The organism is Pseudomonas sp. TWI929, from assembly GCF_039673335.1.
In the GTDB taxonomy this organism is placed as follows: domain Bacteria; phylum Pseudomonadota; class Gammaproteobacteria; order Pseudomonadales; family Pseudomonadaceae; genus Aquipseudomonas.
This window is the reverse complement of the sequence record NZ_JBDJLK010000003.1, coordinates 1-54,690: the sequence shown is the minus strand read 5'-3', so window position 1 is coordinate 54,690 and position 54,690 is coordinate 1. Positions and strand designations below refer to the sequence as shown.

The following is a 54,690-nucleotide window of genomic DNA, read 5'->3' as shown; positions in this document are numbered from 1 at the left end:
CGTGGCCCGCTGCCGTTGGCATACATCGGCTCGCCAATGACTACCTCGATGGTGCCAGCGCGCTTGCCCCAACCGTTCTTCGGCCAGAACTTGCCGGCGTTGTGGGCAATCGGCAGTACCGGCAGCCCGGCATTCACCGCCAGCGCGGTACCGCCGCGGGAGAACTTGCCGATGGTGCCGAACGGCACGCGGGTGCCCTCCGGGAAGATCAGCACCCAGGTCTTTTGCTTGAGCAGCTCATCACCCTTGCTCGCCACCTGGCGCAGCGCTTCCTTAGGGTTGTCGCGGTTGATCGCGATCGGTCGCAGCATGGCCATGGCCCAGCCGAAGAACGGCACGTACAGCAGTTCGCGCTTGAGCACCTGGCTCAATGGCGAGAAGTACTGGGAAAGGAAGAAAGTTTCCCAGGTGCTCTGGTGGTTGGACAGGATCACGCAGGGCTCAGCCGGCACGTTCTCGGCGCCAGTGATCTTGTAGTCGATACCCAGGACAGTGCGCACCAGAAACAGCGCGCAGCGGCACCAGTACACGTTGATGAACTTGTAGCGCTTGGGGAACGACAAAAACGGCGCGACGAAGAAGCTCAGCGAGCACCACAGCAGCGAACTGGTGCCCAGCAGCAGGTAAAAAAGAAAGATTCTGATCGCCTGCAGGATCGACATAGTGGCTTGTACCATTGCGGGTCATGCCCGCCTGAGAAAAGTGCGCCCGAAGGCGCACTGTTTAAATTAGTTCTCTGGCGATAGCTGCCAGATCGTCGAAAATCAGTGTAGTTTCCGGGACGCCTTTTTCCAGGGTCCGCTCGCCCTTGCCGGTTTTCACCAACACGGGTTGTGCACCGACGGCCAGGGCGGCCTCCAGGTCACCTTTGCTGTCGCCGACAAACCAGACGCCTTCAAGGCCAACCTGGTAATGCTCGGCAATCGCCCGCAGCATGCCAGGCTTGGGCTTGCGGCAATCGCAGCCCTCATCTGGCCCATGCGGGCAATACACGATGTGGCCCACCTCGCCGCCCTGCTCGGCCACCAGCTCGCGCAGGCGCGTGTGCATGGCCTCGAGGGTTGCCAGCGGGTAGTAGCCACGGGCAATGCCGGACTGGTTGGTGGCCACGGCCACCGTCCAGCCCGCCTTGCTCAACTGCGCGATCGCTGCGACCGAGCCAGGGATCGGCACCCACTCTTCCAGCGTCTTGATGTAGGCGTCGGAGTCGTAGTTGATCACCCCGTCACGGTCGAGAATCAGCAGTTTCAAGGCTTACCCCAGCAGCGAAATGTCAGCCACGCCCAGGAACAGGCCGCGCAGGCGGCTGAGCAGGGCATAACGGTTGGCACGTACCTTGGCGTCTTCGGCGTTGACCATCACCGCCTCGAAGAAGGCGTCGACCGGGTCACGCAGGGCCGCCAGGCGGGCCAGCGATTCGCTGTACTGGCGTGCAGCAGCCATCGGTTGCACGGCCTGGTCGGCCTGCTGGATGGCCGAATACAGGGAGAACTCGTTGGCATTGTCGAAGTACTTTGGCTCGACCTGGTCGGCGATGGCGCCTTCGGCCTTGCTCAGCAGGTTCGACACGCGCTTGTTCACCGCAGCCAGGGCTTCGGCTTCCGGCAGCTTGCGGAAGGCCTGCACGGCCTGTACGCGTTGGTCGAAGTCCAGGGCGGAGCCTGGTTGCAGGGCACGAACCGACAGGTAGGTGGCCACGTCGATGCCTTCGTCTTCATAGCGCGCACGCAGGCGGTCGAAGATAAACTCCAGCACCTGCTCGGACAAACCGGCAGCCTTGACCTTGGCACCAAACTGCTTCACCGCGAACTCGACCGCACCGGTCAGGTTCAGGTCCAGCTGCTTCTCGATCAGGATACGCAGCACGCCCAGGGCAGCACGGCGCAGGGCGTACGGGTCTTTGCTGCCGGTAGGCAGCATGCCGATGCCGAAGATGCCGACCAGGGTGTCGAGCTTGTCGGCAATGGCCACGGCAGCACCGGTGAGGGTCTGCGGCAGCTCGGCGCCAGCACCGCGCGGCATGTACTGCTCGTTCAGGGCCAGGGCAACGTCTTCCGGCTCACCGTCGTTGAGCGCGTAGTAGTAACCGGCTACACCCTGCATTTCAGGGAACTCGCCGACCATCTCGGTGGCCAGGTCGCACTTCGACAGCAGGCCGGCACGGCCGGCGCGCTGGGCGTCGCCGCCAATCAGCGGGGCGATGAAGGCGGCCAGCTTGGAAACGCGCTCGGCCTTGTCGTACACGGTGCCCAGCTGAGCCTGGAACACCACGTTTTTCAGGCGCTCGTTGAAGGTTTCCAGCGGCTGCTTCTTGTCCTGCTTGAAGAAGAACTCGGCGTCGGTCAGGCGTGGGCGCACGACCTTCTCGTTGCCTTGCACGATCTGCTTCGGGTCACGGCTTTCAACGTTGGCCACGGTGATGAAGCGCGGCAGCAGCTTGCCTTCGCTGTCCAGCAGGCAGAAGTACTTCTGGTTGTCCTGCATGGTGGTGATCAGGGCTTCCTGCGGCACTTCGAGGAAACGCTCCTCGAACGAGCACACCAGCGGCACCGGCCACTCGACCAGGGCAGTCACTTCGTCCAGCAGCGCCGGTGGCACGATGGCTGTGCCTTCCTGCTGCATGGCCAGCTCGGCGGTACGCTTGCTGATCAGCTCGCGGCGCTCGGGGAAGTCGGCCAGCACGTAGGCTTTGCGCAGGTCTTCGACATAGTTGGCCGGGGTAGTGATGAGCACGTTTTCCGGGTGGTGGAAGCGGTGGCCACGGGATTCACGGCCGGCTTTCTGCGACAGGATGGTGCAGTCGACCACCTGGTCGCCCAGCAGCATCACCAGCCACTGGGTGGGGCGCACGAACTCTTCACGGCTGGCCGCCCAGCGCATGCGCTTGGGGATCGGCAGGTCGTTCAGCGAATCTTCGACGATGGTCGGCAGCAGGCCGGCGGTGGCCTTGCCCGGAATGTGCTGGGAGAAACGCAGCTTGGGGCCGCTCTGGTCGATTTCGGCCAGTTCCACGCCGCACTTCTTGGCGAAGCCCAGCGCAGCCTGGGTCGGCTCGCCGTCTTTGAAAGCAGCCTGCAGGGGCGGGCCGTCGATGTTGATGCTGCGGTCAGGCTGCTGCACATCCAGCTGGCGGATCAGCACGGCCAGGCGACGCGGCGCGGCGTATACCTGCTTGCCGGTGTAGTTCAGGCCAGCGGCCTGCAGGCCTTTCTCGATACCGGCCAGGAAGGCGTCGCCGAGGCTGGCGAGGGCCTTGGGTGGCAGCTCTTCGGTGCCCAGTTCTACCAGGAAATCTTGAGCACTCATTGTGCAGCCTCCAGCTTAGCCAACACTTCGTCACGCAGTTCAGGGGTGGCCATCGGGAAGCCCAGGCGTGCACGGGCTTGCAGATAGCTTTGTGCCACGTCCCGGGCCAGGGTACGTACGCGCAGGATGTAGCGCTGGCGCTCGGTTACCGAGATGGCGCGGCGGGCGTCCAGCAGGTTGAAGGTGTGCGAGGCCTTCAGCACCATTTCATAGGTCGGCAGCGGCAGCTCCAGCTTGATCAGGCGGTTGGCTTCGCTTTCGTAGAAGTCGAACAGTTCGAACAGCTTGTCGACGTTGGCGTGTTCGAAGTTGTAGGTCGACTGCTCCACTTCGTTCTGGTGGAACACGTCGCCGTAGGTGACCTTGCCGAACGGGCCGTCGGCCCACACCAGGTCGTACACCGAGTCGACGCCCTGGATGTACATGGCCAGGCGCTCCAGGCCGTAGGTGATTTCACCGGTGACCGGGTAGCACTCGATGCCGCCTACCTGCTGGAAGTAGGTGAACTGGGTGACTTCCATGCCGTTGAGCCAGATTTCCCAGCCCAGGCCCCAGGCGCCGAGGGTCGGCGATTCCCAGTTGTCTTCGACAAAGCGAATGTCGTGGACCAGCGGGTCCAGGCCGATGGCTTTCAGCGAGCCGAGGTACAGCTCCTGGAAGTTGGCCGGGTTCGGCTTGAGCACCACCTGGAACTGGTAGTAGTGCTGCAGGCGGTTGGGGTTTTCGCCATACCGCCCGTCGGCAGGGCGACGGCTAGGCTGCACATAGGCGGCGTTCCAGGTTTCTGGACCCACGGCGCGCAGGAATGTAGCGGTGTGGAAAGTGCCGGCGCCTACTTCCATATCGTAGGGCTGAAGCACCACACAACCTTGAGCTGCCCAGTAGTTTTGCAGGGCGAGGATCAGGTCTTGGAAGGTACGCACGGCTGGCGTAGGCTGGCTCACGAAATTCACCTGTATCTGGGGATGCGGATGTAAAGAGCGGGAGTATAACCTGATTCGCCTCGCCCTCTACTCATTGGAGCCTTATGCCACGCTGCTTTTGGTGTACCGACGATCCGTTGTACCAGGCTTACCATGACCAGGAGTGGGGAACGCCCCAGCGTGACCCGGCATTGCTGTTCGAGATGCTTTTGCTCGAAGGGTTCCAGGCGGGGCTGTCGTGGATCACTGTTTTGCGTAAACGCGAGCGTTATCGCGAGGTGATGCATGGCTTCGATCCGGTGAAACTGGCGGCCATGAGCGACGAACGTATTGAAGAACTGATGCAAGATGCGGGCATCATCCGCAACCGCCTCAAGCTCAAGGCTGCCCGGCGCAACGCGCAGGCCTGGCTGGCTGTGGATAACCCCGCCGAATGGCTGTGGTCGTTCGTTGGCGGCGCGCCGAAGATCAACCACTTCACCGGCCGCAGCGAGGTGCCGGCGGTGACCGATGAAGCCAAGGCGATGAGCAAGGCCCTGCAGAAAGCCGGCTTCACCTTCGTTGGCCCGACCATCTGCTACGCCTTCATGCAGGCCACCGGCATGGTCATGGACCACACCACCGATTGCGATCGCTACGCCGCCTTGTTGCGCTGAGGGGTTACAATGCGCGCCTTGCTGAAATAAGGAATTCGCCTGTGGAAAAGTTCAAGGGCGCCCTGATGGTCGGGGTGCTGCGTCTGTTTGCCAAGCTGCCCTGGGGCGCTGTGCAGCGTGTCGGCGCCGGTATCGGCTGGCTGATGTGGAAGATTCCCAACGGTTCGCGCAACGTGGTGCGGATCAACCTGGCCAAGTGTTTCCCCGAAATGGACCCGGTTGCCCGTGAGCAACTGGTGGGTCAGGCCCTGCGGGATATCGGCAAATCCTTCGTCGAAAGTGCCTGTGCCTGGATCTGGCCGCCGCAGCGTTCGCTGGAGCTGGTCAAGGAAGTGCACGGCCTGGAAGTGCTGGAGCAGGCACTGGCCTCGGGCAAGGGCGTGGTGGGTATCACCAGCCACCTGGGCAACTGGGAAGTGCTGAACCACTTCTACTGCAACCAATGCAAACCGATCATCTTCTACCGCCCGCCGAAGCTCAAGGCGGTGGATGACCTGCTGCGCGAGCAGCGGGTGCAGATGGGCAACCGCGTGGCGCCTTCAACCAAGGAAGGCATCCTGAGCGTGATCAAGGAAGTGCGCCGCGGTGGCCAGGTAGGTATCCCGGCTGACCCGGAGCCGGCCGAGTCGGCAGGTGTGTTCGTGCCGTTCCTCGGCACCCAGGCACTGACCAGCAAGTTCGTGCCGAACATGCTGGCCGGGGGCAAGGCGGTGGGGGTGTTCCTGCATGCGCTGCGGCTGCCGGATGGTTCGGGCTTCAAGGTGTTCCTCGAAGCGGCGCCGGAAGAGATGTACAGCACCGACGTGAACGTGTCGGCGGCGGCGATGAGCAAGGTGGTCGAGCGCTATGTGCGTGAGTACCCGAGCCAGTACATGTGGAGCATGAAGCGCTTCAAGAAGCGCCCGGCTGGCGAGCCGCGCTGGTATTGAGATTTCTGGGGGCGCTTCGCGCCCCTATCGCGACACAAGGCCGCTCCCACATCGATCGGTGTACGCAGGACCTTTGTGGGAGCGGCCTTGCGTCGCGATGGGCTGCAAAGCAGCCCCGGCGATTTCAGACTTTGTTGAGCTTCTTCAGGAACACGGCCATCTCTTTCTCGGCCTGCTTGTCACCATGGGCCTGCGCCGCAACGATCCCGTCCTCCCAAGCCTTGCGCGCCGCCGGCAAGTCACCGACCAGCTGATACGCCTTGCCCAGCAGCTTCCACGCCGCCGAATACTTCGGGTCCTGCTCTACACAGCGCGCCAGGTGCACCGCCGCCTCAGCGCCATTACCCTCATCCAGCCAGGCCTTGCCCAACCCGAACCGCAGCAACGGGTTATCCATACCCTTGGCCAGCATCTTCTCCAGCGACTCGCGCATGCTGTCTTCTCCTAGAAGAAACTCAAGCCGACGTGGAACAGCTTCTCCACATCGCGAATATGCTTTTTATCCACAACGAACAGGATCACATGGTCACCCGATTCGATCATGGTGTCGTCGTGGGCAATCATCACCTCTTCATCACGAATAATCGCGCCGATGGTGGTGCCCGGTGGCAGGGCGATGTCTTCGATGGCCTTGCCGACCACCTTGCTCGATTTGGAATCGCCGTGCGCCACCGCTTCGATGGCCTCGGCCGCGCCGCGCCGCAGCGAGTGCACACTGACGATGTCACCGCGGCGAACGTGCGCCAGCAGGGTGCCGATGGTAGCCAGCTGCGGGCTGATGGCGATGTCGATATCGCCGCCCTGCACCAGGTCGACATAGGCCGGGTTGTTGATGATGGTCATCACCTTGCCCGCGCCCAGGCGCTTGGCCAGCAGCGACGACATGATGTTGGCTTCGTCGTCGTTGGTCAGCGCCAGGAAAATATCGGCGTCGGCGATGTTCTCTTCGAGCATCAGGTCTTTGTCCGAGGCGCTGCCTTGCAGCACCACGGTACTTTCCAAGGTATCGGAGAGGTGCCGGCAACGGGCCGGGCTCATCTCGATGATCTTTACCTGGTAGCGGCTTTCGATGGCTTCGGCCAGGCGCTCGCCAATCTGCCCGCCGCCAGCGATGACAATGCGTTTATTGGTCTCGTCGATGCGGCGCAGTTCACCCATCACGGCGCGAATGTCCTTCTTCGCGGCAATGAAGAACACTTCGTCGTCGGCTTCTATCACCGTGTCGCCGCGCGGGGTGATCGGCCGGTCACGGCGGAAGATGGCCGCCACGCGGGTGTCGACGTTGGGCATGTGCGCACGGATCTGGCGCAGTTGCTGGCCAACCAGCGGGCCGCCGTAGTAGGCCTTCACCGCTACCAGCTGGGCCTTGCCTTCGGCAAAGTCAATCACCTGCAGCGAGCCTGGGTGTTCGATAAGGCGCTTGATGTAGTTGGTCACCACCTGCTCGGGGCTGATCAGCACGTCGACCGGGATATGGTCGTTGTCGAACAGCTCTTCGCGGGTCAGGTAGGCCGACTCGCGCACCCGGGCGATCTTGGTCGGGGTATGGAACAGCGAATAGGCCACCTGGCAGGCAACCATGTTGGTCTCGTCGCTGTTGGTTACCGCCACCAGCATGTCGGCGTCGTCGGCGCCGGCCTGGCGCAGCACCGTGGGCAGCGAGCCGCGGCCCTGCACGGTGCGGATGTCCAGGCGGTCACCGAGGTCGCGCAGGCGTTCGCCGTCGGTGTCGACCACGGTGATGTCGTTGGCTTCGCTCGCCAGGTGCTCCGCCAGCGTACCGCCTACCTGCCCTGCGCCGAGGATGATGATCTTCATCCGCTACTCCCTACCCTTTGTTCTTATCCGCGCGAAGCGGCGATCTTGATCAGCTTGGCATAGTAGAAGCCGTCGTGGCCGCCTTCCTGGGCCAGCAACTGGCGACCGTGGGGCTGGCGCAGGCCGGCTTCGGTGGCCAGGTCCAGCTCACGGGCGCCCGGGGTGCGGGCGAGGAAGGCATCGATCACTTCAGTGTTCTCGGTTGGCAGGCTGGAGCAGGTGGCATACAGCATCATGCCACCCACTTCCAGGGTCGGCCAAAGGGCGTCCAGCAGCTCGCCCTGCAGCGCGGCCAAGGCCGGAATATCGTCGGCTTGGCGGGTCAGCTTGATATCCGGGTGGCGGCGGATTACGCCAGTAGCCGAGCATGGGGCATCGAGCAAGATGCGCTGGAACGGCTTGCCGTCCCACCAGCTGGCAGTGTCGCGGGCATCGCAGGCGATCAGCTCGGCGTCCAGCTGCAGGCGGTCGAGGTTCTCTCGCACACGGGTCAGGCGCTTGGCTTCGAGGTCGATGGCCACCACGTGGGCCAGACCGGCTTCGGCTTCCAGCAGATGACAGGTTTTGCCGCCCGGAGCGCAGCAGGCGTCGAGCACGCGTTGGCCGGGGGCCAGCTCCAGCAGGTCGGCGGACAGTTGCGCGGCCTCGTCCTGCACGCTCACCCAGCCTTCGGCGAAGCCCGGCAGGCCTCGCACGTCGCAGGCTTCGGCCAGCACTATGCCGTCGCGGCTGTACTGGCAGGCGCTGGCGCCAACGCCTGCCTCGGCCAGCAGTGCCAGGTAGGCATCGCGGCTGTGGTGGCGGCGGTTGACCCGCAGGATCATCGGCGGGTGGGCGTTGTTGGCGGCGCAGATGGCTTCCCACTGCTCCGGCCAGAAGGCCTTCAGCGATTTTTGCAGCCAGCGCGGGTGGGCGGTGCGCACCACCGGGTCGCGCTCCATACCGGCCAGCAGTTCCTCGCCTTCGCGCTGGGCGCGGCGCAGCACAGCATTGAGCAGGCCCTTGGCCCACGGCTTCTTCAGCTTGTCGGCGCAGCCGACGGTTTCGCCGATGGCGGCGTGGGCCGGAATACGGGTGTAGAACAGCTGGTAAAGGCCGACCAGCAGCAGCGCCTGCACATCGGCATCGGCGGCCTTGAACGGCTTCTGCAGCAGCTGTGCGGCCAGCAGGTCGAGGCGCGGCTGCCAGCGTGCAGTGCCGAACGCCAGGTCCTGGGTCAGGCCACGGTCGCGTTCATCGACCTTGTCCAGTTGCGCCGGCAGCGAGCTGTTCAGCGAAGCCTTGCCACTGAGGACAGCGGCAAGGGCACGGGCGGCGGCGAGGCGTGGGTTCATTGGCCCAGCACCTTGCCGGCGGCGAACTTCTCGCGGCGGCTGTTGAACAGGTCGCTGAAGTTCAGCGCCTTGCCACCGGGTAGCTGCAGGCGGGTCAGGCTCAGTGCCTGGTCACCGCAGGCAACCACCAGGCCGTCCTTGCTTGCAGAGAGGATCTCGCCCGGGGCGCCTTTGCCTGTGGACAAGTTGGCGGCCAGTACTTTCACGCTTTCACCATCCAGGGTGCTGTGGCACACAGGCCATGGATTGAAGGCGCGGATCAGGCGCTCCAGCTCGACAGCCGGGCGGCTCCAGTCGATACGCGCTTCGTCCTTGTTCAGCTTGTGTGCATAAGTGGCCAGGGCATCGTCCTGTACTTCACCTTGCAGCGAACCGTCGGCCAGGCCGGCGATGGCCTGTACTACCGCAGGCGGGCCCATCTCGGCCAGGCGGTCGTGCAGGCTGCCGCCGGTGTCGTCGGCGCTGATCGGGGTGACCACCTTGAGCAGCATCGGGCCAGTGTCCAGGCCGGCTTCCATGCGCATCACGGTCACGCCGCTCTCGGCATCGCCGGCCTCCACGGCGCGCTGGATCGGCGCCGCACCGCGCCAGCGCGGCAGCAGCGAGGCGTGGCTGTTGATGCAGCCAAGGCGTGGGATATCCAGTACTACCTGCGGCAGGATCAGGCCATAGGCGACCACCACCATCAAGTCCGGCTGCAGCGCAGCGAGCTCGGCTTGTGCCTCGGCATTGCGCAGGGTCTGCGGCTGGAACACCGGGATGTCATGGGCCACCGCCAGTGCCTTGACCGCGCTCGGCATCAGCTTCTGGCCACGGCCGGCAGGGCGGTCGGGCTGGGTGTAGACGGCCACGACCTGGTGCGGGCTGTCGAGCAGGGCCTTGAGGTGTTCGGCGGCAAACTCTGGAGTGCCTGCAAAGACGATGCGCATGGAGTTCTCGCTTCAAAAAAGAAAAAGGCTTGCCGGAGCAAGCCTTCTGGAAGGTGGGGATCAGGCTTGCTGGCGGTGCTGCTTTTCCAGCTTCTTCTTGATCCGGTCGCGCTTGAGCTGCGACAGGTAGTCAACGAACAGTTTGCCGTTGAGGTGATCGAATTCGTGCTGCACGCACACCGCCAGCAGGCCTTCGCATTCCAGCTCGTACGGTTTGCCGTCGCGGTCCTGGGCCTTGACCCGTACCCGCAGCGGGCGGTCGACGTTCTCGTAGAAACCCGGTACCGACAGGCAGCCTTCCTGGTACTGGCCCATGTCGTGGGTCAGCTCTTCGACCGTGGGGTTGATGAAGACCCGCGGCTCGCTGCGGTCTTCGCTGAGGTCCATGACCACAACCTGCTTGTGCACGTTGACCTGGGTGGCGGCCAGGCCAATGCCAGGGGCTTCGTACATGGTTTCAAACATGTCGTCGATCAGCTGACGCAGCGCGTCGTCGAACTCCGTCACCGGCTTGGCGATGGTGCGCAGGCGCGGGTCCGGGAATTCGAGAATGTTCAAGATGGCCATAAGGTCAGGCAGTCACTGTGCGTTCGGTTGAAAACTGAGCACACATAATAAAGGGAAACGGGGATTTCAGCACCTGTGAAAGCTCGTCTAGGGTTTTCAGGGCCAGCTTATTGCCCATTCGATGGACAGGTTGTCAAAGCGTTATCAACAAAGTTATCCACAGCTTGTGCCACGTCGATGGCCCTTTTTTGATCAAGGATGATCCCCATGCAGACTTACCATTCGTCGCCTATTCCGCCTGCCGAACTGGAGGCGCGATTACGCCTGCATCGCCTGCCAGAGACCGGATTGCGACGCTTTCGCACCTTGCTGGAAGCCTTTGGCAGTGCCTCTTCGGCGCTGTGCGCACCGGCTGGCGCCTGGCGTGCATTGGGCATACCGCAGGCCACCATCGATGCCCGGCGCAGTGCCGAAGTACGCGAAGGTGCGCTTGCCGCAATGGCCTGGCTAGAGCGTCCCGGCCAGCATTTACTGATGTGGGACGGCCCTGGCTACCCGCCACTATTGGCCGAAATCGACGATGCGCCACCGCTGCTTTTCGTTGCTGGCGACCCGGCCCTGCTTGAGCGCCCGCAGCTGGCAATTGTGGGCAGCAGGCGTGCTTCACCCCCGGCACTCGACACGGCTGCGGCATTTTCCCGTTACCTGGCGCAGGCCGGTTTCACCATCACCAGCGGGCTGGCCGTGGGCATCGACGGTGCCGCTCATCGGGCCGCATTGCAGGCCGGCGGGGGCACGATTGGCGTGCTCGGCACGGGGTTGCAAAAACTTTATCCACAGCGCCATCAAGCACTTGCGCAGGCGATGATCGACAACGGTGGGGCGCTGGTTTCCGAGTACCCGCTGGATGCCGGGCCGCAGCCTGCCAACTTCCCACGGCGTAATCGCATCATCAGTGGCTTGTCGTTGGGGGTGCTGGTTGTGGAGGCCAGTCTGGCTAGCGGTTCGCTGATTACAGCGCGTTTGGCGGCCGAGCAAGGCCGCGAGGTCTATGCCATACCGGGCTCCATTCACCACCCAGGGGCCAAGGGCTGTCACCAGCTGATTCGTGATGGCGCGCTACTGGTGGAAACCGTGGAACAGATAATGGAAACCCTGCAGGGCTGGCAGAACCTGCCGCCGGCAATTGTGGATAGATTCGAGCATCCTCTGCTCGCCTTGCTGCATGCCGCGCCACAAACCAGCGAAAGCCTTGCCCATTGCAGCGAACTGCCGCTGGCTGAGGTGCTGGCGCAACTGACCGAACTGGAGCTGGATGGCCGGGTCAGCAATGAAGCCGGGCGTTGGTTTGCCCGCGTGGGCTAAGTACACTGCTCACAAGCAAGGTATATAGGCGGAGAGACAGCAATGGTGAGCAGTTTTCGTGTGCAACAAGCCGCACGTGAGATCCGGGCGGGCGCAGTGATCGCCTACCCGACGGAGGCGGTCTGGGGCCTGGGCTGCGACCCATGGAACGAGGACGCGGTGTATCGCCTGCTGGCGCTGAAGTCGCGCCCTGTGGATAAAGGGCTGATCCTGATTGCCGACAACATCCGCCAGTTCGACTTCCTGTTCGAGGATTTCCCCGAAGACTGGATCGACCGCATGGGCAGCACCTGGCCGGGGCCGAACACCTGGCTGGTGCCGCACCAGGACCTGCTGCCCGAGTGGGTGACCGGTGAGCACGACACCGTGGCGCTGCGGGTCAGCGACCACCCGGTGGTGCGTGAGCTGTGCGCGCTGGTGGGGCCGCTGATTTCCACCTCGTGCAACCCCGGCGGGCGCCCGGCGGCGAAGACCCGGTTGCGGGTGGAGCAGTATTTCCATGGCCAGCTGGATCTGGTGCTGGGTGGGGCGCTGGGGGGGCGGAAGAACCCGAGTGTGATTCGCAACCTGGCTACTGGCGAAGTTGTACGCCCAGGCTAAATACATATCCACAGGTGTGGCATGGAACCCTGTGGGAGCGGGTTCACCCGCGAAGAGGCCAGCCCAGGCAACCTCTACGAATGGCACGGACTTCGCCCGTGTTCGCGGGTGAACCCGCTCCCACAGAGGGGCAAGTTCCACGCAGATTTTTCTGATTTTGTTTCGAATGGCTGTCCGGTGCACAGTTTGGGAAACCTCCTACTGCCCGTGTCCAATGCCGTCACCTTCCCTGAACAAACCCCAGTCTCTAGCTTGCTAGCCATGCGTCGCATCGTCGGCGGTCGGTCTTTGTAGCTAGAGAGAGCCGTCGAAAATCGGCGGCAGCACTGGGAAAAATGCCGCTATTCGAAAATGCCGAATACCTCATAAGGGCCAATCTAGAGCAGATCGCGTCCAACAACCGGGTCAGAGCAGTGGAAATTGGTAGGCTCACCGCAGAACAGTTCGAAGCGATCAATAGGCAGAAAGAGGCGCAGGACTTGCCACTGCTGGAGGACCCAGGGATTGTCTTTATCGGCAGCCATGCCTACAGAAGCCGGGTGATACGGGATGGATATACCATCGATGACATGGTTCTGCAGATCAAGGCAGCGTTGGCGGCGACGTCGATCTGGAAGAGCGCTACGCGCATGACCGCTCTTCGCAGCACGATTGGTCGTGACGGTGGCTATGGCAATGAAATTTTTGATGAGGCGATTTTTGAGCTGACGGCTCGCAAGCCCAAGGCAGAGCTCTATTCGATTATCCCTAAAGGGGATAGAAACAAGCCCAAAAAATAAAGGCCGCTTAAGCGGCCTAAATGGTGGGGATGCACTCGCCCGGATAACTTGAAACTCAACCGGCGCACCAGCACATCCTCAAGAAGAAAGGCTACGCTTCCGAGTCTGTACGGTCAAGCCGGGACCATTTTCTCGCGTGCTATGCATGGGCCTCCTGTTACCGTCTGCGTGATCAGGGTTTTCTGATTGTTGCCAAAATTGCTGTCCAGCTAGTCACTTCGGAAATATCCTACGACCCGCGTCCTCTGCCATCACCTTCTCAGTGGGAACCACTGCCCTTAGGCTTAAACCGTCGCTGAATAACTTGGCGATCGGGTGTGGTAACCCGGGTTCAGAGTGATCTTGGCAGTCCATGGCGGCTGTTCGCAGGAGGCTTCGTGCCTGCTGGGTTTTAGATCTCTCACCCGGTTTACCACCCTGCGGACAGCTGCCACCCATTCGTGTGGTAACGACTGGGTGGGGCCATGAGCAGAGATCTAATGATGAAGAAAATTGTTCCAGATCCACCCCTACCCTGCACCTCCACCCGCCCCTTCGGCCGCTGCGATGCCGGCCATGATCCGCTCTTCACCGTAAACCCGAACATTTCCGCCGAGGACGCTCTGGTCCACGTAGCCCTGTACCTGCGCAGCGCCTACGAAACCGGCTACAAAGCCTTGGACTACATGCGCGAAGAAGGTCGCGGCATGTTCTGGTCGAACCTGCATGCGATTGAAATGGCGGAGGGTGTAATTGAGGCGATACTCGATGGCATCGAGTCGACCCCACCACCGACAAACCGACCCTCACAGGCATAGCGCAGCTATCGAAGCTGACGCAGTAACCTGTGGGAGCGGGTTCACCCGCGAACACCGGCGAAGCCGGTGCCATACACTGCGATGACTTCTTCGCGGGTAAACCCGCTCCCACAGGGACGTATGTGGCTCAGGGGATTAGTACAGTCGATCCTACAGTCCGACGCGCCGACAGCTCCGTCTGCGCCCTCGCCGCCTCACTCAGCGGGTACCTTTGCTGGATATCCACAACCAACTTGCCACTGCCAATCATCGCAAACAGGTCGTCGGCCATGGCCTGGGTGTTCTCGGCATTGTTGGCATAGGTCGCCAAGGTCGGCCGGGTCACATACAGCGAGCCCTTCTGCGCCAGAATCCCCAGGTTCACCCCGCTCACCGCGCCCGAGGCATTGCCAAAGCTCACCATCAACCCACGCGGCTGCAGGCAGTCCAGCGAGGTCAGCCAGGTGTCGGCACCCACACCGTCGTACACCACAGGGCATTTCTTGCCGTCGGTCAGCTCCAGCACCCGCTTGGGCACGTCTTCGCGGCTGTAGTCGATGGTTGCCCACGCCCCCAGCGCCTTGGCCCGCTCAGCCTTCTCGGCGGAGCTGACGGTGCCGATCAGCTTGGCCCCCAGCGCCTTGGCCCACTGGCAGGCCAGCGAACCGACGCCGCCCGCTGCGGCGTGGAACAGGATCACGTCGCCCGGTTTCACCTCATAGGTTTGCTTCAGCAGGTACTGCACAGTCAGCCCCTTGAGCATCACCGCTGCCGCCTGTTCGAAGCTGATGTTGTCGGGCAGCTTGACCAAGTTGGCCTCCGGCAGCGTATGCACCTCGCTGTATGCCCCCAGCGGGCCGCCGGCATGGGCCACACGGTCGCCGACCTTCAGCCGGGTCACGCCCTCGCCCACCGCCTCGACCACGCCCGCTGCTTCAGTACCCAGGCCAGAAGGCAGGGAAGGCGGCGCGTACAGCCCGCTACGGAAGTAAGTGTCGATGAAGTTCAGGCCAATCGCATGGTTACGCACGCGCACCTGCTGCGGCCCGGGCGGGGTGGGTTCGAATTCCACAAACTGCAGCACTTCCGGGCCGCCATGCTGGCTGAACTGGATACGCTTGGCCATCTCGCACTCCTGTAGTCGGGATCGGGAAAGGCCTTCTATCGGACGCCTTTGCTTGATCGCCGTCAACTGCGGCGCGCGCGCTGGCGGTGGTATGCTACGCGGCGAATTCTTCCCTGCCCGTTCCTGGTGACCCGATGACTAGCCGCACCGAGGCCGTGAAAGCCTACCTGCTCGACCTGCAAGACCGCATCTGCTCTGCCCTTGAAGCCGAAGACGGCGGTGCCCGCTTCGTCGAGGACGCCTGGGTGCGCGAAGCCGGTGGCGGGGGGCGTACGCGGGTGATCGGCGACGGCAAGGTGATCGAGAAAGGCGGGGTCAACTTCTCCCATGTGTTCGGCGCCGGCCTGCCGCCCTCGGCCAGTGCCCATCGCCCTGAGCTGGCGGGCCGTGGCTTCGAGGCGCTGGGCGTTTCGCTGGTCATCCACCCGCACAACCCGCATGTGCCCACTTCCCACGCCAATGTGCGCTTCTTCATCGCCGAGAAGGAAGGTGAAGAGGCCGTATGGTGGTTCGGCGGCGGCTTCGACCTGACCCCGTACTACGGCAATGAAGAAGACTGCATCCACTGGCACCGCGTGGCCGAGCAGGCCTGCGCGCCGTTCGGCGCCGACGTGTACCCGCGCTACAAGGCCTGGTGTGACCGCTACTTCCACCTCAAGCACCGTGGTGAGCCACGCGGCATCGGCGGCCTGTTCTTCGATGACCTGAACGAGTGGGACTTCGACACCTGCTTCGCCTTCATCCGCGCCATCGGCGATGCCTATGTCGATGCCTACCTGCCGATCATCCAGCGCCGCAAGGACACGCCCTACACTGCGCAGCAGCGCGAGTTCCAGGAGTACCGCCGTGGCCGCTACGTGGAGTTCAACCTGGTCTACGACCGAGGCACCCTGTTCGGCCTGCAGTCCGGTGGCCGCACCGAGTCCATCCTCATGTCGCTGCCGCCGCAAGTGCGCTGGGGCTACGACTGGAAGGCCGCGCCCGGCAGCGAAGAAGCGCGCCTGACTGAGTACTTCCTGCAGGACCGCGACTGGCTCGGCCAGTAAGCCTGTGCACAACCAAGGAGCCGTCATGGACCAGTACGTCGTTTTTGGTAACCCCATCGGCCACAGCAAGTCGCCGCTGATCCACCGCCTGTTCGCCGAGCAGACCGGCCAGGACCTGGAATATGCCACCCTGCTGGCGCCGTTGGACGAATTCAGCGATTGCGCGCGCGGCTTCTTCAAGCAAGGCAGCGGCGGCAACGTCACTGTGCCGTTCAAGGAGGAGGCCTACCGCCTGTGCGACAGCCTGACCCCACGGGCCCAGCGCGCTGGCGCGGTGAACACGCTGAGCAAGCTGGCCGACGGCACCTTGCAGGGTGACAACACCGATGGCGCTGGCCTGGTGCGTGACCTGACGGTGAATGCCGGGGTCGAGCTGGCCGGCAAGCGCATTCTCATCCTCGGTGCTGGTGGTGCGGTGCGGGGCGTGCTGGAGCCGATTCTGGCGCACAAGCCGCAATCGCTGGTGATTGCCAACCGTACCGTGGAAAAGGCCGAGCAGCTGGCGCGGGAGTTCGATGAGCTGGGGCCGGTGGTGGCCAGTGGGTTTGCCTGGTTGCAGGAGCCGGTGGATGTGATCATCAACGCCACTTCGGCGAGTCTGGCGGGTGAACTGCCGCCGATTGCCGACAGCCTGGTCGAGGCGGGGCGCACGGTTTGCTACGACATGATGTATGGCAAGGAGCCGACGCCGTTTTGCCAGTGGGCCGAGAAGCTGGGCGCGGCCAAAGTGCTGGATGGGCTGGGGATGCTGGCAGAGCAGGCGGCTGAGGCGTTCTTTATCTGGCGTGGGGTGCGTCCGGATACCGCGCCGGTGTTGGCTGAACTGCGCCGGCAGCTCGCTCGGGGCTGAGATTGCCGGGGCCGCGTTGCGGCCCTTTCGCGACACAAGGCCCACACATTGGATCGGCGTACGCCAAACCCTTGTAGGAGCGGCCTTGTGTCGCGATGGGCTGCAAAGCAGCCCCAAAATTTCAACCCAACCTCACTCCTCAAACCGGATCGGGCACAACGCCACACCTTCCAGCTTCTGCAATTCTTCAATCACCTGCGGCCTGGCCCGATGCAGGGTCAAACTCCCGCCCATCCGCCGCAACCGCCGCGCCTCGCGGTGCAACATATCCACACCCGAGTAATCGATGAAATTCACCTGCCGCGCATCGATCACTACATGCGGCCCCTGGCAGCGCTGCAAGCGCACCTGCAGGTAATGCGCCGCGCCAAAGAAGATCGACCCGCCCACCCGCAGCACATCCGCCTCCCCTTCACGGCTCTGCTGCACCCGTGGCCGTGAGGTGCGCTTCAGATAGAAAAACAGCGACGCCAGCACCCCGGCGTAGATCGCCGTCTGCAGCTCCAGCAACAAAGTCGCCGCCGCCGTCAGTGCCATCACCAGGAACTCCGAACGGCTGACCCGGAACAGCGCGCGAATGCCCCGGTGGTCCACCAACCCCCAGCAGATCAGCAGGATGCTGCCGGCCATTGCCGGAATCGGCAGGTGCGCGATCAACCCGGCGCCGGTAACGGCGAACAGCGCCACCCACAGCGCCGAGAACACCCCGGCCATGGGCGAGCGGGCGCCGGCCTCATAGCTCAGGCCCGAGCGGGTGAAGGAGCCTGCAGACAGGTAACCAGAGAAAAAAGCCCCGGCAATGTTCGACAGGCCTTGTGCGCGAATTTCCTGATCAGGGTCGATCAACTGTTCCGAGCGTGCCGACAACGAGCGGGCAATCGACAGGCTGGTGACCAGCCCCAGCATGCCCACCGCCACGGCACTGGGCAGCAAGCGCAGCATGAGTTCCACGTCCAGCAAGGGCAGCGGGCTGAACGGCGGCAGTTGCCCGGTGAAGGCCGCCACCCGTGGCACATGGCCAAAGTAGCCCGGCAGCAGCCAGGCCAGCAGGCTGACGGCTATCAAACTTATCAACAGGCTCGGCCAGCGTGGGCGCCAGAGTTTGAGTGCCACGCCGATCGCCACAGTGGCCATGCCGAGGATCAGCGATGGCAGGTCAACTTCGCCGGCATGGCTGGCCAGGTCTTGCACGGTCTTCAATGCCGTGGCCTGGCTGGGCAGGTCCATGCCCAGCAGGTTGGGCAGTTGGCCCAGGGCGATAACGATGGCGGCACCGAGGGTGAAGCCGAGCACCACGGAGTGGGAGACGAAATTGACCAGCGCGCCGAAGCGCAACAGCCCCAGCAGCAGCTGGAAGATGCCACCTAGGAAGGTCAGCAGCAGCACCAGGGTGATGTAGTCGGCGCTGCCGGCCACGGCCAGCGGGCTGATACTGGCGTAAAGGACGATGGAAATGGCCGCGGTTGGGCCGCAGATCAGGTGCCAGGACGAGCCCCATAGGCAAGCGATCAGCACCGGCACGATGGCTGCGTACAGGCCATATTCGGCGGGCAGGCCGGCGATCAGGGCGTAGGCGATGGATTGCGGCAGGGCGAGGATGGCACCGCTCAGGCCCACCAGCAGATCCTGGCGCAGGCTGCGGCCCGATTGGCGGGGGAGCCAGGAGAGGAAGGGCAGCAGGTGAGTGAGGCGATGCATGGGTTATCCACATTCCTTAAGTTGCACTGTCTCTCTGTGGGAGCGGGTACACCCGCGAATGCGCGGGTAGCCTCACTGCCGCATTCGCGGGTGAACCCGCTCCCACAGGATTGGTTTACAGCTTGGTTTTTACTGCTTCGCTAGCATCCCCGCCACTTTTGGTAGTCACCCCAGCCAACCACCCCTCCAGCAGCTCAGGATGCGCCTTCAGCCAAGTCTTGGCCGCTTCATCGAAGCTGGTTTTCTTGTCCACAACCTCGGCCATGATGGTGTTTTCCATGTCCAGTGTGAACTTCAGGTTACCCAGCAGCTTCGCCGCATTCGGGCAGGCTTGTGGATAACCCTTGCGGGTCAGGGTGTACACCTCGCCCTTGCTACCAAACCACTTTTCCCCACCCGTCAGGTAATGCATCTTCAGCTTCACGTTCATCGGGTGCGGGGTCCAGCCGAGGAAGGTGATGAACTGCTGCTTCTTAACCGCCCGGTCGACCTGGGCCAACATTGCCTGCTCGCTGGACTCCACCAGCTTCCACTGGCCGAGGTTGAATTCATTCTTGTCGATGATTTGCTTCAGCGACAGGTTGGCCGGTGCGCCGGAGCCAATCCCGTACAGCTTGTTGTTGAACTGGTCGGCGTGTTTCTGCAGGTCGGCAAAGTCCTTCACCCCGGCATTCCACACATAGTCGGGCACTGCCAGGGTAAATTCGGTTCCCTCAAGGTTGCGTGACAGCTGCTGCACGTCGCCATTGGCGATGAACTTGTCATGAAAGCCCTGCTGCGCAGGCATCCAGTTGCCGAGGAAGGCATCGACCTGGCCATCCTTGAGGCCGCCATAGATGATCGGCACGGCCAGGCTGTCGATCTTCACCTGGTAACCCAGGCTTTCCAGCAGCAGGCGGGCCACGGCATTGGTCGTGGCGATATCGCTCCAGCCGGGGTCGGCCATTTTCACGGTACTGCATTGCGCATCGCTGTCGGCGGCGTGGGCCGTGCTGGCGCCCAGGCCCAAGGCCAGGGCGAACACGGCGGCGGAGAACTGGTGCATGGCGGCCTCTCTTCTCAATCCATGGGTGCGGGCTGTGGGTAACGGGCCTTGCGCTCGAGGTCGTCGAGATCGATGTGGTTGCGCATGTACTGTTGGCTGGCGTCCACCAGCGGTTGGTGGTCCCAGCTTTTCAGCTTGCCGATGGCCAGCGCTTCGGCCACCAGGCGGCGGCGCCGCTGGCTGGCCAGTACCTGCTCGCGCAGGCTGGGGATATCCCACCGCTGTCGTGCTTCTTCGACAAATGCCTGCAGCAGCGCCTGGTGCTCCGGGCTGCCGGTGAGGTTCTCCCGCTCGTGCGGGTCGCGGCTCAGGTCATAGAGTAGGCAAGGGTCGTCTTCGCTGTACACGAATTTGTACGGCCCGCGGCGGATCATCATCAATGGGCCGACGGTGCCTTCGGCCATGTACTCGCCGATCACTTCGTCATGGCCGCCCTGCCCTTGCAGGTGGCCAAGCAGCGAGCGGCCATCCAGGTGCAGGGCTTTATCCACAGCGCCGCCGGCCAGTTCGACCAAGGTCGGCAGCAGGTCGCAGGTAGACACCGAGGCGCTGACCCGGCCCGCCGCAAAGTGCTTCGGCGCGTGGATGAGCAACGGCACCCGCGCCGACATCTCGAACCAGTGCATCTTGTACCAGAGGCCACGCTCGCCGAGCATGTCGCCGTGGTCGCCGGAGAACACGATCAGGGTGTCGTCGGCCAGGTTGCATTCCTCCAGGGTCTGCAGCAGCTGGCCGATGTTGTCGTCGATGTAGCTGCAGGCGCCGAAATAGGCACGGCGGGCGTCGCGAATCTTGTCCACAGGCAGCGGCTTGTTCCACAGGTCGTAAACCTTCAGCAGGCGTTGCGAGTGCGGGTCAAGTTCTGCCTGGCTGAATTCGGCACGGGGCATGGGGATATCTACACCCTCGTAGCGGTCCCAGTAGCGCTTGGGAATGGTGTACGGGTCGTGCGGGTGGGTCATCGACACCGTCAGGCAGAACGGCCGGCCATCGTTTTCGCGCACATGGTCGTACAGGTACTGGCGCGCCTTGAACACCACCTCCTCATCGAAATCCAGCTGGTTGGTGCGCACGCAAGGCCCGGCCTGCAGGACTGACGACATGTTGTGGTACCAGCTTGGGCGCACATCCGGCTCATCCCAGTTAACCGCCCAGCCGTAGTCGGCCGGGTAGATGTCGCTGGTCAGGCGTTCTTCGTAGCCGTGCAGCTGGTCCGGGCCGCAGAAGTGCATCTTGCCCGACAGCGCGGTGCGGTAGCCCAGGCGGCGCAGGTAGTGGGCGTAGGTCGGCACGTCGGCGGGGAAATCGGCAGCGTTGTCGTAGGCACCGATGCGGCTGGGCAACTGGCCGCTGACCAAGGTGAAGCGCGACGGTGCACACAGCGGGCTGTTGCAGTAGGCCGAGTCGAACACCACGGCCTGTTCGGCCAGGCGGCTCAGGTGCGGCATTAGGATCGGTGAAGGGGCGTAAATCGGCAGCAAGGGCGCGGCCATCTGGTCGGCCATGATGAACAGGATATTCGGGCGCGTCATGGTGGCTTCCATCGTTGAGGGTTATGCGAACCGCTTGCCTACCAAGATGCGACTATGGATAACATGGGTAAAGCCCATGGCGGGCAATGACTGGGATTAGCCACGCTTATGTTTGACCACCTTGCCGAGCTGTCGCTGGATACCTTGCGCGTGTTCGAGGCCGCCGCGCGGCTGCGTGGCTTTACCGCTGCGGCGCTGGAGCTGGGCACCACGCAGCCGGCGGTGAGCCAGCAGGTGAAACGGCTGGAGGCGCAGCTGGGCACGCGCCTGTTCGACCGCATCTACCGGGGTATCGAGCTGACCGAGGCGGGCCAGGTGCTGTTCGACCAGGTGCACCAGGGCTTGCAGGCCATGGATGATGGCATTGCCCAGGCCAGCGGGCGCGGCCAGCGCGAGGTGCTGCAGGTGGCCACCGACTTCGCCTTTGCGGCGTTCTGGCTGATGCCACGGTTGCAGCGCTTTCACGAGGCTTATCCACAAGTGGATGTGAGCCTGGTGACCGGTGAGCGCAGCCAGGGCATGTTGCGCCCGGACATCGATGTGGCGGTGCTGTTTGGCGACGGGCGCTTCCACCAGGGCGAGAGCCGCTGGCTGTTCGATGAGGAGGTTTTCCCGGTCTGCAGCCCCCGGCTGATTCATGGCAAGCCCTTGTCAGCCGTGGCTTTGCAACGTTTGCCGCTGTTGCATTTGAAGGGTGAGCAGGCCAGCCGCTGGTTTGACTGGGCGGGGGTGTTTCGCGGGTTTGGGGTGGCCAGCCCGCCGCCGCCGGGGCAGTTGCGGTTCGATAACTATACCTTGCTGATTCAAGCTGCAATTGCCGGGCAGGGGGTAGCGATTGGCTGGGGGCACCTGGTGGATGGGTTGGTGGAGCAAGGGTTGCTGTGCCGGCCTTTGGAGGGGAGTTTGCGCTCGGAGCGTGGGTATTACGCAGTATTGCCGCCGCGTAAACGGCGTGGGGCGTTGATCGAGCGGTTTGTGGATTGGCTGGAGCATGAGCGCAGCCTCTGACATCCCCTGGGGCCACTTTGCGGCGTGATCCCTGTAGGAGCGGGTTTACCCGCGAACACCGGCGTAGCCGGTGCCACACACCGCGTTGCCTTCTTCGCGGGTAAACCCGCTCCTACAGGCGAAAGGGCTGCGCAGCAGCCCCGGCAATCTACACCACGAAGTTCAGATGCTCGCCCCGGTGCAAATCCAGCTCCAGCATATCCACCATCCCCGCCGCGACACGCGACCACCCCGCTTCCGGCAGTGCTTGCGGCGCATTGATCAACGTCCAGCGCAGGGCACTGCGCTGCAACCCATCAACCACCTTATCCACGCATTCGCGCTCTGTTTCGCTGTACTTGCCCGGCTCATCCAGCACATTGAAATCGCCCACCAGCAACAGCCGGCGTATAGTCGTACGCTTCAGCCCTGCCACCAGTGCCTCGCTCAACTGTGCTTGCCCCGGCAGGTCAGCCGGCGCTAGCGCCGACAACAGGGCTATCACCGCCGAGCCGCCTGCCGCGCCCTGCTCCGCTTGGTCGGCATCATGCAGCCCGCCTATCTTGAAATGCAGGCCCGGGCGCGCAGCGTGGCGGTTGAGGTCGTCGACCACGGCGGTGACTTCGTGTTGGCGCTGCAGCAGCTTGGCCATCAGGGCACTGCCCAGGCTGCTTTCAGGCCCGAACAGGACCAGTTTGAACACTGGGGTTTCGGCGTTTTTCACTGCATCACTTCCTTTGCAGGTGGTGATAGTTGGACCGCAACAAGGAGTTATCGTGCAGAGGATAAAGGGTTATCACGCCCACGTGTATTACGACGCAGCGACCATGGAGCAGGCCCGTGAACTGTGTGAGGAGGCCTCGCGGCTGTTTCCCGTGACCATGGGGCGCATGCACCAGAAACCAGTGGGGCCGCACCCGGAATGGAGCTGCCAGTTGGCCTTTGAGCCGGAATTTGTTGGGGTGGTGTTGCCTTGGCTGGCGCTGTATCGGAAGGGCTTGGTGGTGTTCATGCACCCGCTGACCGGGGATGAACTGGCGGACCACCGGGATCATGCAATCTGGATGGGGGCTGTGCGGCCTTTGGATCTGTCGATTTTTGGTGGGTAGATCAAGGTAGCCTGGGCTGGCCTCTTCGCGGGCGCGCTCCCACAAGGACGGCGCAGCGCATGAGAGCGGCGCGGTCCCTGTGGGAGCGGGCATGCCCGCGAATCAAGAGACGCGGTTTAGCGACGAGCGCCACGCACCCCTTCAGCCAGTGCCGAGCACAGGCTCAGCACATCGCTCACCGCCTGCTCGCCAGTTTTAGCCTGGGCAATCTTGTCGACCAGCGCCGAGCCCACCACCACACCGTCTGCCAGGCGGGCGATGTTCGCCGCCTGTTCTGGCGTACGAATGCCGAAACCAACGCTGATCGGCAGGTCGGTATGCCGACGCAGGCGAGCAATCGCCTCGCTCACGTGCTCGGTGGTCGCCGAGCCGGCACCGGTCACACCGGCCACCGACACGTAGTAGACGAACCCGGAGCTGCGCTCCAGCACGCGCGGCAGGCGCGCGTCGTCGGTGGTCGGGGTTGTCAGGCGGATGAAGTCGATACCCGCGGTCTGGGCTGGGGTCGCCAGTTCGGCGTCATGCTCTGGCGGCAGGTCGACGATGATCAGGCCATCGACGCCGGCTTGCTTGGCTTCGGCCACGAACTTTTCCACGCCAAAGCGGTGGATCGGGTTGTAGTAGCCCATCAGCACGATCGGCGTGGTCTGGTTATCCACACGGAATTCGCGAACCATCTGCAGGGTCTTGGCCAGGGTCTGGCCAGCTTCCAGGGCGCGCAGGGTCGCCAGCTGGATAGCCACGCCATCGGCCATCGGGTCAGTGAACGGCATGCCCAGTTCAATCACGTCGGCACCAGCGGCCGGCAGGCCCTTGAGGATCTGCAGCGAGGCGTCGTAGCCCGGGTCGCCTGCGGTGACGAAGGTGACCAGTGCCGAGCGGCCTTCGGCTTTCAGCTCGGCGAAACGTTGTTCAAGACGGCTCATGCCTGTTTCTCCTGGGCGGCCATGTGGCTCATGACGGTTTGCATGTCTTTGTCACCGCGGCCTGACAGGCAGATCACCATCAGGTGGTCCTTGGGCAGCTTCGGTGCGCGCTTGATCGCCTCGGCCAGGGCGTGGGAGCTTTCCAGTGCCGGGATGATGCCTTCCAGGCGGCAGCAGGCGTGGAACGCGTCCAGCGCCTCGTCGTCGGTGATGCTGACGTATTCCACGCGCTTCACTTCGTGCAGGTAGGCGTGCTCGGGGCCGATGCCCGGGTAGTCCAGGCCGGCGGAAATCGAGTGGGCGTCGGTGATCTGGCCGTCTTCGTCCTGCAGCAGGTAGGTGCGGTTGCCGTGCAGCACGCCCGGTACGCCGCCGTTCAGGCTGGCGGCGTGCTTGTCGGTGTGTACGCCGTGACCACCGGCTTCGACGCCGATGATCTGTACGCTCGGCTCTTCAAGGAACTCATGGAACAGGCCCATGGCGTTGGAACCACCACCGACGCAGGCAACCAGGCTGTCTGGCAGGCGGCCTTCTTTCTCTTGCAGCTGGGCGCGGGTTTCCTTGCCGATGATCGACTGGAAGTCGCGGACCATTGCCGGGTACGGGTGTGGGCCAGCCACGGTACCGATCAGGTAGAAGGTGTCTTCAACGTTGGTAACCCAGTCGCGCAGGGCCTCGTTCATGGCGTCTTTCAGGGTGCCGGTACCGGCGGTAACCGGCACGATCTCGGCGCCCAGCAGCTTCATGCGGAACACGTTGGCCTGCTGGCGCTCGATGTCGGTGGCGCCCATGTAGATCACGCAAGGCAGGCCGAAGCGGGCGGCGACGGTGGCGGTGGCCACGCCGTGCATGCCGGCGCCGGTTTCGGCAATCAGGCGCTTCTTGCCCATGCGCTTGGCCAGCAGCACCTGGCCGATGCAGTTGTTCACCTTGTGCGCGCCAGTGTGGTTGAGCTCTTCACGCTTGAAGAAGATCTTCGCGCCGCCGCAGTGTTCGGTCAGGCGTTCGGCGAAGTACAGTGGGTTGGGGCGGCCGATGTAGTCGCGCTGGAAGTAGGCCAGTTCTTCGAGGAACTTGGGGTCGGCCTTGGCCGCTTCGTATTCGCGGGCCAGGTCCAGCACCAGTGGCATCAGGGTTTCGGCCACGTAGCGGCCGCCGAACGAGCCGAACAGGCCGTTGGCGTCGGGGCCGGGGCGGTATTGGGACTGGGTCATGGGGCGCTCCAGGGCGTAATGAATGAGTGATGGGCTTTACTCTAACCACGGCAAGCCCGGCTGAAAACCGATAAGATTGCGCAAACTTGTCAGAAAAACTCACAGGTAAAATGGCCCACGACCTCCCCCCCCTGAATGCCCTGCGCGCCTTTGAGGCCACCGCCCGGCTGAACAGCGTCAGCCAGGCTGCCGAAGCGCTGCACGTCACCCATGGCGCCGTCAGCCGGCAGATCAAGGTGCTCGAAGAGCACTTGGGCGTGGCGTTGTTCGTTAAGGACGGGCGCGGCATCAAACTCACAGATGCCGGCGCGCGCCTGCGTGATGCCAGTGGCGAAGCCTTCGACCGGCTGCGCAGCGTGTGTGCCGAGCTCAGCCGCGATGTCAGCGAGGCACCGTTCGTACTGGGCTGCTCGGGCAGCCTGCTGGCACGCTGGTTCATCCCGAGGCTGGGGCGGCTGCAGGCAGATTTGCCCGAGCTGCGCCTGCACCTGTCGGCGGGTGAAGGTGACCTCGACCCACGGCGGCCTGGGTTGGATGCGCTGCTGGTGTATGCCGAGCCGCCATGGCCTGCGGACATGCAGGTGCATGTGCTGGCCGAGGAGCGCATCGGGCCGGTTCTCAGCCCGCATTTCGCCGGCTTCGAGCGTTTGCAGGATGCACCTGCCAAGGCCTTGCTGGGTGAGGCGTTGCTGCATACCACCTCGCGCCCGCAGGCCTGGCCGACCTGGGCACTGGAGCAGGGGCTGGACCCGGCGGCCATCCATTATGGCCAGGCTTTCGAGCACCTGTACTACCTGCTGGAGGCTGCCGTGGCGGGCTTGGGTGTAGCGATTGCGCCACAACCGCTGGTCGCCGATGACCTGCGGGCGGGCCGTTTGAGTGCGCCGTGGGGCTTTTCACCTACCCCTGCGGCGCTGGCGCTGTGGGTGCCCCGGCGCGCCGCGGACGGGCGCGCCGAGCAGTTGGCCCAGTGGCTACGTGCAGAACTGGCGCGCCAGAGCGCCTAGTTGCGCTTGCTCAGCAGGTACGCTGCCAGCAGCCCCAGCGCGCCAATCGCCACACCGGCGGTGGTGTACGGGTGCCCCTGGGCATAGTCCCGGGTGGCGATGCCGGTCTGGCGGGTGCGGTGTTTTACTTCCTCGTAGGCATCGCTCAGCAGGCTGCGCGAGTGTTGCAGGGCGCTCTCGGCGTTGCTGCGGATTGCCTTCAGCGACTTCTGGGACTCTTCCGACGCATCATGCTTGAGGTTCTCCAGGCTTTTCAGAAGGCTTTCGATCTCCGCTTCCATGCTCTCCAGGGACGTTTTACGCAGCGAGTTGCGGTGCATGTTGACTCTCCTTTGCAGTATGGACTGTAAGGATTGCGACCTTTGGCCTTCGTGAAAGTGCGATCGAACTTTTGCCATTGATGACGCCTCGCAGGTAAACCCGGCCTGCGCTGCTAGGCTCAATTTCACCGTCATCCAAGGAGAGCGCTCATGACCGATCATCACACTTACAAGAAGATCGAGCTGGTGGGGTCTTCGCCCACCAGCATTGAAGATGCAATCAACAATGCCCTGGCCGAAGCCGGCAAGAGCATCAAGCACCTGGAGTGGTTCGAAGTGGTCGATACCCGTGGCCATATCCGTGACAACAAGGCGGCGCACTTCCAGGTCACGCTCAAGGTCGGCTTCCGCATCGCCAATAGCTGATACATCACAGGGCTGGAACAGCCCGGCGGGATGGGGTATTTAGGAAAAGGGCGCCTTGGCGGGCGCCCTTTCTGATTTCATCTGCACAAGGAAAGCGAGTGATGAACAAACTGATTCTGGCGCTGGGCCTGATGACCCTGGCCGGCGGTGCGCTGGCAGCGGGCAAGCCGTGCGAGGAACTGAAGGCGGAAATTGCGGCCAAGCTGGATGCCAAGGGTGTAACCGGCTACAAGCTGGAGATCGTCAAGAAAGGCGAACCGGCGGGCAAGGTGATTGGTAGCTGTGAGGCGGGTAGCAAGGAGATTGTGTACCGCCGCGGTTAATGTGTTGGCTTCTTCGCGGGTGAACCCGCTCCCACAGGGATATCACAGGGCCTGAGAGCGGCGCCGTACCTCTGTTGGGGGTGGGCAAGCCCGCGTAGAAGGTCACGCGGACTTGAGGGCCTGCGCCATCAGCTCATAGGACCGCACCCGGTCCGCATGCTCATACAGATCGCAGGTAAAGATCAGCTCATCCGCCCCGGTCTGCTCCAGCAGCACTTCCACCTTGGCCCGTACCTTCTGCGGGCTACCGATCATCGCCAGGCCAAGGAAGCTGCCCACCGCATCCCGTTCGTGGGGCAACCACAACCCATCCATGCTCTCCACCGGCGGCTTCTGCATCAGGCTCTGGCCGCGAATTAGCGCGAGGATGCGCTGGTACACCGAAGTGGCCAGGTACTCGGCCTTCTCATCCGTTTCCGCAACTACCATCGGAATGCCCAGCATCACATACGGCTTGTCCAGTGTGGTCGAAGGCTTGAAGTGGTTGCGGTAAACGCGGATCGCTTCATGCATGTAGCGTGGCGCGAAATGCGAGGCAAAGGCGTAGGGCATGCCGCGCATGCCGGCCAGCTGGGCGCTGAACAGGCTGGAACCGAGCAGCCACATTGGCACGTCAGTGTCGTGCCCGGGCACGGCGATCACTTTTTGATCATCGGTACGAGGGCCGAGGTAGCGCGACAGCTCCTCGACATCGTCCGGGAAGTCGTCCGGGCCGCCAGCGCGGTCGCGGCGCAGGGCGTAGGCAGTCATCTGGTCGGAACCCGGCGCGCGGCCCAGGCCCAGGTCGATGCGCCCCGGGTACAGGCTGGCCAGTGTGCCGAACTGCTCGGCAACCACCAGCGGTGCATGGTTGGGCAGCATGACCCCGCCAGAGCCCACGCGAATGCTTGAGGTACCACCGGCCAGGTAACCGATCAGCACCGCAGTGGCCGAGCTGGCGATACCGTCCATGTTGTGGTGCTCGGCCACCCAGAAGCGGTTGTAGCCAAAGCGCTCGACGTGCTGCGCCAAGTCCAGCGAGTTGCGCAGCGATTGCGCCGGGCCGGTTTCGGCACGCACCGGCACCAGGTCGAGGGTGGATATCTTCAGGTCACGCAGCTGCTTCATGAGGCCTCCGCAAAGGTGGTTGGCCAAAGGCCTTTTCAACTCTGTATGGGCACATTCGACGGATTCAATGCTTGCCGGGCGATTGATCTGAACTTGATGTAGATGACCGGCCTCTCAACCCATAAGCATGTAACCCAGCGACCAGGAGGCATCATGAAAAAGACAGCATCGGCAATCTGGCAAGGTGGCCTGAAGGACGGCCAAGGCCTGCTTTCCACGGAAAGTGGCGCGCTCAAGCAGAACCCTTACGGCTTCAACACTCGTTTCGAGGGCTCGCCGGGGACTAACCCGGAAGAGCTGATTGGCGCAGCGCATGCTGGCTGCTTTTCGATGGCGCTGTCGATGATGCTTGGTGAAGCGGGGCTGACTGCGGAGCGGATCGACACGGCTGCCGAGGTGACACTCGACAAGCTGCCTGATGGCTTTGCCATTACCGCCGTGCACCTGGTGCTCAGGGCCAAGGTGCCCGGGGCAAGCGAGGCGCAGTTCCTGGAGATTGCCAACAAGGCCAAGCAAGGGTGCCCGGTGTCCAAGGTGTTGAACGCGAAAATCAGCCTGGATGCAGCGTTGGTGGGCTGAAACGGTGCAACAGTGGCAGTTTGCTGTAGTCTAAACAGCGTCGGCAGCACGCTGCCCTTTCAGGAGCCGTTCCATGATTCGCGTAGCAATCGCCGTATTGGCTTCCCTGGTCGCCACGTCTGCGCTGGCGGCGGTGAAGCCGTGCGAGGAGCTTAAGTCCGAGATCGAGGCCAAGATCCAGGCCCAGGGGGTGTCGTCCTACACCCTGGAAATCGTGCCAAACAGCGAGGTCAAGGACCAGAACATGGTGGTCGGGACCTGTGATGGCGGGACGAAGAAGATCATCTACCAGAAGAACGACCGTTAGATTCACGATTTTGGGGCCGCTTTGCGGCCCAATCGCGACACAAGGCCGCTCCCACATAGGCCCTGCATACGCCGATCAATGTGGGAGCGGCCTTGTGTCGCGATTGGGCTGCGCGGCAGCCCCTGATCACGGTATGCAGAACACTTCGCTAGGTTCGTTCACCACCACCGTGCGGCTGGCGTCATACAACAGCACCTGCGGCTCCATCACCGGCGCCCGTGCCTCCAGGCGATAGCGCTCGCCGGCCTTGAAGTTGTCAAAGCGCACGGTCAGGTAGCAGGTACGGTCCCTGGGCTCGGTCATGATGCCGCCCGCGTAGATTTCATAATCGAAGCGCACCACCAGTTCGTGTTTGCCCGGTGTCACCTGGAAGTAACGGCCGTCATCGAGGCGCTTGCCATCGAGGCGATCGGCCATGATTACCCTGCCTGGGGTCATGGTGTAGAGGTCGACCCAGGCCTGCTTGGGGTCTACGGGCGGCAAGGGGCTGGCGCAAGCCCCCAGTGCACTGAGGGCGATCAGCATCATGGGCTGGCGCATGGCAAAACTCCCACTTGCGATTCACAAGTTACAAGCATAGCGCCGTTTGCGCAGTCAGGTGCGTTGGCAGCCTGCGGGCAGGCCCTGGCCAACCAGCTTTTGCTGGTGGTCATAGAGTTTGATCCACGGGCGGAAGCCGATGCTGCCGGCCTGCAACTGGTAACGCTGCCCCGCACCGAAGTCCTTGAAGGTCAGCTTGACCTGGCAATCGCGCCACATCGGCTCGCTGACCGGGCCGATATTGCTGGGGGTAACCGCGAACTGGTAGCGCACGGTCAGCTCATGGCTGCCGGGCTGTACTTCGAAATAACGGCTATCGGCCCAGTCGCGTTCATCGACCTGCACGGCGTCCAGCGAGGTGTCGTCGTAGGGCGTGAGGTCGATCCAGGCCTGGTTCGGGTCCGGGTCTGGCAATGTTGAACAGGCGGATAACAGCAGCAGTGAGCCGGCGACCAACAATGCACGCATGGCGAAACTCCCCCTTGGCAAGATAGTCTTTAAGCGAATCGGCCTTGAGCGAGTCAGACAGTCCCGGATGCTTCGACTTTTTCTTATTCAGCGCTCAGGCCCTGAGCCACTCGACCGCATTTTCACCCGTTTGGTTCCGCTGCTGGCGGTGATCCTGCTGAACGGTTGCAGCAGCGCCAGCTACTACGGGCAGTTGGCCGAAGGCCAGTGGCAGTTGTTGCGTGCGCGGCAGCCGGTGGAGAAGGTTGTGGCCGATCCGGCCACCTCCCCGCAGTTGCGGGCGCGCCTGGAGCACGCCGAGCAGGCACGGGTGTTTGCCAGTCAGCAGCTGAAACTGCCGGATAACCGCAGCTACCGGGTGTACGCCGACCTTGGCCGGCCCTATGTGGTGTGGAATGTGTTCGCCACGCCCGAGTTGTCGTTGCAGCCGGTGACGCATTGCTTTCCGATTGCCGGGTGCGTGGCGTACCGGGGCTATTACCAGCAAGGCGCGGCACGCGGGGCGGCGGCGTTGATGCGCCAGCAAGGCCTGGATGTGTACGTGGGCGGGGTGGAAGCTTATTCGACGCTGGGCTGGTTCGATGACCCGATTCTGTCGTCGATGGTTGGCTGGGGCGACGAGCGCCTGGCCACGCTGATCTTCCATGAGCTGGCCCACCAGCGTTTTTATGTGCAGGACGACACCGAGTTCAACGAGTCGTTTGCCTCCTTCGTCGAGCAGCAAGGCACGCGGCAATGGCGTGTGGCGCGCGGGCTTGCGGCAGTTGGCGGGGAGCAGGGGCAGCAGCGTGAGCAGTTCATCCGCTTGGTGCTGGCCAGCCGTGAGCGGTTGCAGGCGATGTATGCCGGGCCATTGGATGATGCGCAAAAGCGGCAGGCCAAGCAGGTCGAGTTCCAGCGGCTGAGGCAGGAGTACCGGCAGCTGCGTGATGGCCAGTGGGGTGGCGACAAGCGTTATGACGCCTGGATGTATGGGCCGATGAACAATGCCAAGTTGTTGCCATTCGGGTTGTATGACCAGTGGGTGCCGGCGTTTGCGGCGGTGTTCCGTGAGGTGGGTGGGGATTGGGCGCGGTTTTATCAGCGGGTGGAGCAACTCGGGCGGTTGCCGATTGAGCAGAGGAAGGCGGCGTTGCAGCGGTTGATGGTTAGCCAGTGAGATTTTGGGGCCGCTTTGCGGCCCTTTCGCGATACAAGGCCGCTCCCACAAAGATCCTGCGTACACGGGTCAATGTGGGAGCGGCCTTGCGTCGCCATGGGGCTGCAAAGCAGCCCCATGGCCCTCAAGCCTTGATAAATGCCTGATGCATCTCGGCCAAGGTAGCAAAGTGGAAAGCAGGCTCTTCGGCCATCAACTCCTCCCGGCTACCAAACCCATACCCCACCGCCACCGCCTGCACGCCATTGCTGCGCGCACCGATCAGGTCATGCTTGCGGTCGCCGATCATCAGCGTCTGCGCCGGGTCCAGCCCTTCTTCATCCAGCAGGTGGCGAATCAGTTCGACCTTGTTGGTGCGCGTGCCGTCCAGCTCGCTGCCGTAGATCACCTTGAAGTGCTGGTCGAAGGCGAAGTGCCGGGCGATTTCTCGGGCGAATTTCCACGGCTTGGAGGTGGCGATGTACAGCGTGCGGCCCTGGCCGTTCAGGGCTTGCAGCAACTCCGGCACACCTTCGAACACCAGGTTTTCGTACAGGCCGGTGACGCTGAAGCGTTCCCGGTAGAAGTTCACCGCCTCCCAGGCCTTGGCTTCGTCAAAGCTGTAGAACTGCATGAAGGCCTGCAGCAGGGGTGGGCCGATGAAGTGCTCGAGGCGGGCCAGGTCCGGCTCGTCGATGCCCAGCTTGGCCAAGGCGTACTGGATCGAGCGGGTGATGCCCAGACGCGGGTCGGTCAGGGTGCCGTCGAGGTCGAAGAGGATGTTTTGCTGGTGCATTTACGGGGTTCCACTTAAGTGCTGCGTGGCCATCATTCGCGGGTTTACCCGCGAATACGGTCATTCAGGTTGATCGTAGCCTTCGGCCAAATGCTGGTCCTTGAGCTTCACATAGTTGCTGGCGCTGTAGGCGAAGAACGCGTGTTCCTGGTCATTCAGCAGCCGGGCCTGTTTCACCGGGCTGCCCATGTACAGGTAGCCGCTTACCAGGCGCTTGCCAGGCGGCACCAGGCTGCCGGCGCCGATGATCACTTCGTCCTCGACGATGGCACCGTCCATGATGGTGCTGCCCATGCCGACCAGTATGCGGTTGCCCAGGGTGCAGCCATGCAGCATCACCTTGTGGCCGATGGTCACTTCGTCGCCGATGATCAGCGGGAAGCCGTCCGGGTTGAACGGGCCGGCGTGGGTAATGTGCAGCACGCTACCGTCCTGCACGCTGGTGCGCGCGCCAATGCGGATGCGGTGCATGTCGCCGCGCACCACGGTCAACGGCCAGACCGAGCTGTCTTCGCCGATTTCCACGTCGCCCAGGACCACCGCCGAGCGGTCGACGAATGCCCTGGGTCCAACTTTCGGAGTGTGTTGCTGGAAGCTGCGAATGGCCATGATAGCGTCTCTCATCTTTGCCGATAGGCAGGCTGCCTGCTGCGGTCGGCGTCGATTGTAATTAAGATGGGGCAGTGTTTCTTCTGCCAAGGTATCCGAACCGTGAGTGCGAACAACCCGCTTCTGCAGTCCTACGATCTGCCGCCCTTCTCGCAAATCCGTGCCGAACACGTGTTGCCGGCGATCGAAGCGATCCTGGCCGACAACCGTAAAGCCATTGCCGAAATCCTGCAGCTGCAGGGCAAGAACCCTACCTGGGCGGGCCTGGTGCTGGCCATGGACGAACTGAACGACCGCCTGGGCGCTGCCTGGAGCCCGGTCAGCCACCTTAATGCGGTGTGCAACAGCGCCGAACTGCGCGAGGCCTACGAGTCGTGCCTGCCGGCCCTGAGCGCCTACTCTACCGAACTGGGCCAGAATCGTGCGCTGTTCGAAGCCTACCAGGCACTGATCGCCAGCCCTGAGGCTGCCGGCTTCGACGTGGCGCAAAAGACTATTCTCGAGCATGCCCTGCGTGACTTCCGCCTGTCGGGTATCGACCTGCCGGCGGACAAGCAGCAGCGCTATGCCGAAGTGCAGAGCAAGCTCAGCGAGTTGGGCAGCCGTTTCTCCAACCAGTTGCTCGACGCCACCCAGGCCTGGACCAAGCACGTTACCGACGAAGCCGCACTGGCCGGCCTGACCGATTCGGCCAAGGCGCAGATGGCTGCCGCGGCTCAGGCCAAGGGTCTTGAGGGCTGGCTGATCACCCTGGAATTCCCCAGCTACTACGCCGTGATGACCTACGCCAGCGACCGCGCCCTGCGCGAAGAGCTGTACGCCGCCTACTGCACCCGTGCCTCGGACCAGGGCCCGAATGCCGGCCAGTTCGACAACGGCCCGGTGATGCAGGAAATCCTTAGCCTGCGCCAGGAACTGGCCGAGCTGCTCGGCTACAAGAACTACGCCGAGCTGAGCCTGGCTACCAAGATGGCCGAGTCCAGCGACCAGGTGCTGAGCTTCCTGCGTGACCTGGCCAAGCGTTCCAAACCGTTCGCCGCCCAGGACCTGCAGCAGCTCAAGGCCTACGCCGCCGAGCAGGGTTGCCCTGAGCTGGCCAGCTGGGACGCCGGTTACTTCGGCGAAAAGCTGCGTGAGCAGCGCTACAGCGTGTCGCAGGAAGCCCTGCGCGCCTACTTCCCGATCGACAAGGTGCTGGGCGGCCTTTTCAGCATCGTGCAGCGCCTTTACGGCATCGAAATCGCCGAGCTGAAGGGCTTCGACAGCTGGCACCCGGACGTACGCCTGTTCGAGATCAAGGAAAACGGCCAGCATGTCGGCCGCTTCTTCTTCGACCTGTATGCCCGCGCCAACAAGCGTGGCGGCGCCTGGATGGACGGTGCGCGTGACCGTCGCCGCACTGCCAGTGGCCAACTGCAAAGCCCGGTGGCCAACCTGGTGTGCAACTTCACCCCGGCTGCGCCTGGCAAGCCTGCGTTGCTGACCCACGATGAAGTCACCACCCTGTTCCACGAATTTGGCCACGGCCTGCACCACATGCTGACCCGCATCGAGCATGCCGGGGTTTCCGGCATCAACGGCGTGGCCTGGGACGCGGTCGAGCTGCCAAGCCAGTTCATGGAGAACTGGTGCTGGGAGCCGGAAGGCCTGGCGCTGATCTCCGGCCATTATGAAACCGGCGCGGCCCTGCCCCAAGACCTGCTGGACAAGATGCTGGCGGCGAAGAACTTCCAGTCGGGCATGATGATGGTGCGCCAGCTGGAGTTCTCGCTGTTCGACTTCGAGCTGCACGCCAGCCATGGCGACGGCCGCAGCGTGCTGCAGGTGCTCGAAGGCGTGCGCGACGAAGTCTCGGTCATGCGCCCACCGGCGTACAACCGCTTCCCGAACAGCTTTGCGCACATCTTCGCAGGCGGTTATGCGGCGGGTTACTACAGCTACAAGTGGGCCGAAGTGCTGTCGGCCGACGCCTTCTCGCGCTTCGAGGAAGAAGGCGTGCTGAATGCCGAAACCGGCCGCGCCTTCCGCGAGGCGATCCTGGCCCGTGGCGGTTCGCGCGAGCCGATGGAGTTGTTCGTCGACTTCCGTGGCCGTGAGCCTTCCATCGATGCATTGCTGCGCCACAGTGGCCTCACCGAGGACGCTGCGGCATGAGCGAGGTTGCAGTGAACAAGACCAAGAAACGCTTCATCGCCGGAGCGGTCTGCCCAGCGTGCAGCGAGCCCGACAAGCTGATGATGTGGAGCGAAGACGACGTCCCGCACCGCGAGTGCGTGGCCTGCGGCTTCACCGATACCCTCAATGAACAGGGCCTGTCGGTGCCCAAGGAGCTCGGTACCCGGGTCAATCAGCTGGCGCCGAAAGCGGCGCCGGCCAAGGTGCAGACCGTGCAGTTCTTCCCCAACCCCAAGCTGAAGAAACCGGCCGAGTAACGGCTGTTGGTGCCACCTGCAATGGGTGGTAGATATTGGCTGCCACGGTTGCGAAAGGATGCTGGAAAGTTCAGCCCTCCTTCCGCAACCGTCCAGGCCGTTTCTTATGACTACCCTGTTGAACCCTGATCAACTGCTTGATTACCAGGCTGTAACAGCCGACCAGGCCTTGCAGGCGATTGAAGCCAGTATCAACCGTTACCAGCAGGGCATCCAGCGAGTGATCGCACACCAGGCGGTATTGCCAACCTGGGATGACCTTGTGCTGGCCGTTGATGCGCTTGATGCCGACTTGCAAGGTACCTTCTATTCCTTTGTGCCGATGCTCAATCGTGACGACCAGTGGGCAGCGGTAATCCATGATACGTACGTGAAGGTTGATGGCTGCTTCAAAGACAAGCTGAAAAACGCCCAGCTTCATGAGCTTTACTCACGCTTGGCCAACAGTGCGATTGGCCAGCATCTTGATCTGCGAAAAAAGGCCACGTTGGCGTTGATCCTCAAGGAATACCGATTGGGTGGCGTGCAGCTGAACAGTGACCAGCAAGCGCGCCTGCAAGCGCTGGAAGGGCAACTTAACGTGTTGCAGGGCCAGTTCGGGAGCAACTTTGATGCCTCGCTAGAATTACGGTCTGTGCATGTAACAGATGAAAGCCAGCTGCAAGGCCTGTCGCCTTACCAGCGTACGCAGATGCGTGAAAAAGCCGAGGCTGCCTCGCTTGCCGGCTGGTTGATTATCTGCGACCGGGCAAATTTCACGAGCGTGCTCAAGCATGCTCAAGACCGCTCGCTGCGTGAGCAGGTCTACCGCGCTTACCAGACGCGTGGTGCCAGTGACGATCCGGCGTTGGACAATGGTTCAGTGATTCAGGCAATTGCCGAGTTGCGCGAAGAAAAGGCCCGCCTGCTGGGCTTTGAAAACTACGTACAGTTCAGCGTGCAAACGAAAAGCATCGGAACGGTGGAAAACTTGCAGGCGTTCGTGAATGGACTGGAAGCGCATATCAGGCCCGCCATGGAAGCCTCGAACCGGCAGCTTGAACCCGTGGCAGCCGCGCAAGGCATCGACGCTATCCAGCCGTGGGATATCGCATATCTGCATGCCATTGGTCGCAGTGACAGAACCGTCCTGACGGAAGCTGTGATGCAGGAGTATTTCCCGTTCGAACATGTGCTCACGGCCTTGATCGACTTGGCCAGGCGCTTGTTTGGCGTTGAATTGCAAAAAAGCGATGTGCCCAGGGCCTGGCATAGCAGTGTAAGCACTTTTGAAGTGATCAAGGATCATGCAACCCTCGGCTACCTTTACCTCGACGCGTTGCAGCACGAGTACAAGCAGCCTGACACGGTTCAAACCATCAGCTACTGGCACCGGCGTGTAGATGCCGAGGGGCGTTACCATGGTGCTGTGGCTGCGGTGTTCAGCGACATACCCCAGGGCGTGGAAGGCATACCGCCACTGCTTGATCATCTGGCATTGAAAAAACTGTTCCATGAGTTTGGCCATGCCCTGCACACGTTGCTGGTACAGACGAATAACCACTTGCTGTCCGATACCCGCCGGCTGGGTAACGATGGTGTAGAAGTTGCCGCCAGGTTGTTCGAGTGCTGGGTATGGAATGCCGACTACCTGGCCAGTATCTCGGCCCATTACCAGAATGGCCTGCCGCTGGACGGCGTTCAGTTGCAAGCGCTGCTGACGCAACTGCAGGCTGATAGCGCCCGGGTGTGCGCCAATAGCCTGAGCCTTGCGCTGCTCGATATCGACTTGCACTTGTCCCCAAGCGATGGTCGAAGCTTGGCCCAGCGGGTGGAGCAAAGCCATGCGCGCAGCGGACAGTGGCCGTTGGCCGGGTTTGAAAAGCCGCTGCATGGTTTTGACTACCTGGTAGCAGGCTATGACGCCGGGTTTTATGCCTACCTTTGGGCGGATGTGCACGCCTGGGACCTGTTCACGCGGTTTGAAGTTGCAGGTCTGCTGGATGAGCAGGTGGGCCGGGCATTGCTGGAAGCGTTCTTCGCGCCTTCTGTATCGCGGCCGTTTTCACAAAGCGTTGAAGCGTTTCTCGGGCGACCCATGGATGCGACGCGTTTCCTGAAGTGGAGCGGGCTAATTTGACAAGGCTGCGATGACCGACGGCGCTGGAACCTAAGGCGATTTTTGCTTGCTGTATATAAAAACAGTATTCAGGGTCGACTGATGTTCATTCCGGTACCGCAGAAAGGCCGTGGGACTGTGCACAACCCACACAACCGTTTTTCCTCCAGCCGTTCGGTGACCGAGGACGATGGTTGGTATCAGGAAGTACCGCCCAGCCAGAATACCGAGGTGCGGGTCGAGGTGGCCAAATCGGTTATCAGCCGGAATACCTCGCCCGACCTGCCCTTCGATCGTTCGATCAACCCCTACCGTGGCTGCGAGCATGGCTGCATTTACTGCTATGCCCGCCCTTCCCATGCCTATTGGGACCTGTCTCCCGGCCTGGATTTCGAGACCAAGCTGATTGCCAAGACCAACGCTGCCGAAGTGCTCGCGCAGCAGTTGAGCAAACCGGGCTATGTGTGTGCGCCGATCAACCTGGGCTCCAACACCGACCCTTACCAGCCGATCGAGCGGGAACAGATGCTGACCCGGCGCTTGCTTGAGGTGCTGCTGCGTTTTCGTCACCCGGTGACCATTGTCACCAAGGGGGCACTGGTATTGCGCGATCTCGACCTGCTGGCCGAGATGGCCAGCCAGCGCCTGGCGCGGGTGATGATCAGCCTCACTACCCTGGACGACGATCTTAAACGCGTGCTCGAGCCCCGTGCGGCTTCTCCCAAAGCGAGGTTGCGGGCCATTCGCGTCTTGCGCGAAGCCGGTGTGCCAGTGGGTGTCTTGTGCTCGCCGATGATTCCGATGATCAACGACAGCGAACTGGAGCGCCTGCTGGAGGCGGCCAAGGAGGCTGGCGCACAGAGCGCGGCCTACATGATGTTGCGCCTGCCGCTGGAGGTGGCGCCGTTGTTCGAGCAGTGGCTGCAGGACCATTACCCGCAGCGGGCGGCGCATGTCTTGAGCCTGATCCGCCAGAGCCGCGGTGGCGAGCTGTATGACAGCAGGTTTGGCGCGCGCATGCGCGGCGAAGGGGTGTTTGCCGAATTGCTGGCACAGCGCTTTGCCAAGGCGATGAAACGCCTTGAGTTTGAGGGGCGTGAAGCGCAGGCGCTGGACTGCTCGGCGTTCTGCCCGCCGGGTGGGCAGATGGCGCTGTTCTGAGTTCCCGGTGATTACGCGGCCCCCTGCAATATCAGCACTGTAGCTGAGATCGTGGGGCTGCTTAGCAGCCCATCGCGACACAAGGCCGCTCCTACAAGAGGGCGTATTGCCAGCCCGCAATGCAACTAATCAAAGTTAATAATTGTGGTAATGGCTCTTGGCAGCTGATGTTTTTTTGCTATTATCCAGGTCCCGCCTTGTTCATCTGGAACGCCTGTTCTAGAGCCTTCGAATTAAGTTTCAGTTAAGTTTTCCCCGCTAGCGTAGGAAATCAGTCCGCACCGACTGTGATTTATGGCCCGTGCGTGTCATCTAAATCCCTGCATAGCCAGAATCTTTCACCGGTAAAATGGATTTACCTACACACCGTCAAGAGGATGAATCATGCCCGTAAAGGACCCATCCAAGGTCGTACCGCAGGTCCCCGCGGAAAGCGCCGATGCTGCCCTGAAGCACATCGTCGACGGCTTCCTGCGCTTTCACCATGATGTCTTCCCCGAGCAGCAAGAGCTGTTCAAGAAGCTCGCCACTGCGCAAACGCCACGCGCCATGTTCATCACCTGCGCCGACTCGCGCATCGTGCCCGAGCTGATCACCCAGAGCTCGCCAGGCGACCTGTTCGTCACCCGTAACGTCGGCAACGTGGTACCGCCTTACGGCCAGATGAACGGCGGCGTTTCCAGCGCCATCGAATACGCCGTGTTGGCACTGGGCGTGCACCACATCATCGTCTGCGGCCACTCCGACTGCGGCGCCATGCGTGCCGTACTCAACCCGCAATCGCTGACCAAGATGCCGACCGTTTCCGCCTGGTTGCGCCACGCAGAAGTGGCCCGCACCGTGGTCGAGAACAACTGCTCGTGCGGCAGCGAACACGAAACCATGCAGGTGCTGACCAAGGAAAACGTCATCGCTCAGCTGCATCACCTGCGTACCCACCCTTCGGTTGCCTCGCGCCTGGCAGCCGGTGAGCTGTACATCCACGGCTGGGTCTACGACATCGAGACCAGCAAGATCGAAGCCTACGACGCCGCCACCGACAGCTTCCTGCCGCTGGCCGCTGGCGAGCCAGTCCCCTGCGCTACTCCGAGAGGCCGCTACTAAGCGACCCATCCACCGCTAGAACCTTGATAGCCGGCTGCACCCTGTAGGGGTGTGGCGCGGCCTTCGGCTGCCTTGAATTCCCTGACTGCCCTGCCGGCACGCCCGCTGGCGGCCCGCGCCTGCGCGCTCGTCAGGGGCAAACGTGCCCACGGCCAGGGGAATGGCCGTGCGACAGAGAAAGGAGAAACACAGTGAACATTACACAGTTGAAAGCGGCCTTGCCGCGAGAGTTGCTGGCGTCGGTGGTGGTCTTTCTGGTGGCCCTGCCGCTGTGCATGGGCATTGCGATCGCCTCGGGCATGCCGCCGGCAAAAGGCCTGATTACCGGCATTATCGGCGGCATTGTCGTGGGTTTCCTTGCCGGATCGCCGCTGCAGGTCAGCGGCCCGGCCGCCGGCCTGGCGGTATTGGTGTTCGAGTTGGTGCGCCAGCATGGTATGGCCATGCTCGGGCCGATCCTGCTGCTGGCCGGGCTTCTGCAGTTGCTGGCCGGGCGCATGCGCCTGGGATGCTGGTTTCGCGTCACCGCGCCAGCGGTGGTGTACGGCATGCTGGCAGGCATTGGCGTGCTGATCGTGTTGTCGCAGGTGCATGTGATGTTCGACACCGTGCCGCAGCCGTCGGGCATGCAGAACCTGCTAGAGTTCCCGGCAACCGTGGCTGCGGCCCTGCCACAGGAAAGCGCAGGTTCCGGCTGGATGGCCGGTACGCTGGGCCTGGGCACCATCGCCATCATGTGGCTTTGGGAGCGCCTGCGGCCGCAGAAGTTGCGCTTCGTTCCTGGCGCCCTGTTGGGCGTGGCGACGATGACGGCCATTAGTATGTGGCTGGCCTTGCCGGTGAACCGGGTGCAGGTGCCGGCAGACTTGTCCGAGGCTATCGACTGGATCCGCCCGGACGACCTGATGCAACTGGCCGACCCTACCCTGCTGGTCGCCGCTTTTGTCTTGGCCTTCATTGCCAGTGCCGAAACCTTGTTGTCAGCGGCGGCGGTCGACCGCATGCACAGCGGCCAGCGGTCGAACTTCGACCGTGAGCTGTCGGCCCAGGGTATCGGCAACATGCTGTGCGGGGTGCTGGGTGCCTTGCCGATGACCGGGGTGATCGTGCGCAGTTCGGCCAACGTACAGGCAGGTGCGCAGACTCGGGCCTCGGCGATCTTCCACGGCCTGTGGTTGTTGGCATTCGTGGTGGTGTTGAGCAGCGTGCTGCAGCAGATCCCGGTGGCGAGCCTGGCGGGTGTGCTGGTGTTTACCGGGGTCAAGCTGGTTGACTTCAAGGCGTTTCGTGGCCTGGGCCGCTATGGCCGCATGCCGATGTTCACCTACGCGGCGACGGCGCTGGCGATCATTTTTACCGACCTGCTGACCGGCGTGCTGCTGGGCTTTGCCCTGACCTTGCTGAAACTGGCGTTCAAGGCCGCACGGCTGAGGATCAACCTGGTCCACCTGGAGCAACGCGGACACATGGAGTTGCGCCTGAGCGGGGCCGCGACCTTTCTCAAGGTCCCCGCCCTGACCCAGGTACTGGAGAATGTGCCGGCGGGTACGCACCTGCATGTGCCGCTCACGAATCTCAGCTATATCGACCACTCGGTTTTGGAGCTGCTCGAGGATTGGGGCCGCGCGTGTCGCGCCTGCGGCTCGCGCTTGTCCATCGAGCAGCGGGGACTCAAGCGCCGTGTCGAAGGACGCTTGCGCAGGGCCGCTCAGGTCTGAACCGGGTACGTCTTCCTCAGGCGGACTTGGGGGCCAGCTTGCGGCACTGCTCTTTGCGGCTGGGATACTTCTCGCACTTGCGCAACACTTGCTGCACTTGGCCATCGGCCTGCAACTGGCGGTTGGCCATGAGTTTCTCGGTGATGAACAGCTCCTCGGAGCCCAGGTTGCGCTCGGCCTTGTCGATCATGGCCAGCGCTGCCCGGGGGTCGCCGTCCCTCAAGTGGTGACCGATCATCAGGTCGTAGATCGAAGGGCTGGCCAGCGTCCAGTCCTGGATCGCCTGCAGGTCGGCGAGTGCAGCCCGGCTGTTGCCCTGTGCCATGTGCAGGCTGAAAGCTGCCCGGCGGATGCCGGGCTGGTTGCCGACTGGAGAAGCCAGCGCACGGGCGATGAAAGCCGCAGCTTCAGGGGTCTTCTTCTGCTCCAGGGCGGCGGTTGCTGCATACGCGTCGCGGTAGCCCTGCAGCGAGCGTTGTACGGTAGCGGCATCCCGTACCTGTGGCCAACTGCGTCGGTCAACCCGCGCCCGCGACTGCTGCTTGTATTCACGCTGCAGGTACTGGCGAAGGTCGCTGTCACGCTCGATGGGCGACATGTGCGAGCGGGAAAAATACTGGCCGGTGGAAGCAATCACGGTGCCGACGCCCTGATTGAGCAATGTTTGCAGCTCGCGGGTTGTGGCATTGATGTCGAGTTTTTTGAGTGACTCGGTCATGGCCACCTGGCGCTCTTCGAGGAAGCCTGTCAGCAGGGGTTTCTGCTTGCCCTGGAAGTCGTTCAGGCGTTGCAGGCTCACGCTCGACGCCCGTGGCGCATAACCTGCGCGAATCATCAGGTCTGCACCGAGCAAGTCGGCCTGGTCTTCCTGGGTGCGACCCCAGGCGGTGCTCCAGACATTGTCCGAGAAGCTGTTGGCCAGCGCGGTATAGAGCACGGTGTTACCGATGGTCTTCTGGGTACCTTGCGGATCTTTGCTGAAGAACTTGCCGGTGGAGCGGTCCAGGCCGGTATTCTTTGCCATCGCCGCAACCACCACTGTGCTCGCGACGTTGGTCATCAGTTCTTTCTGCTGTTGAAACGCTGCCAGGCGGTCGTGGTGGCGCAGTAGCACGTGGCTCATCTCGTGGCCCAGCATGGCTGCGATCTCGTCTTCGCTCTCGACGTTTTCCAACATGCCAAGGGGCACGAAGATGTTGCCGTACGGGTCGGCTGACGGGCCGAATGCATAACTGTCGACGATGCGCACCTGCAGCGTCGGTGCCTGGCCTGGCCAGCTTTTGGCGAGTCGGGTGACGATACCTTGCAGGTAGGTTTCCAGTTGCGGGATTTGCACCAGGTTCTGCTGGCGGATCTCATCGGCAGGGAGGGCTCGGCCATCGAAGCTCAGGCGTAGTTGACCGGCGTGCTGAGGGTCCAGCCGGTAGTACTGGCGTACCTCGGTGTGCTCGACATAACGGCCTGCCAGGCGAGACTGTGTGGAGGGGCCCACCAGGTTCATCAACGCGTCGTTGGCACCGTTGAGCGTCTGGCAACCACTGAGCAGGCTGACCATGGCAACGGAGAGAGTGGCGAAGGCGCCCTTCACCCCTTTCATTTGGAGCACCCTGCGCCGTAGCCGAGGGTCGAATTGTTCTGGTGGTCATCCGACTGGCTGGAGGTAAGTTTCTGGCAGGGCATCGTAACAACGTTGAGCGGTGGGTTGACGCGCACGCTCAAGGTATCCAGCCAGACCTTTTCCCCGGCGAGGTTGACCTGCACCAGGTCCAGTTCCTTGTTCCACTGCAAAACTTCGATGGCATGTTTGGGCAGGCTGTTGCGGGCAACATCTCGCAGCTGCTTGCCCTGCTCGTCCAGCACTGGCAGCGGGTCGTCGATGAAATCCTCGATCATGGGGGCGGCAAGCAGGCTGTGGCTGAACAACGCAGACAACAGGAAAAGGAAGGTCTTGTTCATCTCTGGGTTCCTTGAGTAGAAAAATCCGACTGGCTTTGCGCCCCGTTTTCGAAAAGGGCCTGGATCCTTGCACTGAACAGCGTGAGGGAAAGCAGCAGCAGCCCGAGTACGTTGGCCGGGGTGTAGTTGTAGAACCACAGCCCCACACTCAGGCCGGACAACAACACCAGCATCACGGCCCAGGCGCTTAGCGGTTCGAGCCGTACACGGGTGCGTTGGCCATTGCCGTTGACGCTGAACAATGGGGCTTCGAGGGTGCCTTTGAGGTAAGTGATCAGGCCCAGCAGTGCCAGTTCGATTACATCCAGAACGTCCACCGAACCGGTGTAGGGAATGCCCAGCTCGGCCAGGCTGGGCGTTGCGCGGTAGTAGTCCATGCCCCAGTTGATGAGGTTGTCCAGCGCCATTGCATGCAGGTATACGCCAGGGATCTTGCCGTGCAGCGGCGACAGGGTGACATCGCCGGTACCGGAGATGCGCGCCCCGACCAGTACCAGCTTGCCCTGCAGCAGTTCTCTGATCAGCGCCTGGTCATCGGGGTCGGTGACCTCAAGGTCACTTGCCGACAATGTCAGGTTGTAGGCACAGTTCGACTGCGCGTTGTTGCCAAGCTTCCAGAACACAGCTTGTAGCAGTTGGTCGATGAGACCTGGCACGGTGCAGGCGCGAACATCAGAAACCCTTGCCTGCAGGGGGGACTGATGTACACCCCATTGCACGGACATGGGAGGACGCTGGGCTGCTGCCGTGGCATCGGCTGGCAGGGAAGTACAGGTATGTTGGCGGCAGTATTCGCGGTACAGCTGAAGCGCCGGGGTTTCCAGTACACCCACTGGTGTCGGCACGGCCAGTGGGTATTGGCTGCCATAGCCGCTCCAGCTTACCAGTGCCGGGGCGCTGACCTGGGCCAGGCGAGGCAGGACGTTGACGGCGCCTTCGCTGCCGCGCTCGAGGCCGGAATTGGCCAGCAACAGGGGAATGCCCTGTTGCCGGTAACGTTCGAACACATTCGCCAGGACCTGGCTTTCCATACGCGGCGCCTGCCCTGGCACTGTGCGGGAGTGATCGTGGCTGTAAAGCAGGTCAACGAACACTGCACCAGGCTTGTAGGCGAGCAGGCGTTTGAACAGTTTGCTCTGTTCGCTATAGGGCAACGGCCAGTAGGTATCGTTGCGCAGCAGGTAGCTGTCGTCGATCAGTATCACGACGACCTGGCATTGTCCGGCATCGGCATACCCGCTAGCCAACAGGCGATTCAGCCAGCGCGATGAGGCATCGTCCGTGGAACTGGCCAGGCCTATGGGGTCCAGCAGGGCGATCAGGGCCAGCGAAAGCCCGAACAGCCACTGGCGCAGTGAAAAACGTGAGAGTACGAGCATCCATGCCTCGACCAAAGGAATGAGGCATTCTGACATCATTGCTCAATGATTCGAAAGTGCCACTACCTTTTTGCTGCGCATGTCTGCTCGTGCGGGGTCGCTACCCGCCCCGTATGCGGGGCGGGCCAGGTCACTAAGAGGCCGGCTGCAGCTCTAGCCCGACACTCAGCTGCCGCGACAGGCAGGGCCAGCGCTTCCAGGCCGCTCCAGTCTCCGAGCTGCACAGACGATCACGGTAGGCCTCTACCGATTCGGCGGCAAAGCTCTCGTCATTGAGCATTTCATCGACCGAGTGGTGCACCACTTCATCCAGCTGGTTGGCAAAGGTCTCGCCAATCAGCTGGTGGGCAATCAGGTTGGCGACGGTGGTGTCGACCGGAATCAGCGGTTGCTGGAAGTGGCGGATGTACAGGTCGTTCACTTCCTCCACCAGGCGGTGCGCCAGGTAGGCTTCATCCAGCAGACAATCCAGGCCCACATGCCCTTGCATCACGCTGGGTGGCTGCAGGAAGTAAGCCTCGGCAATTTTCAGTACTGGGGTGATCTGCGATTCGATCCCGGCCTCACGGGCCACCTCGTGCGCGGCCTCCAGCAGTTCCGGAACCTGATCGATGTAGGCGCTGACGAAGCGCGCCAAAGTACCCTGGGCGTCCTGCTCAGGCAGTTGGATCGAGGGGTGCAGGTGGGGCAGTTGCAACTCGAGACGCGCTTTCAATTGGCCGGTCTGGCCTTCGTGTTGATGGGCTTGGCTTACCTGCTCGCGTACAGCAGCGATGTTCATGACAACTCCAGGGACATTACGTTTCAAACGGAAGACACTAAATTAGCTCGGTATACAGAATACCTAAGACGCATTTGTTATAAGTCGCGCAAACGTGTGCTTTCTCTGGCATATCCAATTGCCATTATTGCGCCATACCCCATCAAGCGCGCGGTTTTCAGGGCATATGGTCATTTGGTGAAGTTCATTTCACGGGCTTCATTGCGTGCCATTGGTCGCTGACTATACTCCCGTTGAACGTGATTCGTTGATGAGGCCCAGCTGCTTTTAGCAGGGGCTCGGTCGTCGAAGCCAGGCAGTCTTGACCGCCGTTCCCTCTTGCCGCAGGCCACGCCTCCGGGACAACAAGAACGAGAAGGGGAACCCGCAATGATGCGACATCCACATGTCTGGATGGGCCTCCTGTTGTGGTCAGTTTTTGGTCAGGCCAATGCCGCCTGGACCGTGAACATGCACCCGGGGGCGACGGAAGTCTCCAACGCCGTCTTCGACCTGCACATGACCATCTTCTGGATCTGCGTGATCATCGGCATCGTGGTATTCGGCGCGATGTTCTGGTCGATGGTCATCCACCGCCGCTCCACGGGCCAGCAGGCAGCGCATTTCCATGAGCACACCTGGGTGGAAATCCTCTGGACCGTGGTCCCTTTCCTGATCCTGGTGGCCATGGCCATCCCGGCTACCAAGACCCTGATCGACATCTACGACGCCAGTGAGTCGGACATCGACATCCAGGTTACCGGCTACCAGTGGAAGTGGCACTACAAGTACCTGGGCCAGGATGTGGAGTTCTTCAGCAACCTAGCCACCCCCGCCGATCAGATTCACAACAAGGCACCCAAGGACGAGCACTACCTGCTGGAGGTTGACCAGCCGCTGGTGTTGCCGGTGGGCGCCAAGGTGCGCTTTCTGGTGACCGCCGCCGACGTCATCCACTCCTGGTGGGTGCCGGCCTTCGCGGTCAAGCGTGACGCCATCCCCGGCTTCGTCAACGAGGCCTGGACCCGCATCGAAAAACCCGGCATCTACCGCGGCCAGTGCACCGAACTGTGCGGCAAGGACCACGGCTTCATGCCGGTGGTGGTCGAGGTCAAGTCCAAGGCCGATTACGACACCTGGCTTGGCGAGCGCAAAGCCGAGGCCGCCAAGCTCAAGGAACTGACCAGCAAGGAATGGACCTTGGAAGAACTGGTCGAGCGCGGCGACAAGATCTATCACACCACCTGTGTGGCCTGTCACCAGGCCGAAGGCCAGGGCCTGCCGCCGATGTTCCCGGCGCTCAAGGGCTCGAAGATCGCCACCGGGCCGAAGGAAGGCCACCTGAGCATCGTCTTCCACGGCAAGCCTGGTACGGCCATGGCCGCCTTCGGCAAGCAGCTGTCGGAAGTGGATATCGCCGCCGTGGTCACCTACGAACGCAACGCCTGGGGCAACAACAAGGGCGACATGGTCACGCCGAAGGACGTGCTGGCGCTGAAGCAGGCAGAAGCCAAGTGAACCGGGTTACTCGCGGCAATCAATGGATTGCAGGAGACAGGACATGAGTGCAGTGATCGACGACCACGCCCACGGCCATGAGCACGCGCACGGCCCGGCCAAGGGCCTGATGCGCTGGGTGCTGACCACCAACCACAAAGACATCGGCACCATGTACCTGTGGTTCAGCTTCATCATGTTCCTGCTCGGCGGCTCGTTCGCCATGGTGATCCGCGCCGAGCTGTTCCAGCCTGGCTTGCAGATCGTCGAGCCGGCGTTCTTCAACCAGATGACCACCATGCACGGCCTGATCATGGTGTTCGGCGCCGTGATGCCGGCCTTCGTCGGCCTGGCCAACTGGATGATCCCGCTGATGATCGGCGCGCCCGACATGGCCCTGCCGCGGATGAACAACTTCAGCTTCTGGCTGCTGCCGGCGGCCTTCCTGCTGCTGGTCTCGACCCTGTTCAGCCCCGGTGGCGGGCCGAACTTCGGCTGGACTTTCTATGCCCCGCTTTCCACTACGTATGCGCCGGCCAGCGTCACTTTCTTTATCTTCGCCATCCACCTGATGGGTATCAGCTCGATCATGGGCGCGATCAACGTGATCGCCACCATCCTCAACCTGCGCGCCCCAGGCATGACCCTGATGAAGATGCCGCTGTTCGTCTGGACCTGGCTGATTACCGCGTTCCTGCTGATCGCGGTGATGCCGGTACTGGCCGGCGTGGTGACCATGATGCTGATGGATATTCACTTCGGCACCAGCTTCTTCAGTGCCGCCGGTGGCGGTGACCCGGTGCTGTTCCAGCATGTGTTCTGGTTCTTCGGCCACCCCGAGGTGTACATCATGATCCTGCCGGCCTTCGGTGCGGTCAGCTCGATCATCCCGGCGTTCTCGCGCAAGCCGCTGTTCGGCTATACCTCGATGGTGTATGCCACCGGCGCCATCGCCTTCCTGTCGTTCATTGTCTGGGCCCACCACATGTTTGTGGTCGGCATCCCGGTGGTCGGCGAGCTGTTCTTCATGTACGCCACCATGCTGATCGCCGTGCCCACCGGGGTGAAGGTGTTCAACTGGGTCAGCACCATGTGGGAAGGCTCGCTGACCTTCGAAACGCCGATGCTGTTCGCCATTGCCTTCGTCATCCTGTTCACCATCGGCGGCTTCAGCGGGCTGATGCTGGCGATTGCCCCGGCGGACTTCCAGTACCACGACACCTACTTCGTGGTGGCGCACTTCCACTATGTGCTGGTGCCCGGGGCGATCTTTGGCATCTTCGCCTCGGCCTACTACTGGCTACCGAAATGGACCGGCCACATGTATGACGAAACCCTCGGCAAGCTGCACTTCTGGCTGTCGTTCGTCGGCATGAACATGGCCTTCTTCCCCATGCATTTCGTGGGGCTGGCTGGCATGCCGCGGCGTATCCCCGACTACAACCTGCAGTTCGCCGACTTCAACATGGTGTCGTCGATCGGTGCATTCATGTTCGGCGCCACGCAGATCTTCTTCCTGTTCATCGTCATCAAATGCATCCGCGGCGGCGCGCCGGCACCGGCCAAGCCCTGGGATGGCGCCGAGGGCCTGGAGTGGTCGATCCCCTCGCCTGCGCCCTACCACACCTTCCAGACACCACCGGAAGTGAAATAGGAAAGCTGCCATGAACGGCCTGTCACTGAAACGCCTGGTCACGCGCCTGCTGATGCTGACGGTGGTGATGTTCGCCTTCGGCTTCGCCCTGGTGCCGATCTACGACGTGATGTGCAAGGCCTTCGGCATCAACGGCAAGACCGGCGGGCAATACGAAGGCAGCCAGCTCAGCGACCCGACGCGTTCGGTGCGGGTGCAGTTCATGTCGACCAATGCCAGTGACATGGTCTGGGACTTCTACTCCACGGCCGACCAGCTGGAGGTCAACCCGGGGGCGGTGAACCAGATGATCTTCATCGCGCACAACCCGACCGACCGGCCGATGAGTGCGCAAGCCATCCCCAGCATCACCCCGGCCGAGGCCGCGGCGTACTTCCACAAGACCGAGTGCTTCTGCTTTACCCAGCAGGTGCTGCAGCCCGGCGAACGCATCGAGATGCCAGTGCGCTTCATCGTCGACCGCGACCTGCCGGCCAGCGTGAAGCACCTGACACTGGCCTACACCTTGTTCGACATCACCGCTCGCCACCCGCCGGTCGCGCATGTCGCGGCCCAGGACGTCCAGGGCGCCCGTTAAGGGAAGGAGAACAGCAATGGCAAGTCATGAGCACTATTACGTCCCGGCGCAGAGCAAGTGGCCGATCATCGCCACCATCGGCATGTTCATCACGGTATTCGGCCTGGGCACCTGGTTCAACGACATGAAGGCCGGCCACCCGGAATCGCATGGGCCGCTGATTTTCTTCGTGGGGGCGTTATTCCTGGCTTACATGCTGTTCGGCTGGTTTGGCTCGGTGGTGCGGGAGAGCCGCGCGGGGCTGTACAGCCCGCAGCTGGACCGCTCGTTCCGCTGGGGCATGAGCTGGTTCATCTTCTCTGAGGTGATGTTCTTCCTGGCCTTCTTTGGTGCGCTGTTCTATGTGCGCGTGCTGGCCGGGCCATGGCTGGGGGGCGAAGGCGCCAAGGGCGTTGCCCACATGCTGTGGCCGACCTTCGAATTTACCTGGCCGCTGCTGCACACGCCCGACCCGAAACTGTTCCCGCCACCTAAGGAAGTGATCGACCCGTGGCACCTGCCGCTGATCAACACCATCTTGCTGGTCAGTTCCAGCGTGACCATCACCATTGCCCACCACGCGCTGCGCCGTGGTCACCGTGGGCCACTGAAATTCTGGATGGCACTGACCATCCTCCTGGGGGCCAGCTTCATCGCGTTGCAGGCCTACGAGTATCACGAGGCCTACACCAAGCTGGGGCTGACGCTGGGCTCGGGGATCTATGGCGCAACGTTCTTCATGCTCACCGGCTTCCACGGTGCCCACGTGACCCTGGGCACGATCATCCTGATCGTGATGTTCGTGCGCATTTTGCGTGGGCACTTCAACCCGGAGAAACACTTCGGTTTCGAGGCGGCCAGTTGGTACTGGCATTTCGTCGATGTGGTGTGGGTGGGGTTGTTCATCTTTGTCTACGTGCTTTGACTCTCGTGCTGGCTGCGCGGTCCTTGTAGGAGCGGCCTTGCGTCGCGATGGGCCGCAAAGCGGCCCCAAATCGGCCAATGCGGTCTGTCAGGGATATCGGGGTTGCAGGTTCTGGGGCCGCGTTGCGGCCCATCGCGACGCAAGGCCGCTCCTACAAAGAGCGGTAAAGGGATCAGAAAGGGGCATGTGAAACCAGCTGACCGCTGATGAAGCCCCAGGCGACCAAGCCAATGGTCAGGGCCGCCAGGGTCACTCGCACAGTCAGTGCCTTGAGCAGGCGGGTCGAGTTTTCATCGTCCTTGACCAGAAACACCAGGCCACTGAACAGGCTGGCAATCGTGGCCAACAGCATCAGGACTATCGCGGCCTTGAGCATGGCGCTACTCCGGGGGGATGCGGTGATGTGGATAAGTATAGCGAGGCGCCCGTGAGGCCGTTTCGCCCAGGCTGGGTACCGACCCTGGTGGTGCTTGCGCTGCTACCGGGGCTGATAGCGCTTGGCTGTTGGCAACTCGGCCGCGCCGAGGAAAAGCGCGTGCTGCTGGCCAGTTATGCCGAGCGGCGTATCGAGGCGCCATTGGCCACCGTCCAGCTGACAAGCAACGAAGACAACGCCTTCCGCCGTGTGCACCTGTATGGCCGTTTTGATGCCGAGCACAGCCTGTTGCTGGACAACCGCATGCGCGACGGCCAGGCCGGTGTCGAGCTGCTGCAACCCTTCCATGACCAGGCCAGCGGCTTATGGCTGCTGGTCAATCGTGGCTGGCTGCCATGGCCGGATCGCCGCGTGCCGGTGCAATTCGCAACCCCCGCCGAGGCCTTGGCGCTGGACGCGTCGGTGTACGTTGCACCCGGCAGCACGTTCCAGCTGCATCCCGACCCTACAGGCGGCCAGTGGCCGCATCTGCTGACAACCATTGATGCCGCGCAGCTTTGGCAACAGCTTGAGCGCGAAGGTTACGGCCATGAGTTGCGCCTGGAACCCGGCCCGGCGACCTATCGCCTGGACTGGCCGGTAGTCGCCATGGGCCCGGAAAAACACCTGGGCTACGCCGTGCAGTGGTTTGCCCTGGCTACCGCCCTGGTTCTGCTCTACCTCTACTTCGGCTGGCACCACAACAAGGAGAAACGCCATGGCCACCGCCACTCCACTGGACGTGCCTGAACGTAGCAAACCCAGAGCCCGCGGGCGTTTGCAGCTGTTGCTGATCCTGCTGGTGGTGCTTGGGCCGATGATCCTGGCCACCAGCATGTACAAGCTCAACTTCTGGGTGCCGGAAGGCCGCAGCTACCACGGCGCCATGATCGGTACCGGCGAGAGCCGTGCTGATCTTGGCGTGGCCGGCCAGGATGAGCGCTGGCAGTTGCTGGTCAGCGCACCTGAGGCCTGCGCCGAAGATTGCCAGCGGTTGGTGTACCTGGCCCGGCAGATACAGGTTGGCCTGGGCCGCGATGCCAGCCGCGCCAGCCATGCGCTGGCTGCCGCCCAGCCGATGAGCGCTGATTATCAGGCGTTGCTCGGCCGCGAGTACCCGCAATTACAACGCTACTCGCTGGATGCCCAGCGCTATCGGCAGCAGGTGGGCGAACCCGGCCCGCAGCTGTGGATCGTCGACCCGCACGGCAACCTGGTGCTGCGCTATGACGCCAAGGTCAACGGCAAGCATGTGCTGGACGACCTGCGCCACCTGCTCAAACTGTCCAACATTGGCTAGGAGCCTGCCATGGCCAGACCCGGATTTCGCCTTGCTGTGTTCGCCACCCTGCTGGCACTGCTGGTTGTCCTGCTCGGTGCCTATACCCGCCTGACCCACGCTGGCCTTGGCTGCCCCGACTGGCCGGGTTGCTACGGCTTCATCAGCGTGCCCAAGAGCGAAGCACAGCTGGCCCATGCCGAGCTGCACTTTCCTGAGCACCCGGTGGAAGCGGCCAAGGGCTGGGCCGAAATGGTCCATCGCTACTTTGCCGGTACCTTGGCTGTGGTGATTGCCCTGCTCGCCTTTCAGGCAATACGTCGGCATGCCCGCGATGGCCAGCCATATCGCCTGCCGGTGCTGTTGCTGGGTGTGGTACTGGCCCAAGCGGCATTCGGCATGTGGACGGTTACCCTGAAGCTGTGGCCGCAGGTGGTCACCGCGCACTTGCTGGGTGGCTTCACTACCCTGAGCTTGTTGTTCCTGTTATCCCTGCGTCTATCCCGGGCCTTTGCACCCTTGCCAAAACTGCCGTTGAGCCTGCGTCGGATCGCTGCCTTGGCGCTGCTGGTGGTGATCGGCCAGATCGCCCTGGGCGGCTGGGTCAGCGCCAACTACGCGGCGGTCGCCTGCATCGACCTGCCCACCTGCCACGGCCAGTGGTGGCCGGCGGCGGACTTCAGCAACGGCTTCCACCTGACTCAGCACGTCGGCCCCAACTACCTGGGCGGGCAACTGGACAGTGATGCGCGTACGGCGATCCACATCAGCCACCGCCTGGGTGCGCTGCTGGTGACCTGTGTGCTGCTGATGCTCAGCTGGAAGTTGCACCGCTGTGGCCTCCCTGGCCTGGCACGGCTGGTATTGCTGGCGTTGGCCGTGCAAGTCGGCCTGGGCATCAGCAATGTGCTGCTGCACCTGCCGCTGGCCGTGGCCGTGGCGCACAACGCTGGCGGGGCATTGCTGCTGCTGAGCATGGTGCTGGTGAACTACCGCATCCGGGTGGTCGACAAGGTTCGCGTGGGTGTCGGCCATGGCTGGCGCCTGCGGCCGGTGGCCGGTGTGGGTATTTCCCATCACATGAGGAACGATTCGTGGCGACGCTTCTGAGCGCACGGCGGGCCAGTTGGCGCGATTACCTGGAGCTGACCAAACCCAAGGTGGTGGTGCTGATGCTGATCACCTCGCTGGCGGGCATGTTCCTTGCCACTCGCGCGGGGGTGAGCTGGAGCGTGCTGCTGTTCGGCAACCTGGGTATCGGCCTGTGTGCTGGCGGCGCGGCGGTGGTCAACCATGTGGTAGACCGGCGCATCGATGCGCTGATGGCTCGCACCTACAAGCGGCCGCTGGCCCAGGGCCGGGTCGAGCCGCTGCCGGCGTTGCTGTTCGCCCTGGCCCTGGCGCTGCTGGGCATGGTCCTGCTGCTGGTGTTCACCAACGCCCTCACTGCCTGGCTGACCCTGGCCTCGCTGCTCGGCTATGCGGTGCTCTACACCGGCTTTCTCAAGCGCGCCACGCCGCAGAACATCGTCATCGGTGGCCTGGCCGGCGCTGCCCCGCCGTTGCTGGGCTGGGTAGCGGTCAGCGGCCATGTCAGCGCCGAGCCGCTGCTGCTGGTGCTGATCATCTTCGCCTGGACCCCACCGCACTTCTGGGCCCTGGCCATCCACCGCAAGGAGGAGTACGCCAAGGCCGATATCCCGATGCTGCCGGTGACCCACGGTGAGCGCTACACCAAGCTGCATATCCTGCTGTACACCCTGGTTTTGCTGGCGGTGAGCCTGCTGCCGTATGCCATCCACATGAGTGGCCCGCTGTACCTGGCCTGTGCCCTGGCGCTAGGCCTGCGCTTCCTGCAATGGGCCTGGGTGTTGTACCGTGACAGCCGGCCGCACGCGGCGATCGGCACCTTCAAGTACTCTATCGGCTACCTGTTCGCGCTGTTCATCGCGTTGCTCCTCGACCACTACCTGTTGCTGAACCTATGACCCGAACCCAGAAAACCGTCTTCATCCTCGTCGCCCTGGTCGCGTTGATCCTGGGCCTGACTGTCAACAAGGTGCTCAATGGCCGCGACCAGCCCAACCCCACCGAGCTGATCGATGCCGGCATCATCCTGCTGCCGCAGAGCCGTAGCGTGGCCGACGTGACCATGACCAACCAGGACGGCCAGCCGGTGCAGCTGGATGACCTGAAGGGCAAATGGTCGCTGCTGTTCTTTGGCTACACCTACTGCCCGGACATCTGCCCGACCACCTTGGCCCAGCTGCGCCAGGTGAAGAGCGAGCTGCCCAAGGAAGCCGTCGACCGGCTGCAGGTAATACTGGTGAGTGTGGACCCGAACCGCGACACGCCGAACCAGCTGAAGCAGTACCTTGGCTATTTCGACAAGGATTTTGTCGGGGTGGCGGGGTCGATCGAGGATACCCAGAAGCTGGCCAATGCGTTGAGCATTCCGTTCATTCCGGCGGATACCAGCAAGCCGGGGTATACCGTGGACCACAGTGGCAACCTGGCGGTTGTGGGGCCGGATGGGCGTCAACGTGGGTTCATTCGGGCGCCATTCAACAACCAGAAGCTGGTGGCGCAGTTGCCCGGGCTGGTAAAGCGGGATTGAGTGGCTCCTGAAAAGCTTCGCGGGTAAAACCCCACCCACCGGTACGGCACAGCCTGCGAGGCTTGTGCTATCCCGGTGGGTGCGGGGTTTCCCGCGAAGAAACCAGCGCGATTGTTCGGCTGAG

The 54,690-nt window shown here is 62.6% G+C and carries 58 protein-coding genes (1 of these 58 only partly in view); 31 read left to right on the top strand and 27 right to left on the bottom strand.

From position 1 onward, the window contains the following. The 4 genes in view from ABE456_RS02560 to glyQ are tightly spaced (at most 46 nt apart) and all read right to left on the bottom strand, a layout consistent with a single transcriptional unit that may run on beyond the window. Positions 1 to 677, bottom strand: partial view of a lysophospholipid acyltransferase family protein gene (locus ABE456_RS02560; protein ID WP_346642587.1) — the 5' portion only. 109 nt of this gene lie to the left of the window's left edge; 677 of the gene's 786 nt are visible here — the first part of the coding sequence; its start codon is at positions 675 to 677; the stop codon falls past the left edge of the window. 46 nt (positions 678 to 723) lie between these two features. Continuing rightward, on the bottom strand, positions 724 to 1,251 hold the full coding sequence (gene gmhB, locus ABE456_RS02555) for a D-glycero-beta-D-manno-heptose 1,7-bisphosphate 7-phosphatase (RefSeq protein WP_346642586.1): 528 nt from the start codon (positions 1,249 to 1,251) through the stop codon (positions 724 to 726). A gap of 3 nt (positions 1,252 to 1,254) precedes the next feature. Continuing rightward, positions 1,255 to 3,306, bottom strand: a complete 2,052-nt coding sequence (gene glyS / locus ABE456_RS02550) for a glycine--tRNA ligase subunit beta (protein WP_346642585.1) — start codon at positions 3,304 to 3,306, stop codon at positions 1,255 to 1,257. Further along, complete coding sequence (gene glyQ / locus ABE456_RS02545; protein WP_003253126.1) at positions 3,303 to 4,250, bottom strand: glycine--tRNA ligase subunit alpha; 948 nt, start codon at positions 4,248 to 4,250, stop codon at positions 3,303 to 3,305. Before glyQ ends, glyS begins: the two co-directional genes overlap by 4 nt. Positions 4,251 to 4,333: 83 nt before the next feature. On the opposite strand from glyQ, the gene ABE456_RS02540 reads away from it, so the two are divergent. Together ABE456_RS02540 and ABE456_RS02535 are read left to right on the top strand one after the other, a co-directional pair. Then, positions 4,334 to 4,885, top strand: a complete 552-nt coding sequence (locus ABE456_RS02540; protein ID WP_346642584.1) for a DNA-3-methyladenine glycosylase I — start codon at positions 4,334 to 4,336, stop codon at positions 4,883 to 4,885. Between the two features lie 41 nt (positions 4,886 to 4,926). Further along, a complete protein-coding gene (locus tag ABE456_RS02535) occupies positions 4,927 to 5,814 on the top strand; it encodes a lysophospholipid acyltransferase (protein ID WP_201200344.1) in 888 nt (295 codons plus the stop codon). Between the two features lie 124 nt (positions 5,815 to 5,938). Here the strand turns inward: ABE456_RS02535 and ABE456_RS02530 are convergent, their stop codons facing one another. From ABE456_RS02530 to def, 5 genes are read right to left on the bottom strand one after another with little or no spacing between them, the layout of a single operon-like run. Beyond that, positions 5,939 to 6,247 (bottom strand): tetratricopeptide repeat protein, encoded by a 309-nt coding sequence (locus tag ABE456_RS02530; RefSeq protein WP_346642583.1) that lies wholly within the window; start codon positions 6,245 to 6,247, stop codon positions 5,939 to 5,941. Positions 6,248 to 6,258: 11 nt separating this feature from the next. After that, complete coding sequence (gene trkA, locus ABE456_RS02525) at positions 6,259 to 7,632, bottom strand: Trk system potassium transporter TrkA (protein WP_284356960.1); 1,374 nt, start codon at positions 7,630 to 7,632, stop codon at positions 6,259 to 6,261. 23 nt (positions 7,633 to 7,655) lie between these two features. After that, entirely contained in the window at positions 7,656 to 8,966 is a 1,311-nt protein-coding gene (gene rsmB, locus ABE456_RS02520; RefSeq protein WP_346642582.1) for a 16S rRNA (cytosine(967)-C(5))-methyltransferase RsmB, read from the bottom strand. Beyond that, on the bottom strand, positions 8,963 to 9,895 hold the full coding sequence (fmt, locus tag ABE456_RS02515; RefSeq protein ID WP_346642581.1) for a methionyl-tRNA formyltransferase: 933 nt from the start codon (positions 9,893 to 9,895) through the stop codon (positions 8,963 to 8,965). The genes rsmB and fmt overlap by 4 nt, the downstream gene beginning before the upstream one ends. A gap of 60 nt (positions 9,896 to 9,955) precedes the next feature. Continuing rightward, positions 9,956 to 10,462, bottom strand: coding sequence for a peptide deformylase (gene def / locus ABE456_RS02510; protein WP_051097836.1), 507 nt, complete (start codon positions 10,460 to 10,462; stop codon positions 9,956 to 9,958). Between the two features lie 207 nt (positions 10,463 to 10,669). Between def and dprA the strand changes: the two genes are divergently transcribed. From dprA to ABE456_RS02490, 4 genes are all read left to right on the top strand, one after another. Continuing rightward, positions 10,670 to 11,767 (top strand): DNA-processing protein DprA, encoded by a 1,098-nt coding sequence (gene dprA / locus ABE456_RS02505; RefSeq protein WP_346642580.1) that lies wholly within the window; start codon positions 10,670 to 10,672, stop codon positions 11,765 to 11,767. A 42-nt stretch (positions 11,768 to 11,809) separates the two neighbouring features. Then, positions 11,810 to 12,367, top strand: coding sequence for an L-threonylcarbamoyladenylate synthase (locus ABE456_RS02500; protein ID WP_266032081.1), 558 nt, complete (start codon positions 11,810 to 11,812; stop codon positions 12,365 to 12,367). A gap of 335 nt (positions 12,368 to 12,702) precedes the next feature. Continuing rightward, positions 12,703 to 13,146, top strand: a complete 444-nt coding sequence (locus ABE456_RS02495) for a hypothetical protein (RefSeq protein ID WP_346642579.1) — start codon at positions 12,703 to 12,705, stop codon at positions 13,144 to 13,146. A gap of 479 nt (positions 13,147 to 13,625) precedes the next feature. Beyond that, positions 13,626 to 13,943 (top strand): hypothetical protein, encoded by a 318-nt coding sequence (locus tag ABE456_RS02490; protein ID WP_020192348.1) that lies wholly within the window; start codon positions 13,626 to 13,628, stop codon positions 13,941 to 13,943. 127 nt (positions 13,944 to 14,070) lie between these two features. On the opposite strand, the gene ABE456_RS02485 is transcribed toward ABE456_RS02490, so the two are convergent. Next, positions 14,071 to 15,048 carry an NADPH:quinone reductase gene (locus tag ABE456_RS02485; RefSeq protein ID WP_346642578.1) on the bottom strand — a complete coding sequence of 326 codons (978 nt, stop codon included), beginning with the start codon at positions 15,046 to 15,048 and terminating at the stop codon, positions 14,071 to 14,073. A gap of 134 nt (positions 15,049 to 15,182) precedes the next feature. Between ABE456_RS02485 and hemF the strand changes: the two genes are divergently transcribed. Further along, complete coding sequence (gene hemF, locus ABE456_RS02480; protein ID WP_346642577.1) at positions 15,183 to 16,094, top strand: oxygen-dependent coproporphyrinogen oxidase; 912 nt, start codon at positions 15,183 to 15,185, stop codon at positions 16,092 to 16,094. Positions 16,095 to 16,119: 25 nt separating this feature from the next. Further along, on the top strand, positions 16,120 to 16,944 hold the full coding sequence (gene aroE, locus ABE456_RS02475) for a shikimate dehydrogenase (RefSeq protein WP_346642576.1): 825 nt from the start codon (positions 16,120 to 16,122) through the stop codon (positions 16,942 to 16,944). 132 nt (positions 16,945 to 17,076) lie between these two features. Here the strand turns inward: aroE and ABE456_RS02470 are convergent, their stop codons facing one another. From ABE456_RS02470 to betC, 3 genes are all read right to left on the bottom strand, one after another. Next, positions 17,077 to 18,642 (bottom strand): SulP family inorganic anion transporter, encoded by a 1,566-nt coding sequence (locus tag ABE456_RS02470; protein WP_346642575.1) that lies wholly within the window; start codon positions 18,640 to 18,642, stop codon positions 17,077 to 17,079. A gap of 115 nt (positions 18,643 to 18,757) precedes the next feature. Continuing rightward, positions 18,758 to 19,687 (bottom strand): choline ABC transporter substrate-binding protein, encoded by a 930-nt coding sequence (gene choX, locus ABE456_RS02465; RefSeq protein ID WP_346642574.1) that lies wholly within the window; start codon positions 19,685 to 19,687, stop codon positions 18,758 to 18,760. 14 nt (positions 19,688 to 19,701) lie between these two features. Continuing rightward, positions 19,702 to 21,219, bottom strand: a complete 1,518-nt coding sequence (gene betC / locus ABE456_RS02460) for a choline-sulfatase (RefSeq protein ID WP_346642573.1) — start codon at positions 21,217 to 21,219, stop codon at positions 19,702 to 19,704. A 108-nt stretch (positions 21,220 to 21,327) separates the two neighbouring features. On the opposite strand from betC, the gene ABE456_RS02455 reads away from it, so the two are divergent. Further along, positions 21,328 to 22,227 (top strand): LysR family transcriptional regulator, encoded by a 900-nt coding sequence (locus ABE456_RS02455; protein ID WP_346642572.1) that lies wholly within the window; start codon positions 21,328 to 21,330, stop codon positions 22,225 to 22,227. Positions 22,228 to 22,375: 148 nt separating this feature from the next. On the opposite strand, the gene ABE456_RS02450 is transcribed toward ABE456_RS02455, so the two are convergent. Further along, positions 22,376 to 22,930 carry an NAD(P)H-binding protein gene (locus tag ABE456_RS02450; RefSeq protein ID WP_346642571.1) on the bottom strand — a complete coding sequence of 185 codons (555 nt, stop codon included), beginning with the start codon at positions 22,928 to 22,930 and terminating at the stop codon, positions 22,376 to 22,378. A 52-nt stretch (positions 22,931 to 22,982) separates the two neighbouring features. Between ABE456_RS02450 and ABE456_RS02445 the strand changes: the two genes are divergently transcribed. Continuing rightward, complete coding sequence (locus ABE456_RS02445) at positions 22,983 to 23,315, top strand: DOPA 4,5-dioxygenase family protein (protein ID WP_346642570.1); 333 nt, start codon at positions 22,983 to 22,985, stop codon at positions 23,313 to 23,315. Positions 23,316 to 23,431: 116 nt separating this feature from the next. On the opposite strand, the gene trpA is transcribed toward ABE456_RS02445, so the two are convergent. Together trpA and trpB are read right to left on the bottom strand one after the other, a co-directional pair. Beyond that, complete coding sequence (gene trpA / locus ABE456_RS02440; protein WP_346642569.1) at positions 23,432 to 24,241, bottom strand: tryptophan synthase subunit alpha; 810 nt, start codon at positions 24,239 to 24,241, stop codon at positions 23,432 to 23,434. Then, positions 24,238 to 25,455, bottom strand: coding sequence for a tryptophan synthase subunit beta (gene trpB / locus ABE456_RS02435; protein ID WP_133969820.1), 1,218 nt, complete (start codon positions 25,453 to 25,455; stop codon positions 24,238 to 24,240). The genes trpA and trpB overlap by 4 nt, the downstream gene beginning before the upstream one ends. A gap of 110 nt (positions 25,456 to 25,565) precedes the next feature. On the opposite strand from trpB, the gene ABE456_RS02430 reads away from it, so the two are divergent. Further along, positions 25,566 to 26,462, top strand: a complete 897-nt coding sequence (locus ABE456_RS02430) for a LysR family transcriptional regulator (protein ID WP_346642568.1) — start codon at positions 25,566 to 25,568, stop codon at positions 26,460 to 26,462. Here ABE456_RS02430 and ABE456_RS02425 read toward each other — a convergent pair. Next, positions 26,459 to 26,782 carry a DUF883 family protein gene (locus ABE456_RS02425; RefSeq protein WP_346642567.1) on the bottom strand — a complete coding sequence of 108 codons (324 nt, stop codon included), beginning with the start codon at positions 26,780 to 26,782 and terminating at the stop codon, positions 26,459 to 26,461. The genes ABE456_RS02430 and ABE456_RS02425 overlap by 4 nt on opposite strands. Positions 26,783 to 26,932: 150 nt before the next feature. Here ABE456_RS02425 and ABE456_RS02420 point away from each other — a divergent pair, with 150 nt between their 5' ends. Then, positions 26,933 to 27,148, top strand: coding sequence for a dodecin (locus tag ABE456_RS02420; protein ID WP_012269893.1), 216 nt, complete (start codon positions 26,933 to 26,935; stop codon positions 27,146 to 27,148). A 101-nt stretch (positions 27,149 to 27,249) separates the two neighbouring features. Continuing rightward, positions 27,250 to 27,471 carry a DUF1161 domain-containing protein gene (locus tag ABE456_RS02415; RefSeq protein WP_064492528.1) on the top strand — a complete coding sequence of 74 codons (222 nt, stop codon included), beginning with the start codon at positions 27,250 to 27,252 and terminating at the stop codon, positions 27,469 to 27,471. 102 nt (positions 27,472 to 27,573) lie between these two features. Here the strand turns inward: ABE456_RS02415 and ABE456_RS02410 are convergent, their stop codons facing one another. Then, complete coding sequence (locus ABE456_RS02410; RefSeq protein WP_346642566.1) at positions 27,574 to 28,578, bottom strand: LLM class flavin-dependent oxidoreductase; 1,005 nt, start codon at positions 28,576 to 28,578, stop codon at positions 27,574 to 27,576. A gap of 153 nt (positions 28,579 to 28,731) precedes the next feature. Between ABE456_RS02410 and ABE456_RS02405 the strand changes: the two genes are divergently transcribed. After that, on the top strand, positions 28,732 to 29,157 hold the full coding sequence (locus ABE456_RS02405; protein ID WP_346642565.1) for an OsmC family protein: 426 nt from the start codon (positions 28,732 to 28,734) through the stop codon (positions 29,155 to 29,157). A gap of 73 nt (positions 29,158 to 29,230) precedes the next feature. Further along, positions 29,231 to 29,464 carry a DUF1161 domain-containing protein gene (locus ABE456_RS02400; protein ID WP_346642564.1) on the top strand — a complete coding sequence of 78 codons (234 nt, stop codon included), beginning with the start codon at positions 29,231 to 29,233 and terminating at the stop codon, positions 29,462 to 29,464. 126 nt (positions 29,465 to 29,590) lie between these two features. Here the strand turns inward: ABE456_RS02400 and ABE456_RS02395 are convergent, their stop codons facing one another. Then, the gene (locus ABE456_RS02395; protein WP_346642563.1) at positions 29,591 to 30,004 is read right to left on the bottom strand and encodes a hypothetical protein; all 414 of its coding nucleotides are present in this window, start codon (positions 30,002 to 30,004) and stop codon (positions 29,591 to 29,593) included. 54 nt (positions 30,005 to 30,058) lie between these two features. Beyond that, on the bottom strand, positions 30,059 to 30,472 hold the full coding sequence (locus ABE456_RS02390) for a hypothetical protein (protein ID WP_346642562.1): 414 nt from the start codon (positions 30,470 to 30,472) through the stop codon (positions 30,059 to 30,061). An 85-nt stretch (positions 30,473 to 30,557) separates the two neighbouring features. Here ABE456_RS02390 and ABE456_RS02385 point away from each other — a divergent pair, with 85 nt between their 5' ends. After that, on the top strand, positions 30,558 to 31,631 hold the full coding sequence (locus ABE456_RS02385) for an aminopeptidase (protein ID WP_346642650.1): 1,074 nt from the start codon (positions 30,558 to 30,560) through the stop codon (positions 31,629 to 31,631). Between the two features lie 124 nt (positions 31,632 to 31,755). On the opposite strand, the gene ABE456_RS02380 is transcribed toward ABE456_RS02385, so the two are convergent. Both ABE456_RS02380 and ABE456_RS02375 read right to left on the bottom strand, forming a co-directional pair. After that, positions 31,756 to 32,406: an HAD family hydrolase gene (locus tag ABE456_RS02380; RefSeq protein ID WP_346642561.1), complete on the bottom strand. Its 651-nt coding sequence runs from the start codon at positions 32,404 to 32,406 to the stop codon at positions 31,756 to 31,758. A 60-nt stretch (positions 32,407 to 32,466) separates the two neighbouring features. Continuing rightward, complete coding sequence (locus ABE456_RS02375; RefSeq protein WP_233688227.1) at positions 32,467 to 33,015, bottom strand: gamma carbonic anhydrase family protein; 549 nt, start codon at positions 33,013 to 33,015, stop codon at positions 32,467 to 32,469. 102 nt (positions 33,016 to 33,117) lie between these two features. On the opposite strand from ABE456_RS02375, the gene prlC reads away from it, so the two are divergent. From prlC to ABE456_RS02345, 6 genes are all read left to right on the top strand, one after another. Next, positions 33,118 to 35,169 (top strand): oligopeptidase A, encoded by a 2,052-nt coding sequence (gene prlC, locus ABE456_RS02370; RefSeq protein WP_346642560.1) that lies wholly within the window; start codon positions 33,118 to 33,120, stop codon positions 35,167 to 35,169. Beyond that, a complete protein-coding gene (locus ABE456_RS02365) occupies positions 35,166 to 35,447 on the top strand; it encodes a YheV family putative zinc ribbon protein (RefSeq protein WP_054884391.1) in 282 nt (93 codons plus the stop codon). Before prlC ends, ABE456_RS02365 begins: the two co-directional genes overlap by 4 nt. 106 nt (positions 35,448 to 35,553) lie before the next feature. After that, the gene (locus tag ABE456_RS02360) at positions 35,554 to 37,566 is read left to right on the top strand and encodes a M3 family metallopeptidase (protein ID WP_346642559.1); all 2,013 of its coding nucleotides are present in this window, start codon (positions 35,554 to 35,556) and stop codon (positions 37,564 to 37,566) included. An 81-nt stretch (positions 37,567 to 37,647) separates the two neighbouring features. After that, on the top strand, positions 37,648 to 38,706 hold the full coding sequence (locus tag ABE456_RS02355; RefSeq protein WP_346642558.1) for a PA0069 family radical SAM protein: 1,059 nt from the start codon (positions 37,648 to 37,650) through the stop codon (positions 38,704 to 38,706). Positions 38,707 to 39,090: 384 nt separating this feature from the next. After that, positions 39,091 to 39,810: a carbonic anhydrase gene (locus ABE456_RS02350; RefSeq protein WP_346642557.1), complete on the top strand. Its 720-nt coding sequence runs from the start codon at positions 39,091 to 39,093 to the stop codon at positions 39,808 to 39,810. Positions 39,811 to 40,001: 191 nt separating this feature from the next. Next, positions 40,002 to 41,528, top strand: a complete 1,527-nt coding sequence (locus tag ABE456_RS02345) for a SulP family inorganic anion transporter (protein WP_346642556.1) — start codon at positions 40,002 to 40,004, stop codon at positions 41,526 to 41,528. A 16-nt stretch (positions 41,529 to 41,544) separates the two neighbouring features. Here the strand turns inward: ABE456_RS02345 and ABE456_RS02340 are convergent, their stop codons facing one another. From ABE456_RS02340 to ABE456_RS02325, 4 genes are all read right to left on the bottom strand, one after another. Continuing rightward, entirely contained in the window at positions 41,545 to 43,125 is a 1,581-nt protein-coding gene (locus ABE456_RS02340) for a M48 family metallopeptidase (protein WP_346642555.1), read from the bottom strand. After that, positions 43,122 to 43,484 (bottom strand): hypothetical protein, encoded by a 363-nt coding sequence (locus tag ABE456_RS02335; protein WP_346642554.1) that lies wholly within the window; start codon positions 43,482 to 43,484, stop codon positions 43,122 to 43,124. Before ABE456_RS02335 ends, ABE456_RS02340 begins: the two co-directional genes overlap by 4 nt. Further along, on the bottom strand, positions 43,481 to 44,863 hold the full coding sequence (locus ABE456_RS02330; RefSeq protein ID WP_346642553.1) for a CHASE2 domain-containing protein: 1,383 nt from the start codon (positions 44,861 to 44,863) through the stop codon (positions 43,481 to 43,483). Before ABE456_RS02330 ends, ABE456_RS02335 begins: the two co-directional genes overlap by 4 nt. Before the next feature lie 133 nt (positions 44,864 to 44,996). After that, on the bottom strand, positions 44,997 to 45,644 hold the full coding sequence (locus tag ABE456_RS02325) for a hypothetical protein (RefSeq protein WP_346642552.1): 648 nt from the start codon (positions 45,642 to 45,644) through the stop codon (positions 44,997 to 44,999). A gap of 369 nt (positions 45,645 to 46,013) precedes the next feature. On the opposite strand from ABE456_RS02325, the gene coxB reads away from it, so the two are divergent. From coxB to ABE456_RS02305, 4 genes are read left to right on the top strand one after another with little or no spacing between them, the layout of a single operon-like run. Continuing rightward, positions 46,014 to 47,141, top strand: a complete 1,128-nt coding sequence (coxB, locus tag ABE456_RS02320) for a cytochrome c oxidase subunit II (protein WP_346642551.1) — start codon at positions 46,014 to 46,016, stop codon at positions 47,139 to 47,141. Between the two features lie 43 nt (positions 47,142 to 47,184). Beyond that, positions 47,185 to 48,774 carry a cytochrome c oxidase subunit I gene (gene ctaD / locus ABE456_RS02315; protein WP_346642550.1) on the top strand — a complete coding sequence of 530 codons (1,590 nt, stop codon included), beginning with the start codon at positions 47,185 to 47,187 and terminating at the stop codon, positions 48,772 to 48,774. Positions 48,775 to 48,784: 10 nt separating this feature from the next. After that, a complete protein-coding gene (locus ABE456_RS02310) occupies positions 48,785 to 49,351 on the top strand; it encodes a cytochrome c oxidase assembly protein (RefSeq protein WP_346642549.1) in 567 nt (188 codons plus the stop codon). A 16-nt stretch (positions 49,352 to 49,367) separates the two neighbouring features. Beyond that, positions 49,368 to 50,255, top strand: a complete 888-nt coding sequence (locus tag ABE456_RS02305) for a cytochrome c oxidase subunit 3 (protein WP_346642548.1) — start codon at positions 49,368 to 49,370, stop codon at positions 50,253 to 50,255. Between the two features lie 172 nt (positions 50,256 to 50,427). Here the strand turns inward: ABE456_RS02305 and ABE456_RS02300 are convergent, their stop codons facing one another. Then, positions 50,428 to 50,631 carry a twin transmembrane helix small protein gene (locus ABE456_RS02300; RefSeq protein WP_003258925.1) on the bottom strand — a complete coding sequence of 68 codons (204 nt, stop codon included), beginning with the start codon at positions 50,629 to 50,631 and terminating at the stop codon, positions 50,428 to 50,430. A gap of 51 nt (positions 50,632 to 50,682) precedes the next feature. Here ABE456_RS02300 and ABE456_RS02295 point away from each other — a divergent pair, with 51 nt between their 5' ends. From ABE456_RS02295 to ABE456_RS02275, 5 genes are read left to right on the top strand one after another with little or no spacing between them, the layout of a single operon-like run. Further along, on the top strand, positions 50,683 to 51,420 hold the full coding sequence (locus tag ABE456_RS02295; RefSeq protein WP_346642547.1) for an SURF1 family protein: 738 nt from the start codon (positions 50,683 to 50,685) through the stop codon (positions 51,418 to 51,420). Beyond that, positions 51,389 to 51,970: a hypothetical protein gene (locus ABE456_RS02290; RefSeq protein WP_346642546.1), complete on the top strand. Its 582-nt coding sequence runs from the start codon at positions 51,389 to 51,391 to the stop codon at positions 51,968 to 51,970. Before ABE456_RS02295 ends, ABE456_RS02290 begins: the two co-directional genes overlap by 32 nt. Positions 51,971 to 51,979: 9 nt before the next feature. Further along, positions 51,980 to 53,059, top strand: coding sequence for a COX15/CtaA family protein (locus tag ABE456_RS02285; protein WP_346642545.1), 1,080 nt, complete (start codon positions 51,980 to 51,982; stop codon positions 53,057 to 53,059). Beyond that, complete coding sequence (gene cyoE / locus ABE456_RS02280) at positions 53,044 to 53,937, top strand: heme o synthase (protein ID WP_346642544.1); 894 nt, start codon at positions 53,044 to 53,046, stop codon at positions 53,935 to 53,937. Before ABE456_RS02285 ends, cyoE begins: the two co-directional genes overlap by 16 nt. Beyond that, a complete protein-coding gene (locus ABE456_RS02275) occupies positions 53,934 to 54,566 on the top strand; it encodes an SCO family protein (protein ID WP_346642543.1) in 633 nt (210 codons plus the stop codon). The genes cyoE and ABE456_RS02275 overlap by 4 nt, the downstream gene beginning before the upstream one ends. The last annotated feature ends 124 nt before the right edge of the window (positions 54,567 to 54,690 follow it).

Excerpts from the sequence above, each read along its gene's own strand:
- ABE456_RS02395 (WP_346642563.1), bottom strand. The coding sequence starts at position 30,004 with ATGCGCCAGCCCATGATGCTGATCGCCCTCAGTGCACTGGGGGCTTGC.
- def (WP_051097836.1), bottom strand. The coding sequence starts at position 10,462 with ATGGCCATCTTGAACATTCTCGAATTCCCGGACCCGCGCCTGCGCACC.
- trpB (WP_133969820.1), bottom strand. The coding sequence starts at position 25,455 with ATGACCCAGTCCCAATACCGCCCCGGCCCCGACGCCAACGGCCTGTTC.
- fmt (WP_346642581.1), bottom strand. The coding sequence starts at position 9,895 with ATGCGCATCGTCTTTGCAGGCACTCCAGAGTTTGCCGCCGAACACCTC.
- ABE456_RS02420 (WP_012269893.1), top strand. The coding sequence starts at position 26,933 with ATGACCGATCATCACACTTACAAGAAGATCGAGCTGGTGGGGTCTTCG.
- ABE456_RS02425 (WP_346642567.1), bottom strand. The coding sequence starts at position 26,782 with ATGCACCGCAACTCGCTGCGTAAAACGTCCCTGGAGAGCATGGAAGCG.
- glyS (WP_346642585.1), bottom strand. The coding sequence starts at position 3,306 with ATGAGTGCTCAAGATTTCCTGGTAGAACTGGGCACCGAAGAGCTGCCA.
- hemF (WP_346642577.1), top strand. The coding sequence starts at position 15,183 with ATGACTAGCCGCACCGAGGCCGTGAAAGCCTACCTGCTCGACCTGCAA.
- ABE456_RS02400 (WP_346642564.1), top strand. The coding sequence starts at position 29,231 with ATGATTCGCGTAGCAATCGCCGTATTGGCTTCCCTGGTCGCCACGTCT.
- ABE456_RS02300 (WP_003258925.1), bottom strand. The coding sequence starts at position 50,631 with ATGCTCAAGGCCGCGATAGTCCTGATGCTGTTGGCCACGATTGCCAGC.
- ABE456_RS02355 (WP_346642558.1), top strand. The coding sequence starts at position 37,648 with ATGTTCATTCCGGTACCGCAGAAAGGCCGTGGGACTGTGCACAACCCA.
- ABE456_RS02405 (WP_346642565.1), top strand. The coding sequence starts at position 28,732 with ATGAAAAAGACAGCATCGGCAATCTGGCAAGGTGGCCTGAAGGACGGC.
- ABE456_RS02485 (WP_346642578.1), bottom strand. The coding sequence starts at position 15,048 with ATGGCCAAGCGTATCCAGTTCAGCCAGCATGGCGGCCCGGAAGTGCTG.
- ABE456_RS02495 (WP_346642579.1), top strand. The coding sequence starts at position 12,703 with ATGCCGCTATTCGAAAATGCCGAATACCTCATAAGGGCCAATCTAGAG.
- trpA (WP_346642569.1), bottom strand. The coding sequence starts at position 24,241 with ATGAGCCGTCTTGAACAACGTTTCGCCGAGCTGAAAGCCGAAGGCCGC.
- ABE456_RS02455 (WP_346642572.1), top strand. The coding sequence starts at position 21,328 with ATGTTTGACCACCTTGCCGAGCTGTCGCTGGATACCTTGCGCGTGTTC.
- ctaD (WP_346642550.1), top strand. The coding sequence starts at position 47,185 with ATGAGTGCAGTGATCGACGACCACGCCCACGGCCATGAGCACGCGCAC.
- ABE456_RS02290 (WP_346642546.1), top strand. The coding sequence starts at position 51,389 with ATGGCCACCGCCACTCCACTGGACGTGCCTGAACGTAGCAAACCCAGA.
- dprA (WP_346642580.1), top strand. The coding sequence starts at position 10,670 with ATGCAGACTTACCATTCGTCGCCTATTCCGCCTGCCGAACTGGAGGCG.
- ABE456_RS02365 (WP_054884391.1), top strand. The coding sequence starts at position 35,166 with ATGAGCGAGGTTGCAGTGAACAAGACCAAGAAACGCTTCATCGCCGGA.
- ABE456_RS02500 (WP_266032081.1), top strand. The coding sequence starts at position 11,810 with ATGGTGAGCAGTTTTCGTGTGCAACAAGCCGCACGTGAGATCCGGGCG.
- ABE456_RS02415 (WP_064492528.1), top strand. The coding sequence starts at position 27,250 with ATGAACAAACTGATTCTGGCGCTGGGCCTGATGACCCTGGCCGGCGGT.
- ABE456_RS02470 (WP_346642575.1), bottom strand. The coding sequence starts at position 18,642 with ATGCATCGCCTCACTCACCTGCTGCCCTTCCTCTCCTGGCTCCCCCGC.
- ABE456_RS02380 (WP_346642561.1), bottom strand. The coding sequence starts at position 32,406 with ATGCACCAGCAAAACATCCTCTTCGACCTCGACGGCACCCTGACCGAC.
- ABE456_RS02285 (WP_346642545.1), top strand. The coding sequence starts at position 51,980 with ATGGCCAGACCCGGATTTCGCCTTGCTGTGTTCGCCACCCTGCTGGCA.
- ABE456_RS02490 (WP_020192348.1), top strand. The coding sequence starts at position 13,626 with ATGATGAAGAAAATTGTTCCAGATCCACCCCTACCCTGCACCTCCACC.
- ABE456_RS02350 (WP_346642557.1), top strand. The coding sequence starts at position 39,091 with ATGCCCGTAAAGGACCCATCCAAGGTCGTACCGCAGGTCCCCGCGGAA.
- ABE456_RS02310 (WP_346642549.1), top strand. The coding sequence starts at position 48,785 with ATGAACGGCCTGTCACTGAAACGCCTGGTCACGCGCCTGCTGATGCTG.
- ABE456_RS02275 (WP_346642543.1), top strand. The coding sequence starts at position 53,934 with ATGACCCGAACCCAGAAAACCGTCTTCATCCTCGTCGCCCTGGTCGCG.
- ABE456_RS02305 (WP_346642548.1), top strand. The coding sequence starts at position 49,368 with ATGGCAAGTCATGAGCACTATTACGTCCCGGCGCAGAGCAAGTGGCCG.
- ABE456_RS02390 (WP_346642562.1), bottom strand. The coding sequence starts at position 30,472 with ATGCGTGCATTGTTGGTCGCCGGCTCACTGCTGCTGTTATCCGCCTGT.
- ABE456_RS02430 (WP_346642568.1), top strand. The coding sequence starts at position 25,566 with ATGGCCCACGACCTCCCCCCCCTGAATGCCCTGCGCGCCTTTGAGGCC.
- betC (WP_346642573.1), bottom strand. The coding sequence starts at position 21,219 with ATGACGCGCCCGAATATCCTGTTCATCATGGCCGACCAGATGGCCGCG.
- coxB (WP_346642551.1), top strand. The coding sequence starts at position 46,014 with ATGATGCGACATCCACATGTCTGGATGGGCCTCCTGTTGTGGTCAGTT.
- ABE456_RS02325 (WP_346642552.1), bottom strand. The coding sequence starts at position 45,644 with ATGAACATCGCTGCTGTACGCGAGCAGGTAAGCCAAGCCCATCAACAC.
- ABE456_RS02335 (WP_346642554.1), bottom strand. The coding sequence starts at position 43,484 with ATGAACAAGACCTTCCTTTTCCTGTTGTCTGCGTTGTTCAGCCACAGC.
- ABE456_RS02410 (WP_346642566.1), bottom strand. The coding sequence starts at position 28,578 with ATGAAGCAGCTGCGTGACCTGAAGATATCCACCCTCGACCTGGTGCCG.
- ABE456_RS02360 (WP_346642559.1), top strand. The coding sequence starts at position 35,554 with ATGACTACCCTGTTGAACCCTGATCAACTGCTTGATTACCAGGCTGTA.
- ABE456_RS02530 (WP_346642583.1), bottom strand. The coding sequence starts at position 6,247 with ATGCGCGAGTCGCTGGAGAAGATGCTGGCCAAGGGTATGGATAACCCG.
- trkA (WP_284356960.1), bottom strand. The coding sequence starts at position 7,632 with ATGAAGATCATCATCCTCGGCGCAGGGCAGGTAGGCGGTACGCTGGCG.
- ABE456_RS02375 (WP_233688227.1), bottom strand. The coding sequence starts at position 33,015 with ATGGCCATTCGCAGCTTCCAGCAACACACTCCGAAAGTTGGACCCAGG.
- rsmB (WP_346642582.1), bottom strand. The coding sequence starts at position 8,966 with ATGAACCCACGCCTCGCCGCCGCCCGTGCCCTTGCCGCTGTCCTCAGT.
- ABE456_RS02330 (WP_346642553.1), bottom strand. The coding sequence starts at position 44,863 with ATGCTCGTACTCTCACGTTTTTCACTGCGCCAGTGGCTGTTCGGGCTT.
- choX (WP_346642574.1), bottom strand. The coding sequence starts at position 19,687 with ATGCACCAGTTCTCCGCCGCCGTGTTCGCCCTGGCCTTGGGCCTGGGC.
- aroE (WP_346642576.1), top strand. The coding sequence starts at position 16,120 with ATGGACCAGTACGTCGTTTTTGGTAACCCCATCGGCCACAGCAAGTCG.
- ABE456_RS02340 (WP_346642555.1), bottom strand. The coding sequence starts at position 43,125 with ATGAAAGGGGTGAAGGGCGCCTTCGCCACTCTCTCCGTTGCCATGGTC.
- ABE456_RS02540 (WP_346642584.1), top strand. The coding sequence starts at position 4,334 with ATGCCACGCTGCTTTTGGTGTACCGACGATCCGTTGTACCAGGCTTAC.